The sequence below is a fragment of the Ornithinibacillus jepli genome (genome assembly GCF_047228935.1).
Taxonomy (GTDB): domain Bacteria; phylum Bacillota; class Bacilli; order Bacillales; family Amphibacillaceae; genus Ornithinibacillus.
On sequence record NZ_JBFEGG010000008.1, the window covers coordinates 1 to 57,217 of the forward strand.

Consider the following 57,217-nt stretch of genomic DNA (forward strand, 5'->3'; position numbering starts at 1 on the left):
GTCTCCGTATATTTCCGGTGCTAGTATGGTGAATCATTCGGCTTTACTTTTGTACAATTTTGTTATGTCCCAACCTCGTTATTTTTTATTGGGTAGTATCAAGCGGTTTTAGTTTTGACTCGATTTCTTTTCGTCTAGCCTCAAAGAATGGTGGTAGAGCTAGTTTTTCTCCTAGATGTTCAATGTCTTCATCTGTTGCGAATCCAGGTCCATCTGTAGAAAGTTCGAATAAAATTCGGTTAGGTTCTCTGAAATATAACGCTTTAAAATAATATCGGTCTACGATACCTGAGTTAGGCAAGCGATTTTCGACTAATATTTGACGCCATTTTTCTAACTCCTCATCATTTTCAACACGGAAAGCAACATGGTGGACACTGCCACGACCCGGTCTTTCTCTCGGTAGATCTTTACGTACTTCCAAATGGACTTCAGCACCAGTACCTCCTTCACCAGTTGAAAATACTAATATATCTTCACCACCTTCAATAGGTGAGGGGTAGCTTCCAACTTGTTTAAAGGATAGAACTTTAGTTAAAACAGAAATAGTAAGAGCTGGATCTGGAACAGTTAATGTAACAGGTCCGAGGCCTACAATTCCGTTTTCAACCGATGCATGGCTGTTTTTCCAAGGTGTTCCACCTGCAACACCTTGATTATTCTCATCGGATACTAGAGTTAATCGCTGATTTTCATGATCGCGAAAGTGGATTACTTTTCTACCATTCTCCTCAGAAATTCCATCATGATCTACTTGGAATTGGTTAAATCGGTCAATCCAATAATCTAATGCATGATGGTTCCGAACACGTAACGACGTGTTAGAGATGCTATTATTACCTGGATACGTTCTCCCGGCATTAGGTATTTCAAAAAAGGTCAAATCTGTACCGGGCGAACCAATTTCATCTGCATAAAATAAATGATATACGGACGGATCATCTTGATTAATCGATTTCTTGACTAAACGCATACCAAGTACTTTTGTATAAAACTCATAGTTTTTGCTCGCATTAGCTGTTATGGCTGAAACATGATGAATGCCTTTTAAATACATTAAATAACCTCCTTATAAATCTCGAATTCGAGATAATTTTAGTTTACTAAAATCATACTATGATGTCTACAAAGTCTTTTTATAGCATTTCTTTCTTTGGTCTAAATCCTAGTTGTAGCTGATGGATAGAGAGACCAAAAGTCATTTGCAGGTGAGGATAATCCTGAAATCCTCTCCAATCTCCACCCCATTCAAAACCTAATTCTTTAGCGATAGATGCCACCTCATTCCAATCTGGAACGTTATTTTTATTTCCATCATACGTAATATCCCAAGCAAGATTTCCTTTAGAATCCTCTATCGCAAAATCTATCGCAAGACCATAATTGTGAAAAGATTCGCCTGCCTTTGCATATGTAACGATACTACCTTCGCTTGTACGGCCTTGTTCATATAATGTCTCTTGTCTTTCCAAAGAACGTATCGATTCAGTTATGACAATAGAAATGCCTATCTCCTTTGCACTTTCTACTAGTATTTCCGTATTCTTGGCAACAATAGGGTGGAGTTCTGTGGGCATAGGTGCATCCTTCCAATAAAAGTCATACCTACTTAAGCCTAATGACTGATAAAGAAAGGCGATAACGAAACATATGAGAATCAGAAAAATTCCTATTAAACGGGTAGCTTGTCCCAATTTTCTCATGTTTTTCTCCTTTGTCCTAATCTAAATGAATTGTATTCAATTTCCTTTGATTATATTAAAATGGAATTAACATATGTTACATCATTTTCCTAAGGGGGGGAAACATGTATCTTTTAATAAGCATCCTAATTGGTTACATTTTTGGTTGTATTCATGGATCGCAATTAGTAGGGAAACATAAAAAAATAGATATAAAAAATTCTGGTGTTAAAAATGCCGGTGCATCTAACACTACCATATTGTTAGGGTGGAAATATGGAATATTAGTAGCACTTATTGATATTTTTAAAGGAACGTTAGCTATATTACTAACACTATATATCTTAAATGAAAATGGCATTTATGGTGATATGCAAATCTTATTAGTGTATGTCACAGCACTGGCAGTTATTATAGGGCATAATTTTCCGATTACAATGAAGTTTAGTGGTGGAAAGGGAACGGCATCTCTCGTTGGAATATTGCTTGCGATTGATTGGAAAATAGCACTAATTGGCATAGGTTTATTGATAATCTTTACATTCGCCACAGACTATCTCGTAATCGGTGTACTCATGATGTATATCTCGTTCTTAGTTACAACATATTATTTCTATGGAATTGAGCCAATGATGATAGTAGTATTACTTTCTTTATTAAGTGTAGTGAAACATATAGACAACTATAAACGTATTATTACGAAAGAGGAAAAAAAGTTATCAAGTATGTTCCAAAAAAAGAAGTAAATTGGGGGTAGCTAATGGTAGATGTTATTCTTTGGATTTTAATTGTGGCATTATTTATTTTAAGCTTTGTCGGTGTAATCTACCCGATTATTCCTTCTGTCTTATTAATCTGGATTGGATTTTTGCTTTACCAATTTGGGATTAATGGTGATGAATTAGGCTTTCTATTCTGGACTGTGATGGTCATATTTACCGTTATATTATTTGTAGCAGATATTGTCGCTAATAGCTTTTTCGTAAAGAAATTCGGAGGTAGTAAATGGGGCGAAAGAGGTGCTGCAATTGCAGTCATTGTAGGATCTTTCATCATACCGCCATTTGGAATTATTGTTATTCCATTCATTGCTGTATTCGTTATTGAGTTGCTTCAAAAACGAACTGCTGGTGAAGCATTTAAGGCTTCTATTGGGTCCTTACTTGGCTTCTTAAGCGGTACGTTTGCAAAAGTATTCCTTCAAATTGTGATGATTATCTTCTTTATCATTAATATCATTTTTTAATATAATGCAGCAGCTTTAAGTAGCTGCTGCATTATTTCTTCTTCTTTTTTGTATCGCATTTACTCCCATGACGACTGCAATCCATTCTGTTGAGGGAATCGTTTCGCTAAAATTAGTTAATTGAAATGCTGGTGACTCAAAAAAGCCATCAACACGTTTAAAATTACATGCGACTTTATCTGCAGTATCTATAATCGTATAATCTCTGGAAAATGCCTCTGATTCAATAGTGAAGGTCTCTCCATTATCAGCTTGATACTCATATGATTTTTGGAATAAAGCAAATCTCTCCCTAAGTATACCTACTGTAGTTTCATTCGGGTCAACTATGTTCCATTTATTGGAAAAAAACGGAGTATATCCACGTAACAATAGATTCCCATTTTCATCTAAGATGTTAACTCCTTCAGAAAATGCACTTTTTAAATCGAGGTAACCAATAATTGCTTTCTGTTCGGTATAAATATCTGTTTTCCCACTAGAGAAAAAATTATCAAAAAAATATAAGGTTTCTCCCATCGCTATCCCCTCCTACTCATTATACGATACTGAAAATAAGAAGTTTCAGATTTTACTGATATCAACTTTAAATAATCCAATCTGTTTCTGGGAAAAGTAAGCTTAAACTTTTTATAAAGGGTGATAGAGTTTGAAACATCTTGAAATACTTGGGCTGAAATTTGGAGCGGTTTTTATCACAGTTCTAGCTTTGTACAGCGTTTTTCGAGAAGTGAGTATTGTAGATATTTTTCTTATAAGCATGATTACCACGATTACATCTTATATTCTCGGGGATTTAATCATCCTAAGGTTTGCAGGAAATGTTAAAGCGACCATCGCGGACTTTGGTTTAGCTTTTATAATTTTACTTGTCACTAGTTATATGATGATAGGATATGAAGTACCATTAATAACGCTGGCACTTCTCTCATCCCTTTTTATAGCTTGCTGTGAGCCTTTTCTTCATGGCTATATTGTTAATCAAATAAAGCCTAACGTTAGATTAGATAACAGAAGGCTAAATCAACTACAGACAGAATTTGCTGAGGAGAAGGATATTTATCATTTGAACAAGAACAAATAAAATTCTTAATGAAAAACATTTACCCGGATAACTTGACTTTCTGTTAGTGGGAACTTATATTAAACTTAATATCGAAATATCTAGAAACGTTGAAAAGGATTAGTACAATTTAGGCTGTCTATTCAGAGAGGGAATGGTTGGTGAGAATTCCCATAGACGTAAATTGGAACCTACCTTGGAGTTCGCCTTCGGAAGGGCTTTGCCCATGAAGAAACGCGCGGTCCTTGACCGTTATCAAGTTGAGTGTACTTTTTACGATACTTGTAAGAAGTAAACAAGGGTGGTACCACCAATCCTCGGTCCCTTTTACGGATGGAGGTTTTTTTGTGTTTCCACAACGGCTTATTTCCTATGAATTAGTGATGGAATTGTCTCGCCGAACCCGTGGCCCGATTCTATCCTCTCGCGGGAGTCTCCGTGTTTTCGGGCCACTTAGAGTAAGCCATCAAGTATTAGTCCTAATATAGATAAAAAGCCATTTTTAAATAAACTAAATAAAAAAACGAGGTGCTATTATGGGTAAGAAAAACAAAGACTTTGTAGAAAAGATAACAGCCATGGAAGATGATTTTGCACAATGGTATACCGACGTCGTGAAGCAGGCAGAACTTGTAGAATACGGCCAAGTAAGAGGAACGATGATCATCAAGCCATACGGTTATGCAATTTGGGAAAACGTAAAAGACGAATTGGACCGCATGATTAAAGCTACAGGCCACTCCAATGTTGCCTTCCCATTATTTATTCCAGAAAGCTTACTTCAAAAAGAGAAAGATCACGTAGAAGGCTTCGCACCAGAAGTAGCATGGGTAACGCATGGGGGAGATGAGGAATTAGTAGAAAAAATCGCAGTCCGCCCAACATCAGAAGTACTATTCTGTGATTACTACTCTAAAAACATTCACTCTTATCGTGATCTACCGAAGCTATACAACCAATGGGGAAATGTTGTCCGTTGGGAAAAAACAACACGTCCATTCTTACGTTCATCTGAATTCCATTGGCAAGAAGGTCATACAGCCCATGCGACAGATGAAGACGCATCACAAGAAACAAACCGCATGCTAGAGGTGTATGCTGACTTAGTGGAAAACTATTTAGCTATCCCAGTTCTACGTGGCCGTAAAACCGATAAAGAGAAATTCGCTGGTGCAAAATATACACTAACAATTGAAGCATTAATGCATGACGGGAAAGCTTTACAATCTGGTACTTCACACCATTTCGGTTCAGGATTCGCAGAAGCTTTTAACATTACCTACTTAGACGAAAATGGAAAGAGCCAATATGTACATCAAACTTCTTGGGGTCTATCTACACGTATTATGGGAGCCTTAATTATGGTTCATGGTGATAACCGTGGATTAGTCGTACCACCAAGAATTGCGCCTACACAAGCAATGATCGTACCTATTGCGCAACATAAAGAAGGCGTGCTTGATAAGGCGTATGCTTTACGCGATCAATTAAAATCTCTTGTACGTGTAGACATTGATGCGAGTGATAAAATGCCTGGCTGGAAATTTAATGAGTATGAAATGAAGGGTATCCCAGTTCGTATTGAAATGGGACCAAAAGATATTGAAAAAGAGCAAGTCGTATTAGTTCGCCGTGACACAGGTGAAAAAGAATTTGTTGCGTTAAGTGATCTTGAAACACGTTTACCTGCATTATTAGAAGAAATCCAACAAAATCTTTATGATAAAGCATTAGCTCATCGAAACGAGAAAACGACCGTTGCAAAAACAATGGATGAGTTCAAACAAACGCTTGAAGAAAAAGGTGGATTCATTAAAGCAATGTGGTGTGGTGACCTTGCTTGTGAAGAAAAGATTAAGGAAGAAACAACGGCAACCTCACGTTGTATACCTTTTGAAGAAGAAAAAGTTTCCGATACATGCGTATGCTGTGGAAAAGAAGCAAAAGAAATGGTGTATTGGGCTAAAGCATATTAATTATAATGAAGGAGCTTAGGGGAAAACCCAAAAGCTCCTTTGTTTATTTTAGAATATTATCATAGGTTGTTTGATCACAAATAATATATAGCTCAGCATTAGAGGGAATCATTTCGTTTAATCTTCTATTGATATCTAATTTATTTCCGTCCGCAATTAAAGTTGCTCCTTGGTTTAATAAGTCATTAAAAGCCTCTTTATATGTATTCCATGTTTCTTTTTTTGGTATTTGATATAAGTTCTCTCCATGCGATCGACTCAATAATTGAGAGTAAATTTTACTCACTCCTTTATACAAGGCAGATCGTACTGCTAAATTTGAAATCGTTTCTTGGGAAAGAATAAATTCATCAACCTTCACATGAGAAAAGTTAGAGATATGCTCTTCTATAAGAATTTCCACAGTAGTATGTACAGTAGGAGCAAGTCGTTCGACTATGATAGCAATCGTTAACGTTTTAGCATCTCGTAAGGAAGGCTGCTCTATAGATTCATCAGAGAAAATAATAACAGATTTTGCTTTTGAAATATTCGCCTTTTGGTAGCTACTCTCTTCAGCTGGATCCCCCTGGATATAATGGACTCTCTCCTTACTAATATCGAAAGGAGATTGTGGTAATGAATCTATGAGGACTACTTCCATCGTCTTATTGGATGCTAGTATCTCATTAATCGCTACTTCCGTTTTTTTACTCCATCCAATTATAATAATATGATTCTCCTTTTTATATTGCAATTTTCCTTCCTCCCTTTTTCGTTTATAGATCGTAAATGCATCGATTACTTTACCGATTACGATACTTAATAGACCTATTCCCATCAAGTACATAAATACAGTGAATAATTTTCCTATTTCCGTCACTGGTGAATAGTCACCATATCCAACGGTAGTAAAGGTAGTCATGACAAAATAGAATGAATTAAGAAAGTTACCGAATGTATCTGGTTCCAAATAATAAATGATGAAGGTGCAAAATAGGACAAAACATAATGTGAAAAAGAGTAAGGTAATATTTTTCATTCTAATGAGATTAAGGCCAAATTTAATAAAAAAATGCAAAATCTGATTCTCCTTTCAAGGTAATTTTAGGAAACATTCTTTTTCCTTATGGTAAAGGTAACATAATTTCTAGCCTATTATAACGATAAATTTCTGTGTTTGGTTTCATTAAACTAAATTATTTTGAAAAAAAGTATTGTATATTTATCATTTTGATGGTATAAATATACACATGATTTAATAAAAATACATAAAGGTGAATGAAACATGAAGACAAAACTAAAAGATGAATTACGCCACTTGGAACAGGATTTATGGGCAATTAGTAAACAAATGTTTGATCATCCGGAATTAGGTGATCAAGAATATGAGTCTATGAAACGTTTAACCTCGTTACTAGAGAAACATGGATTTTCTGTTGAAACGGGTATAGTAAATCGTCCAACAGCATTTAAGGCTGAGATATCTAGTGAAAAACCTGGTCCGAAAATTGCCTACCTTGCTGAATATGATGCGCTTCCTGGTGTTGGCCATGGTTGTGGGCATAATTTAATTGGAACGATGAGCGTTGGAGCGGGTATTACGCTTAGTAAGGTGATTCAAGAAACGGGCGGGAGTGTAGTCGTTCTTGGTACACCAGCAGAAGAAACAAATGGAGCTAAAGTAGCAATGAGTGAGCAAGGTGTATTTCAGGATATTGATGTTGCGATGATTTTACATCCAAGTGACGAGTCCTATGTCAGTGGGGAGTCTCTCGCAATGGACGCAATTCAATTTGCTTATACTGGAAAAGCCTCTCATGCAGCTGCATCTCCAGAGAAAGGGATCAATGCTCTAGATAGTGTCATTCAATTATTCAATGGGATAAATGCTTTGCGAGAACATCTTTCCTCAGATGTCCGTATCCATGGCATTATTGCAGAAGGTGGAAAAGCGGCGAATGTAGTTCCAGATTATGCAGTTGCTCAATTTTATATTAGAGCAAAAGAACGTGCTTATTTAAATGAAGTAGTAGAAAAGGTTAAAAATATAGCAAAAGGTGCTTCCTTTATGGCAGGTGCAACATTGGAAATATCAAACTATGAATTAAGCTATGATGACATGATTACAAACCAAGCTTTATCAGAAATATTTACGAAGAACTTAAAACAAACTAGTAAACTCCCAATTAAGGAAGCAAAACAATCATATGGCTCTATTGATATGGGAAATGTTAGTCATGTTGTTCCAGCTATTCATCCATATATCGGAATGAATAAACCTGGACTTGTAGCCCATACGAAGGAATTTGCAGATCAAACGATAACAGAGGACGGATTTCAAACACTTATATCTGGTGCTTTAGCATTGGCTGGAACAGGGTTTGATATTATCACAGACAAGAAGTTACTGGAAAGCATAAAGAGAGAATTTCATAATAAGTAAATATTTATACATTAAAATGTATAAATAAGCAAACGGATAATTTTTTATTAAGGGAGAGATTAGAAGAATGAAAAAAGTAATGGTAGGAATGATCGGAATTTTATTATTGATTTTATTAACTGCATGTAACTCAGGTGAAGCAAGCTCAACAGGACAGGAAGGTCAAAAAGTCTTAAAAATGGCAACATCAGCTGATTTTCCGCCGTTTGAATCCTATGATGAGAAAGGTAATTTTATTGGCTTTGATGTGGAATTAGCGCAGAAAATTGCATCTGAATTAGGATATGAATTAAAAATTGAAGATATGGATTTTGATGGTTTGATCGGTTCTCTTCAGGCAAAACGTGTTGATATGGTCCTAGCTGGAATGAGTGCTACCGAGGATAGACGCAAAAACGTTGATTTTTCAGAGTCATATCATCGATCAGGTGAAATGTTTATTTCAAAAACGGATAATTCAATGGAAGACTTAGCTAGCTTAGAAGGTAAAGTGGTAGGGGTTCAGCTCGGGACGATTCAGGAAGAAGGTGCTGAAACTTTAGCGGAAGAATATGGTTTTGACGTGAAAAAAGTGGATGATGCCAGTATCCTAATCCAAGAGCTAAATTCAAATCGCATCGATGTTGCTTATATGGATAAGACTGTTGCAACGGGTTACATCAACTCACAAGGCTTTGTTGGTTTTGATGATCCAACGACTAGCTCGCCGGGAATGGCGATTGCATTTCCAAAGGGGAGTGAGTTAGTAGAAGAAGTCAACAAGGTTTTAAAGCAGCTTGAAGAAGATGGAACGATAGAAGAGTTAAAGGATAAATGGTTATCTGAATACGAGTAATATACAGCTAGAGAGTGAGGTGTGAAGGCATGAATTTGGACTTTAGCCAGATCGTGCCTTCAATTCCTTTTATATTAGAAGGAATTGGAGCTACATTAAAATTTGTCAGTGTATCCATAATTGTTGGATTAGTTCTAGGGACTTTCTTAGCACTACTGAAAATTAGTAATAAGAAATGGCTGAAGTGGCCGGCGGATATTTATACGTCAATTTTTCGTGGAACACCATTAATATTACAGTTAATGACGATTTACTTTGCCATTCCACAATTGTTTGAATATGATATTCCAGTATTTTTAAGTGCAGTACTGGCCTTTGGGCTTAATTCTGCAGCTTACGTATCAGAAATTATTCGTGCTGGAATTTTAGCAGTTGATAAAGGACAAGTTGAAGCGGCAGAAGCGCTGGGGGTAGAGTTTCGACCAATGATGTTTCATATCATATTACCGCAAGCAACTAAAAATATATTACCAGCTTTAATGAATGAATTTATTACCTTAACCAAGGAATCAGCACTAGTATCGACCATAGGATATATGGATATTATGCGACGAGCAGATATTGTTGGGGCTCAGCTTTATCGTAACTTTGAACCATTGTTATTTGCCGGAATTATTTATTGGGTAATGATTTTTATCTTAACGAATATTGGCAGTTGGATGGAACGGAGGATGAGACAGAGTGATTAAGACAATCGATCTTACTAAGTCATTTGGAGATAACACGGTTTTAAAAGATATCAATACAACAATTAGTAAAGGTGAAGTCGTAGCTATAATTGGTCCATCTGGTTCAGGGAAGTCAACCTTCCTACGTTGTTTAAATCTGTTAGAAAATCCAACAGGTGGCTATATTTGGATAAAGGATAAAGAAATAACCAATCCAAAAGTAAATAAATTAGAAGTTAGAAAACATATTGGTATGGTATTTCAGCATTTTCATTTGTTTCCACATATGACGGTTTTGGAAAATGTTACGTATGCCCCGATCAAAGTTAAAAATATGAAAAAAGATGTTGCTGAGAAATTGGCTAATGAATTGCTAGCAAAAGTTGGTTTAATCGATAAGGCTAAAGCTTATCCTAGTCGGTTATCTGGGGGGCAGAAGCAACGGGTTGCGATAGCTAGAGCGTTAGCGATGGATCCGGAGATTATGTTATTTGATGAACCAACCTCCGCACTAGACCCAGAAATGGTAAAGGAAGTTTTAGATGTTATGAAAGACCTTGCACAAACAGGGATGACAATGGTAGTTGTAACGCATGAAATGAATTTTGCCAGGGAAGTATCTGATCGAGTTTTCTTTATGGATGATGGGTATATAGTGGAAGAAGGGGACCCAGAGGAATTCTTTAAAAAACCAAGGACAAAGAGGGCAGAAGAATTTTTGTCAAAAGTATTATAAAAACCTCGGATGAGCATAGTCTCATCCGAGGTTTATTGTTATGCAAAAAGCTTTACTATATCTTTTTCAAGCTTATCTGGTGTTGTTTGTGGAGCATAACGCTTTATTACTTCTCCATTTTGATCTACTAAAAATTTCGTGAAATTCCACTTAATATCTTCTGTCAACAATCCTTTTGCTTCACTAGTTAAGTATTTAAATAGGGGATGTGCATTGTCACCCTTCACATCAATTTTCTCAAACATTTGAAAGGTAACACCGTAGTTCATTTGGCAAAAGTCGGCAATTTCATCACTAGAACCTGGCTCTTGGTTGCCAAATTGGTCACAAGGGAATCCGAGAACCTCGAAGCCTTTATCTTGATACGTATCATATAATCGTTGTAGTCCTTCATATTGAGGAGTAAATCCACATTTACTTGCTGTGTTTACAATAAGTAAAACTTTACCATTATATTCGCTCAAATCTTTTATTTCACCTTTTAAGGTTGTTGCGGAAAAATTATAAATACTCATTGGTAAAAATCCCCTCCTTACAACCATCATAGCAAATTGTTGAAATGATTAAAAACAAAAAGACGACCATTGGCCGTCTTTATTAGTTATTGAGCTACCTTTTCTTCTTGAGCAATGACTGCTAGTCTATTCTCAATTTCTTCTTGTGTTAGGTTATGCTCTTGTACATATAGGTTTCGTGGGTGTACACGGCATTCGTGTGTACAGCCTCGCATATATTTATGCTCATTTTCTTCTGAGCAGAGAATTTGTTTATTACATTCAGGGTTTGCACAATTTACAAAGCGTTCACATGGTTCGCCGTCAAAGTAATCTTTTCCAACTACAACATGTTCTTTACGGTTAATATCAACAGCAATACGCTCGTCAAACACGTAGCATTTACCGTCCCATAGTTCACCTTGTACTTCGGGATCCTTACCATAAGTGACAATACCACCATGAAGTTGGGCAACGTCTTCGAAGCCTTCCTTAATCATCCAACCAGTGAATTTCTCACAGCGAATACCACCTGTACAGTACATTAAAATCTTTTTACCTTCAATTAGGTGTCTGTTTTTACGTACCCATTCTGGAAGTTCACGGAAGTTGTCAATGTCAGGATTTAGTGCCCCACGAAAATGACCTAATTCATATTCATAATCATTACGTGTATCAAAAATAACGACATCATCACGTTCCATTGCTTCACGCCACTCTTTAGGCGTTAGGAATTCACCTGTTAATTCTTTCGGATCTGGATTTTCTTCCTCATCCAAACGAAGTGTTACTAATTCTTTGCGTGGACGAACATGCATTTTCTTGAAGGCATGGCCATCATGTTCATCTACTTTGAACGTTAAATCTGCAAAACGAGGGTCATTATGCATCATTTCCATGTACTTATTTGTACTTTCAACAGTTCCAGAAACGGTACCGTTAATTCCCTCTTTCGCTACTAAAATTCTTCCTTTTAATCCGATTTCTTTACAAAAGGCTAAATGGTCTTTTGCAAAAGTTTCCGGATCATCGATTTCTACATACTTGTAGTACAATAATACTCGATAATCTCCCATTTTTCATTACCACCTATCATTCATATTTGCAAGATATAAATGTTGGCAGTCGCTATTTACTTTTTTATAATCTTGCAAGTGTATAGTTTAACAAGTTTTTACAAAAAATTCAATAGCCTATTGGTTCGAGGGATTAATCCGAATTATTGTTGAATCAAATAAATTTATCACCAATTAAGCAATATTATGTATTTTATTCAACTAATCAAACAATTTTTAGAATTTTTTTTAGTAAAACATTCTCATTCGCTTGATTTTTTCTAGTTAAACGGTTAAAGTATAGGTAGCAAAAGGTAATTGAAATTAGTAATACTTTACGATCTCTTTATCCGAAGTAGGTGTAAAAGTATTAAGGTTCAATTGTACTTTGCAAGCTATTTGATAAGGAGGTCATATAAATGACTGGTAAAGTAAAATGGTTTAACGCAGAAAAAGGTTTCGGTTTCATCGAGCGCGAAGACGGTGACGATGTATTCGTACACTTCTCAGCTATTCAATCTGAAGGTTTCAAAACTCTTGAAGAAGGTCAAGACGTTGAATTTGAAATCGTAGAAGGTAACCGCGGACCACAAGCAGCTAACGTTACTAAATTATAATTAAAACAACCACAAAGGCTTATCTCACTTGAGGTAAGCCTTTTTATATAGGTATAGGAATATATGGTGAGGTGGGCGGATGAAGTCGTTTAATTGGAAAGAAAAATCGAAAGAAGAGTGGGATAATCGCGCTTCGTACTGGAGTAGTCGTAGTCAAAACATGTGGGATAGTGGCAGTCGAAAGGATATTATTCCATTTCTAAATAAGCATTTAGCAAGTCAATCAAAGATTTTAGATGTAGGCTGTGGTGACGGTTATGGAACCAATAAATTACATACGTTAGGTCATGAACTTATCGGTGTAGATATATCAGAAGAGATGATTACGCATGCTAAAAAGAAGAATTCCAATATCCCATTTTTAGTTGCTGATGTTCAAGATATCCCATTAGAGGATAAGTCCGTAGATGCTATAGTATGTATTAATGTTTTGGAATGGGTTGAAGTCCCTTATCATGCTTTAGAAGAATTCAAACGGATAGTAAGTAAGGACGGTCTCCTTTGTGTCGGCATTCTGGGGCCAACTGCAGGACCTAGAACGAATGGATATCGAAAGGTTTATGGTGATCACACGATCAGCAATACGATGATGCCCTGGGAATTCCAGAAGCTTGCAGAAGAAAATGGATTTACATTAGTGGATGAACTTGCTGTATATAAAGAAGGCGTAAAAAAGCAACATTACGAAGGATTATCAACACAATTGAAACAAGCTTTAAGCTTTATGTGGGTATTTTTATTACGCAAGGAAGGAAAATAGGATGGACAGAAAACAAATAGAAGAACAAATAATAAAAAATTATCAAAGCGATGAAAAGATGATGATTCTTATATTCGCTCAGTGGTGTATTAATCATGACCTTGACCCAGTAACACTATATAATTCTGCTTACCCAAATCAGTTGAAAAATCATGCTTTGGAAGAGGCGATGGAATTAACCGTTCCCAAAAATGAAGCAGGAGAAATCTCGAATGAGACAGTACTTAATGTCTTACAGCTTTTTGGGAACGATGATTTAGCTTTTATCGTTCAAAGTGAAATAGAGAAGCTTAAATAGTGGAATCGAATAGCTTAATTAAAGCTTGTGTTCCACTATCCTCTTCACCTTTTTCAGCTAACTCTTGAAATAGTTTAAGGGATAATGCGAGTCCTGGGGTTGATAGCCCCATTTCCTCAGCTGATTCTAAAGCAATTTTCATATCTTTAATGAAGTGTTTTACATAAAACCCTGGAGCAAAGTCTCCTTCAATCATACGTGGAGCAAGTTTTGATAATGAAAAGCTTCCAGCTGCCCCTGTTGTAATGCTATCTAATACTCGTACTGGATCAAGGCCAGCTTTTTTCGCATAAACTATTGCCTCACAAACACCGATCATGTTGGTAGCAATTGCAATCTGGTTACTTAGTTTGGTGTGCTGACCTGCTCCTGCTTTTCCTTGCAAAATAATATTACTACCCATTACTTCAAAAATCGGTAAAACGACATCGAAAGCCTCTTTGTCTCCTCCAACCATAATGGCTAAACTACCACTTTTAGCCCCAATATCGCCGCCAGACACTGGTGCGTCTAAAGCATGTATTTCTTTTTTCTTTGCTTTTTCATATATTTCTTCAGCTAGGGAAGGCTTTGATGTTGTCATATCAATGATGTAAGTACCAGGTTTGGCATTTTCAATAATCCCATTCTCTCCAAAGTACACTTCCTCAACATCCTTTGGATAACCAACAATCGAAATAATAACGTCTGAATCAGAAGCTAACGCGCGGACAGAGTCCTTCCAAGTTGCGCCATTATCTATTAATACTTCAGCCTTCGCTTTCGTTCTAGTGTAAACTGAGACGGGATAGCCAGCATTAAGCAAATTTAATACCATGCTTTTCCCCATGACTCCTGTTCCAATAAACCCAATCTTAGTATCGTTTTTAAGCATTATGTAACACTCCTCTCTTGATTTTACTATATAATGAATTTTAACATTATTAAAGTAAATAACTTTCTGAGGAGTTGGACAAGTATGGAATGGCATTTAAAAAGCTTTCAAGAACTAACAAACAATGAATTATACGAGATTTTAAAAGCGAGAACCGATATTTTTGTAGTGGAGCAAGATTGTCCATACCCTGAATTAGATAATTGTGATCAAGAGTCATTACATTACTTTTTAACCGTTGATGGTGAATTAGCAGCTTACATAAGACTACTTCCTAAAGGATTGAAGTATGAAGACTACGTGGCAATTGGACGAGTTATGGTTGTAAAGAAATATAGATCCTATGGTTATGCACGTCAAATCATGGAAAAAGGGATTCATTATATCCATGAGGAATGGAAGGAAAATAAAATTAAGATTCAAGCACAAGTGTATTTAAGAAATTTTTACGGTTCATTCGGATTTGAACAAATTTCAAATGAGTATTTAGAGGATGGCATTCCACATATTGACATGGTTCTCGAGCGGAAATAAAGAATCATTATATTGCTTTTACACATAGTATTATTAGCAACCTTTTTCAAGTCAATTCGTATATAAAGGAGGCTAATAAATGATTTCTAGTGAGCAATTAAGTCAGTTTAAACATGCATTATTAGCTCGGCAAAATGAATTGATTGACCATGTTCAAGATCACTATGGATTAAATACCGAATTTGCGAAAGAGTCCATTAGTGAGCTTTCTAATTATGATAATCACCCTGCAGATCTTGGAACTGAACTGTATGAAAGAGAAAAGGATCTAGCTTTAAACGAGCATGTGGAAAAGGAGCTTGAAGAAATCAATGAAGCTTTGCATGCGATAGAACAAGGAACATATGGGATTTGTCGTGAGTGTGGTGCTGATATTCCAATGGAGCGACTTTTAGCGGTACCAACTACAGACCGTTGCGTAAATCATGCGACGAATAATACGTTTAATCGTGAACGAACGGTTGAAGAGGAAGTGTTTAGTCCGAATATTAATCCTGATGAAGTAACCGATGAAGAGCAAGTTGGCTATGATGCAGAAGATGCATGGCAAGAAGTAAGTCGTTATGGAACATCAGAAACTGCGGCAGACTTCTATGGTGATCAGGAAAACTATGATGAAATGTACCCGAATAGTGATGAAAATGTAGGGTATGTCGAGGATATTGAGAACGTTGCAGCTGCAGATTCACATGGTAATTTTACCGGTGTAACATATCTTCATAATAAATATGAAGCTCAATTAGATGAAGAAGAATAGAGTTTACGCACACAATAATAAATAGTTGTTGTGTGCTTTTTTATATGTGAAACTTAGTTAATTTGAATTCCGTATATAAGGTAAGGAGTGATAATAATGAGTGAAAAAGGTTGTATTAAATGTGGAAGCATGAATGCGGATAAAAAGGAAGTCGCGATGACAGGCACGGGCCTCTCTAAAATGTTTGATATTCAGCATAATCAATTTATCGTCGTTTACTGTAAGAACTGCGGCTACTCTGAATTCTATAACAAACAGAGCTCGGCAGGAGGAAATATTTTGGATTTATTTTTTGGATAAGTTAAATCGTAGGTCTGCCAGAATTCTGACAGACCTACAGTTTTATGGTAGGAAATAAAACAAATCATTAATAATTCTTCCAAATAACGAATTGGAAAATAAAATAATAAGTAAAAGTTCGACAAAATAGAGTCCTAGCAATGTATAAATCTTATCAAAACCGGAGCCTTCTCTTTCAAATAAAATAAGTGCTGGAACAGCAAAAATTGGACCTAAAACACCTATTGATAAAAAGATTACTGGTAATAACGGCATTTGGCCAAGTGCAAGTAAAGACCCTGCGATATAAATGAGTACGTAGGGCAATAAGTATGCACCATATTTTCCTATTACGCCTAAATACGTGAGGTCCATTTTCGATATTTTTATTGCAGCAAAAGTAAGGGATGCAAACCCAATAAATAATATCGAGAGAATCACTAAGGGTGCAATAAATCCGTAAAATATAGATGGACCAGGCATAAACCAATTCGATCTTGAGTAAAAGGCTACCGGTAAAAAAGTACTTAGAGCAATAAATAAGCTGAATGCAACGATTGTAATAATTGCGGAATAAATATCATTATGATTTGCCTTTTTTGCCATACTAGGCTTTTTGATGAGCGTCATGAAAAAGTGTCCAAAGTTAACAAAAATGTTCGCTAGCTTATCAGAAAAATCCTTTTTATTTGTTTCTGTTTTGGTTTGGTCTTGTGAATTAGTAGCTGTTGTATCTTGAATAACAGATTGTTGTGCTTCCAGACTTGGAGCACTTTCTTCTTCACCTACCACATTAACAATTAAATCTTCTAATGGCTTTTCCTTCTTATTTCCATCCAGTGGAGAACCACAATTAATACAATATTTTCCCCCATCTGCTTCATGGCCACAATGCGCACAGATCATAAGACCACTCTCCCATCTATTTGATAAATAAATGATACTATAAACAATTTCGACATAAAAGAATATTTTATTCCATAAAAAAAGAAGGGGGGAGGAACCCTTCTTTTACTGATTATCCATAGCAGTAAGCTTCAGATCAACGGTTTGTTTCTCGCCATTTCGATATATTTCAAGCTTCACGGTATCTCCAACCTGTGTTTCATTGTACATATATTTTCTGAGTTCTAACGCTGTTGGTGTTTCGTGATCGTCAATTTTAGTAATCACATCAAATTGTTGTAATCCTGCTTCTTCAGCAGGGGAACCAGGCTCTACACTTGCAATGACCATACCATGTTCTACCCCTTCTGGAAGGGAGATATTATGGCGGTATTGCATTGGTACTTGATTTATTGTAGCCATACTTATGCCGATAAATGGACGTTGAACTTTTCCGCTTGATTCTAGTTGTTCCATAATCGGTAGGGCAGCATTGATTGGGATAGCAAAACCAATTCCTTCAACTTGTGTACTAGCTATTTTCATGGAATTAATCCCAATAACTTCTCCGTTAGAATCAACTAACGCACCACCACTGTTACCAGGGTTAATAGCGGCATCGGTTTGAATAACCTCGGTAATCCAATCTGCTACTTGATCTCCATTTGTGTCTACAGAAACGGAGCGTTCTAGACCACTAATGATTCCTTTTGTTAAAGAATTCGCAAATTCAATTCCTAGCGGATTACCAATTGCAAATACAGTTTCTCCAACTTGTTTATTTTCCATTGAACCTAATGTAGCAACACGAGTTACTTTTTCACCATCAATTTCAAGTACTGCTAAATCAGTTAATTCATCTGTACCAAGAACTTTTGCCGGAATGCGCTCATCTTCTGATAATACAACTTCAACCTGTTCTGCACCATTTACAACATGATGATTTGTCACGACATATGCTTTTCCATTTTCCTTCTTATAAATAATCCCTGAACCAGTTCCAGCTTCTTCACTGTTAGTCCAAATGCTTTGTCTTTGCAAATTCGTAACCCCTACAACTGCTTCAGAAACCTCTGCAAGATTAGTTGAGCTATCTGCATCCTCTGCTGCCATTGTTGTGATGATATCAGGGTTTGATTTATCACTGCCAAGTGCATGATTGGTTTGGCTACTGCTTGTTTCACCAAATGTAATAATATTATTTGCAAGAAGGATAAGTAATATGGCAACTGGAATTAACCCACCTAATATACCGAAGAAGAATGCTTTTATGCCTGAAGGGCTTTTTCCTTTTTCCTTTTTCTGCTTTGGAACGGTTGGTTTTGTTAATCCAGGGTCTTCATTATAGGTAGCTGATTGATAATTTGTATGTTCATTTATTAATGAATGTTCCTGTTCATTTTGTTGCTTTTGATTTTCATTATGTTCCATCAAAACATCCATCCTTTCAAATTCTATATGTATAGCATATCCGTAAGACGCGGAATAGCTTCGGTATAATTGTGGAATAAATGTGGAAATATGCAAAAAATATGCTGGGTTTCTTTTATTTAAGGGTAAAAGGGTATAAAATTTTAGTAGATTAATTAATTTCAAAGAAGCGTTATGTGAAAATATCTAACCGAAACCGCAGCTCATATACACTTCGCTTTCACTTCCAGTACAGGGGTGACATCTGCTCGAAAGTGCCTCGCAGTGTCTACCTTGCCGCGGGCGGCTGGTGAGCCAGGCTTCTACTTGAGTAACTTCTTTGCAGCCTTGCACTGAGGAATCACTCTACGTAGCGTTACTTGCAGACGCAGGTGCATTAGTGGGGGTCTTACCTATGCCTATCCTCCCGCAGGAGTCAATCGTGTATACGGGCTGCTCAGAGCAATAATCTTCCATTATTCTCTAAAAAAATATAAAAGCTATATCAAAATACTGTAACGAGGTGAGGGTAGATGAGTTATCATATTGGGGTTATTGAGGATGATTCGAATATTCAAGCGATTGTTTCGGCTTTCTTGAAAAAGGAAGGCTATGATGTGACGGTGATGGATTCTGCGGAAAAAGGAATTGACCTTTGGAATTCCACTCCTCCTGATATGTGGATTGTAGATATTATGCTTCCTGGAATGGATGGCTATGAATTTTGTAAAAAAATTCGCAATGAAAGTGATGTACCGATTATTATCGTTTCTGCAAAAGATGAAGAGATTGACAAAATTCTTGGTCTAGAATTAGGTGGAGATGATTATTTGACTAAGCCATTTAGTCCGAGAGAATTAGTGGCACGAGTGAAGCGCATTTTTAAACGATATCGACCTGAGGGGAAAGTGCATGAAGAAGAAAATCAGATTGTCATGAATCATTTAGTAATTGATAAAAATAATCGACGTGTATTTTGGAAGAAGGAAGAACTTGATGTTACCACAAAGGAATTCGATATGCTCCTTTTATTTGCAGAAAATGTAAATCGAGCATTTTCTCGTGAGGAGCTTTTAACCCTCGTTTGGGGAGAAGACTATTTTGGTAGTGACCGGGCGGTAGATGATTTAGTAAAACGTATTCGCAAAAAGCTAAAAGAAATACCAATTGAGACGGTATGGGGATTTGGATATCGACTCAGGGATAAAGAGGAATAACGATGAAGCTTCAATATCAATTGAATGCAGCATTTACGGCATTACTTCTAATCATTATGGCAGTAACTGGCTATGTAGTCTATTCACTAATACTGAATTTGTTAATTCAAGATGAACAAAGACAGCTAGAACAACAGGGTGAGATTTTAGTAAGTGTTCTAGATGAAGCATTCATATCAAGAGAAAATTTAATGAGCTTTAATGAATTTTTAAGGGAGCAAGAATTACAATTAGTTTTATATGATCGTGAGCAAAACACAGTTCATTTTTCTACATTACCAACTCCGGTTGTGACAGGACTTTTTATGAATAATGATTTTAATAATCAAAACCAGGAGCTATGGGCATTTGGAAATGAGAAATATGTGACTTCACGTATATTGATTGTCCCACAGAGTCTTGGATTAGAGCTAATTTTACTTACTCCACTTCAAGACTTACAAATCGTCCAACAAGACTTTATTGTTAGGATGTTAATTGTATTTCTCATTGGGGCGTTAGTTGCAATCGGTTTGAGTTACTTTTTAACAAGGAAGCTAGTAACACCATTAACAAGTTTGAAGTTCCAATTAAAGAAAATCGAAAATAGGAATTTTGACGAAATCCAACCTATAAAGGCATCAGGTGAAGTAAAAGAGGTAGCACAAAGTGTATATGAGATGGCTAATGAATTACAGCGTTATATTAGTACACAGCGTACCTTTTTTCAAAATGCAAGTCACGAATTGAAAACCCCTTTAATGACCATCCAAGGTTATGCGGAAGGTATAAAGGAGAAAGTGTTTAGTGAACAAGAAGAGGAAAAGGGATTAGAGGTAATCGTTTCAGAGGTAAACCGGCTGAAGAAAATCATTAATGAAATGATATTACTAGCAAAGCTAGAGAGTGAAGAGGTTTCTTATCATAACGATAAAATTGCCGTAAAAGATCTCATTAACAAAGTAATGGAGCGTGCTTTACCTATTGCAACTGAAAAAGAGCTAGAACTCCAACAGCAAATAAAAGGAGATCTTTATTTACATGGCGATGAAGAGAGAATATTACGGGCATTGCTAAATTTAACCTTTAATGGAATACGCCATGGACATCGTATGCTTTCCATTACGGCTGACAAACAAAATGAACAAATTCAAATTACGATTGAAGATGATGGGGAAGGTATTTCAGAAGAATTAATGCCACATATTTTCCACCGTTTTGTGAAAGGTAAGAATGGAGAGACTGGGTTAGGTCTTGCAATAGCGAGGGCTATAATTGAACAATCTAATGGAAAAATTGAAGTAGGAAAGTCTAAACTTGGTGGGGCTAAATTTACGTTAAATTTTCCAACCTAATAATTCGTTTCACAAGCAAAAACGGGCGGGGATGCGCTTACAATGTGGTTGAATTAAAAATAAAAAGACAGTTTTCACAATATATGATATAATAATCTAGTTTGATTCAGTCGGAGATAAGAGGAGCGTACTATATGCAATTAAGAGAAGATATTCGTAATATCGCTATTATTGCTCACGTTGACCATGGTAAAACAACTTTAGTTGACCAGTTACTTAAGTATTCTGGTACTTTTCGTGAAAACGAACAGGTGGATGAACGTGCGATGGATTCCAACGATATTGAGCGTGAGCGTGGAATTACGATTTTAGCTAAAAACACAGCGATAAGCTATGATGATAAAAGAATTAACATTTTAGATACACCAGGTCACGCAGACTTCGGTGGCGAAGTTGAGCGTATCTTGAAAATGGTTGATGGAGTTGCCTTAGTGGTAGATGCCTATGAAGGTACGATGCCACAAACACGTTTCGTGCTTAAAAAAGCATTAGAACAAAAATTAACTCCAATTGTTGTCCTAAACAAAATCGACCGTCCTAATGCAAGACCTGCAGAAGTAGTCGATGAAGTTTTAGATTTATTTATCGAATTAGGGGCCGATGATGAGCAATTAGAATTCCCAGTTGTTTATGCATCTGCATTAAATGGTACTTCAGGCTATGAACCAGAAGATCAACAAGAAACAATGGATCCAGTCTTCCAAACGATTATTGAGCATATTCCTGCTCCAGTAGATAATCGAGATGAACCATTACAATTCCAAGTAACATTACTTGATTATAATGATTATGTAGGACGTATTGGTATTGGTCGTGTAGTGCGCGGTACAATTAAAGTAGGTCAGCAAGTAGTCGTTATTAAGAAAGATGGAACACGAAAGAATTTCCGTATTAGTAAACTATTCGGTTTCTTTGGACTTAAGCGTATGGAAATTGAAGAAGCAGTTGCTGGTGATATTGTAGCAATTTCAGGACTTGATGACCTTAACGTTGGTGAGACAATTTGTCCACAAGATCATCCAGATCCACTTCCAGTTTTACACATTGATGAGCCGACGTTACAGATGACTTTTGTTACGAATAATAGCCCGTTTGCTGGTCGTGAAGGTAAATATATTACTTCTCGCAAAATTGAGGAACGCTTAATGAAGCAGCTTGAGACAGATGTAAGTTTACGTGTTGAACCTACTGAATCTCCAGATGCTTGGATCGTTTCCGGTCGTGGAGAACTACACTTATCGATTTTAATCGAGAATATGCGCCGCGAAGGTTATGAATTACAGCTTTCAAAACCTAAGGTAATCCTAAAGGAAATTGATGGTGTCCTTTGTGAGCCTGTTGAACGTGTACAAGTAGACGTTCCAGAAGAACACACTGGTGCTATTATGGAATCTCTAGGTGCACGTAAAGGTGAAATGCTTGATATGGTGAACCATGGTAATGGTCAAGTTCGCTTGGAATTCAAGGTCCCATCACGTGGTTTAATCGGTTATTCAACGGAATTCATGTCTCAAACACGTGGTTATGGTATTTTGAACCATACATTTGAAGCGTATGAACCGGTTATCAAAGGTCAAGTTGGTGGAAGACGCCAAGGCGTACTTGTAGCACTTGAAAACGGTAAAGCTTCATCTTACGGGATTATGAACTTAGAAGATCGTGGAGTCATTTTCGTGGATCCAGGTACAGAAGTGTATGCTGGTATGATTGTTGGCGAACACAATCGTGAAAACGACTTAACTGTTAATATTACTAAAGAAAAGCATTTAACTAACGTTCGTTCTGCTACAAAGGATCAAACTTCAACAATTCGTAAAACAAGAAGTATGTCACTTGAAGAAGCAATCGAATACTTGAACGATGATGAGTACTGTGAAGTAACACCAGAATCAATTCGTTTACGTAAGAAAATCTTAAATAAAAACGAACGCGAAAAAGCAGCTAAACGTGAGAAACTAGTTTAAGTTATGAAGGATATCCATGTGGTATAGGTTACCACTGGATATCCTTTTTTGTTTATGGCTTATTGATGAAGGGTATCTATTACCTTACTACAAAGGATAATCATAAAAAGGGAGCAGATGACAATTAACCAATCCCTTTTATGGGTCTGGATGGCAGAAAAGGGAGCAGAGACAGGTTATCAATTCCCTTTTTAGTGGTAGAGGTGATAGAAAGGGATTTGATGGGGTATATCTAAACCATTTTTCATGTTTGAGAAGTCAAAAAGGAAACAGATAAAGGTAATCTAATCCTTTATTACGAAATAAATAGCCTAAAAGGGAACTGATTGGAAGATTTTACTTATAAAAACCCGTCATCCTACCTTACAATGTAGTTAAATAGTTTATAAGGAGTGGGTCACAATTCGCACATCTATTTTGCTTTTGCTTTTCTTTATTCTAATAGGTTGTTCCAACCCGGATAATCATACTGGAGAAGAGACGGTTCCAGCCATAAACGGTGTTCCATATGAAAAAGTGGCGACGAACTTAAAGGAACCGTGGGAGATTGTTATGCATGGCAATCAATTTTTCATAAGTGAACGAAAGGGCTCGATTGTTGAGATCGTTGATGGAAAATTAAACAGACTACCTGTTAATTTAGAGAAGGATCTTTCTAATCAACCTGAGGCGGGGCTACTAGGAATAGCATTTCCGTCTGATTTTTCAGATACTGCTTATTCCTATTATTCGTATATGGATGACAATGAATATTATCAACGCGTCGTAGAAATGAAGAGGATGGATGAGGAGTGGGTTGAGAGCAAAGTGTTAATCGATCATATTCCTGGTGGTCAGTATCATCAAGGTGGTCGAATTGAAATTGGACCGGATGAAAAGATATATATTACGACTGGTGATGCAACAGTTCCAGCGCTCTCACAAGACATATCAAGTTTAGCGGGGAAAATATTGCGCATGAACGTAGATGGATCCATCCCATCTGATAATCCATTTCCGAATAGTTTCGTATATTCGTACGGTCACCGCAATCCACAAGGGTTAGGTTGGGATCCTGATGGTAACTTGTATGCTACAGAACATGGTCAAAATGCGCATGATGAAATAAATCTAATTGAAAAAGGAAAGAATTTTGGTTGGTCTGTTATTCAAGGAGATGAAACGAACGAGAATATGGAGACCCCATTAGTGCATTCTGGTGAAAATACATGGGCTCCATCCGGTATGACTTATTTTGATGGGAAGTTTTATTTTGCATCATTAAGAGGAGAAGGTATTCGACAGTTTGACCCATCAACAAAAGACGTTAAACTTGTCCTTTCAGATGTTGGCAGAGTGCGAGATGTACTAGCAACGGACGATGGCCTATATGCTGTTACAAATAATACAGATGGTCGCGGAAATCCTGCTGAAGATGATGACCAACTACTATTTATTCCAAAAGATGTGTTGAAAGAGTTCCCTGCCGAGTAAGGGGATCCTTTTACCTGTAATTCTCACAACGTTTTTTTATTTTAAGGAAAAAGAGATGATGACAAAACATATCATCATCTTTTTTCTTTTAACTTGATTAAAATAGAATAATGATAACGCTCGTCATGATGAATTTCTCATATATTCTTCTAGAAAAAGTGGTGATAGCACACATCGGATTCAATTTCTCCTAATTTTAATCAAAAAAGATGATGAGATGCATGTTCACCATCCTCTTATAGCTATTAATCTACCCCTAAACCTCATCCCACCACTTTTCATAATTTCTTGTAATGCCAACTATATTTACGGAGATGATAAAAAATATATAGAAAAATCATATGAAAACCTTTGCAAAACTTGTATATACAAGTTATACTATGAATGACAATAAAGAACATGTATATACAAGTTAATAATGAAAGGGGATTCACTCCTGTGAATAAAGAACAATTAATATATGCACCATTAAGTGGGAGAATTGTGCCACTAGAAAAAGTTCCAGATCCAACATTTTCTGAAAAAATGATGGGGGACGGAATTGCAATCGAACCCACTGAAGGTAAGGTTGTAGCACCATTTGACGGTGAAGTTATGCAAGTTTTCCCAACGAAGCATGCTATTGGTATCTTATCCAACCTTGGGGTAGAAGTATTAATTCATATAGGACTAGAAACGGTTGGACTAAATGGTGAAGGCTTTGAGACACATGTAAAAGCTGGAGATAAAATTAAGGCCGGAGATGTATTAGTCACAGTTGATTTGGATTTTATTAGTAAGAATGCAAAAAGTATTATAACCCCAGTTATTGTTACGAATGGGGAACAATTCGAGATGTTATCAAAAACAGAAGAAAAAGATGTAGTGGCATTAGATTCTGTGTTGCTAGGAACTAAAGTTAAAGAGTCCACAACTATAGCTAAAAAGAAAGCGGATTCTTCTATGAAATATAGTGAGGAAGCAAAAGAGATTGTTTCTGCTATTGGTGGAGTAGATAATATTGCTGCTGCTACTCATTGTGTGACAAGATTACGCTTTGCCTTAGAGGATGATGCGAAAGTGGACCTTGATGCATTAGAAGAGCTTGATATTGTGAAAGGTTCCTTCTCTGCAAATGGCCAGTTCCAAGTGGTCATCGGGCAAGGTACAGTTGATAAAGTTTATGCAGCGATGGTAAAAGAGACTGGTATTCAAGAATCATCTAAGGATGATGTTAAGGCACTAGGAAGTCAGAAACAAAATCCTCTACAACGAGCAATTAAAACATTAGCAGATATTTTCATTCCAATACTTCCAGCTATTGTAACTGCCGGTCTATTAATGGGTATTAACAATATTTTAGTTAACCCGTTATGGTCTGAACAATCAATTGTGGAAATGTATCCGTCATGGGCTGGTATAGCGAACATGATTAATATCATCGCCAATACGGCATTTACATTCCTACCAGCATTAATTGGTTGGTCTGCTGCAAAACGGTTTGGTGGTAGTGAATTATTAGGTATGGTTCTTGGTTTAATCCTTGTCCATCCTGATTTAATGAATGCATGGGGATATGGATCAGCACTAACAGAAGGAACGATTCCAACTTGGAACCTATTTGGATTTGAAGTAGAAAAGGTTGGATATCAAGGGCAAGTTTTACCTGTATTAATTGCGTCTTGGGTACTAGCTAAAATTGAGATATTCTTAAGAAAACGAGTGATTGAGTCATTACAATTATTAGTTGTAGCGCCAATTGCCCTATTAATTACAGGCTTTTTAGCGTTCATCATTATCGGGCCAATTACCTTCACTATCGGAACTTGGATTACAGATGGGCTAGTTGCTGTATTTGATGCGTTCCCAATTATTGGTGGTTTATTATATGGTGGGTTATATGCTCCATTAGTAATTACTGGTATGCACCATACTTTCCTAGCTGTTGATTTGCAATTAATTGGTAGTACTGGAACAACTTTCTTATGGCCAATATTAGCACTATCCAATATTGCGCAAGGGGCTGCTGTTTTTGCTCTAATGTTCGCAGCAAGAGATGAAAAGCTAAAAGGCTTAGCAGGAACTTCTGGTATATCAGCATGGTTAGGAATTACAGAACCTGCGATGTTCGGAGTAAACTTACGCTATCGCTACCCATTCTTTGCAGCGATAATAGGTACAGCAATTGCGGGTGCTTTCATTACATTTAGTGGTGTGCAAGCAAGCTCTATTGGTGTAGGTGGTATTCCGGCTCCATTATCTATTCTAACGGAGGATTGGGTTGCCTTTGGAATAGGTATGGCAATTGTAATTATCGTACCATTTATCATTACTTTCTTAATTGCAAAACGTAAATTAACAAGATAATGGTCAGTTTAGGAGTGAAAAATTAATGCAACAAGAACCATGGTGGAAAAAAGCAGTTGTCTATCAAATTTATCCGAAAAGCTTTCGTGATACAACAGGCAATGGTTTAGGTGATATAAAAGGGATTATTGAAAAACTAGATTATTTAAGTTCATTAGGTGTCGACGTACTTTGGTTGACACCTATTTACAAGTCACCTCAAAAAGATAACGGATACGATATAAGTGATTATTTTTCCATTGAACCAGAGTACGGTACAATGGAAGATTTTGAAACGTTATTAGCTGAAACGCATAAACGTGGGATGAAATTGATCATGGATTTAGTTATTAATCATACATCGACCGAACACGAGTGGTTTAAACAAGCATCTTCATCCAAGGATAATCCATATCGCGATTTCTATATTTGGAAGGATCCGATTGATGGAAAAGAGCCAAATAACTGGATCTCCAAGTTTGGTGGGTCAGCATGGAAATATGATGAGAAAACAGATCAATACTACCTGCACCTGTTTGATGTTACACAAGCAGATTTAAATTGGGAAAATGAGAAATTAAGAAGTGAAGTTATCAACATGATTCAATTTTGGGCGAAAAAAGGAATTGACGGCTTCCGCTTAGACGTTATTAACCTCATCTCGAAAAATCAAGAATTCCCAAGCGATTCGACTGGAGACGGGAGAAGATTCTATACGGATGGACCACGTATTCACGAATATTTGCATCTGTTAAACAAGGAAGCATTTAGTCCATATAATATGATGACGGTTGGTGAAATGTCATCGACGACATTGGAAAATTGTGTGCTATATACAAAGCCTGATAGACAAGAATTAGATATGACATTTCAATTCCACCATTTAAAAGTAGATTATCCGAACGGGGAAAAGTGGACAAAAGCCCCTTTTGATTTCCTGGCACTTAAGAAAATTTTATCAGATTGGCAAAAAGGGATGCATGAAGGTGGAGGATGGAATGCATTATTCTGGTGTAACCATGATCAACCTCGCGTAGTCTCTAGGTTTGGGGATGATAAGGAATATCGTGTTGAGTCTGCAAAAATGCTTGCGACTACTATTCATATGATGCAAGGAACTCCTTATATTTATCAAGGGGAAGAGATTGGTATGACGAATCCGAATTTCCAAGATATAAATGATTATCGTGATGTGGAGTCACTAAATGCTTATAAAATCTTGCAAGAGCAAGGGAAATCGAATGACGAGATTATCGGAATTTTAAATCAAAAATCCCGGGATAACTCGCGAACGCCGATGCATTGGTCGCGTGAAGAACATGCAGGATTTACAAAAGGTACACCATGGATTAATCCAGCAAGTAATTACCGAGAAATAAACGTAGAAACGGAATTACAAAAATCAAATTCCATCTTTAATCATTATCAAAAATTAATAGCATTAAGGAAGGAATATGATATTATAACCTATGGGGACTATCAACTATTGCTTGATGAAGATCCTCAAATATTTGCATATACACGTAATTGGAATGGGGAGCAATTAATTGTTGTAAACAATTTCTACGGTAAAGAAGCTTTAGTGGACCTACCTATTGAATGGAACGAAAATACGGAGGTATTACTTTCAAATTACCAGGATTCACCGAATTCATCTAGTTTGACTTTAAGACCGTATGAGTCTATTGTGTACTATGTAAAATAGAAGAGGGACAGGCATGCAAAGTAAATATGTCACGATTTATGAGGATATCGCAAATAAAATTAATTCAAAAGAATGGCTTGCAAATGACATGCTACCTTCTGAAAATGAATTAGCCGTAGAATTTGACACTTCAAGAGAAACGGTAAGAAAAGCATTAAACTTACTGGCACAAAACGGCTATATTCAAAAGATTCAAGGGAAAGGATCTATGATTTTGGATGTCCATAAATTCTCCTTCCCAGTTTCAGGAATCGTAAGCTTTAAAGAGTTAGCTACTAATTTGAATTTAAAAAGTATGACACATGTTGAATCGTTGGGATATGTGGAAGATAATGATCCAGTATATCGCAAGCTAAATGCAGAATACAATCGGATTTGGGGAACGAAAAGAGTCCGTGAAATATCTGGGGAAAAGATAATTCTAGATAAAGACTATTTTTCTGAACAATTTGTTCCTATCTTGACCGAGGAAATTTGTAAGAAATCGATTTATGAACATATTGAAAGTGAATTAGGGCTAACGATTGGCTTTGCACAAAAAGAAATAGTCGTAGAAGAGCTTACTGATGAGGATAGAGCCTTATTAGATGTAGAAGGATATTCGCTAATCGTCGTGATTAAAAGCTTAGTGTATTTGGAGGATGCAAGTCTGTTCCAATACACAGAGTCAAGACATAGACCAGATAAGTTCCGATTTATCGATTTTGCAAGAAGAGTGAAATAGTGAGGGATGTTTAGGCATCCCTTTTTTAGAAAAGTTGTGAAAGTGCAATCAAAGATGTCTAGCTCCTGCACAGCTTAATCCGTGCGCTGTTCTTATTTAATGGAGGGAATACATATGCAAAAGGCATGGTGGAAAGAATCGGTAGTTTATCAAATATATCCTCGTAGCTTCAACGATAGTAATGGTGATGGAATTGGGGATATTAACGGGATTATTGAAAAATTAGATTATCTAAAGAATTTAGGAATTGATGTTATTTGGTTATCACCAGTCTACCAATCTCCTAATGATGATAATGGGTATGATATTTCAGATTACCAACAAATTATGAGTGACTTCGGTACAATGGAAGACTGGGAAAGACTGTTAGACGAAGTTCATAATCGTGGTATGAAATTAATTATGGACCTTGTGGTAAACCATTCTTCCGATGAACACCATTGGTTTATTGAATCAAGAAAATCTAAAGATAATCCTTACCGTGACTATTATATTTGGCGTCCAGGGAAAGATGGAAAAGAGCCGAATAATTGGAACTCAACCTTCAGTGGTTCAGCATGGGAATATGACGAACAAACAGATGAGTACTTTTTACATATTTTTAGTAAAAAACAGCCTGATTTAAACTGGGAGAATCCGAAGCTACGTGAAGAAATTTATACGATGATGAAGTGGTGGCTAGATAAAGGCATCGATGGATTCCGTATGGATGTAATCAATTTTATCTCAAAAGTACCTGGATTACCTGATGCTCCAAATCCACATGGGGAAAAGTATGTTTCCGGTGGGGAGTTCTTCGTGAACGGACCTAGAATTCATGAGTTTCTTCAAGAGATGCATCAAGAAGTAATCGCAAATTATGATGTCATGACAGTTGGCGAAATGCCTGGGGTAGATGTAGATGAAGCGAAGAAATATACCAATTTAGATCGTCATGAATTACAAATGGTATTCCAATTTGAACATATGGATCTTGATTCTGCTCCTGGTGGGAAATGGAATTTGAAGCCTTTAGACCTTCGTGATTTGAAAAAAAGTATTACGAAATGGCAAACCGGGTTACATGGTGTAGGCTGGAATAGTCTATATATGAATAATCACGATCAACCACGTGTAGTCTCCAGATTCGGTGATGATAAAAACTATCGAGTAGAGTCTGCTAAGATGCTAGGAACGTTCCTCCATATGCTTCAAGGTACGCCTTACATTTATCAAGGTGAAGAAATTGGCATGACGAATGTTCGCTTTGAATCAATAGATCAATACAAAGATATTGAAACTCTAAATATGTTCAAAGAAAAAGTAATCGAAGGTAATGAAGATCCTGATAAAGTAATGGAGTCTATTTATGTAAAAGGAAGAGATAATGCTCGTACACCGTTTCAGTGGGATAGTACGGAGAATGCTGGTTTTACAACGGGTGAACCTTGGATTAAAGTGAATCCGAACTATAGAGAAATTAATGCTGAAGCTGCAGTAAACGATCCGAATTCCATTTATCATTATTACCGTGCATTAATTCAATTAAGAAAAAAGCATGAGATTATTGTTTATGGTGATTATCAGCTACTTCATCCGGAAAGCCAAGAAGACTTTTCTTATTTGCGTACATTAAACGATGAGAAGCTTCTTGTAATAACGAACTTTACAGGCCAGAAAATCGAATGGACATTACCAGAAAATATTCAGTTCCATGTTAAAGAAAAACTAATTGGTAATTATAGTAACCAAGAAATGCTAGAAGGTAGAAAAATTAGTTTAAGACCTTATGAGGCAATTGTGTTTTTAGGAGAATAAAGACAAAAGAAAGAGGAGATAAACAAACATTTGTTTATTTCCTCTTTTTGTTCTTTTTTTCATCTGGTATATATTTCGTATAATATGCTGCAAAAAGTAAACTAATGAGGGTTAGCCCCCAAGTAACGATACCAGTCCATTGCAAGTCTATTCGTAGTCCAACAATTAATATGAGTGCACTGATACCGAGAAAAATTGCAGTTAAATAGCGTTTCATGATCACACCTCAAATGAAGATAAACTTCACTATCATTAATAATATATTATGCTTTATTATATAATACTATAAATTATTCGTGCGGGTCTATTTTACTATTAACTTATCCTGGTAAATCGCGTGAAATTATTCTTGTATAATCGTTGGTTTAGGCTTGCGTGTTAAGCAAAGTATCCCTGCAATCAGATATAAGATTCCACTAAGGATTCCCCCACCTGCAGTGATAATGACATAAAGGACTCCGGTTGCAATAAAGATAATACCTGCAGCAACAGGACTTTTATTGCCTTTTAATAAAACTAATGCAACAATACCTAAAATAATAGCTAAAATTGGTAAAATAATTAGTAATGGGCCACCGGTTGCAAGGTTCAAGTTAAAGAATTCTTGTAGCATATCAATGTCACTATTAGTCAATTGAAACTCATCTTGATTATTATACATATAATCCTGTAAGTAACCTTTATTATTTTCCATCCATAGTCTTAAAGCCCCGAAAGCAATTGAAAAGACGTAAAAAACTGCCCCAATAATTCCAAGTGTAATTTCTGCTGTACGTTTCAAACAAAATTCCTCCTTATTAATAACTATCTCCATTTTATACGAAAACAATAGTTTATAGTTTCATTTTTTATTATTTTATTCGAGTTGTTTAAAATATAGAATTGTTTGAAAATATGCCCTATAATTGAAATACAGGAATAGGAGGGGAAGATGATGCGTGAAGTAGTTATTGTCGATGGTATTCGGACTGCGGTTGGACGAAAGGGTGGTTCGTTAGCTAATTACCGTGCCGATGATTTAGCAGCGGTAGTGTTAGAAGGGTTAATAGAACGGACTAATGTGAATAAAAGTGATGTTGAAGATATCATTTTAGGGTGTGTAACACAAGTTAATGAACAAGGAGGAAATATTGCTCGTACCGCAGCTCTGATAGCAGGTTTTCCGACTAAAGTGCCAGGAGTTACAATTGATCGTCAATGTGGATCCAGCCTACAAGCAATTCATTTTGCGGCTCAAGCTATTGCATCAGGAGATATGGATATCGTAATTGCGGGCGGTGTAGAGAGTATGACTCGGTCACCGATGTTTTCTAATATCGGTAATACAAAGCCAAGTAAGTTGTTGCAAGAAAAATATGAAATCGTTAATCAAGGCATATCCTCTGAGAAAATCGCTGAAAAATGGGGATATACAAGACAAATGTTAGATTCCTTTTCCTTAGCGAGTCACAAAAAAGCATTACAAGCTATTGAAAAAGGTACATTTGAAGCGGAAATTATCCCAGTTGACGTAGAGGATCAGGAGGGAAATAAGCGAACCTTTCATATAGATGAAGGGCCAAGAAAGGACACTTCTTTAGATGCTCTGTCCAAGTTGAAACCGGTCTTTCAGGAAGAAGGCGTAATTACGGCAGGAAATGCTAGTCAGATGAGTGATGGTGCTAGTGCAGTATTGCTTATGTCGAAACAAAAGGCTGATGAATTGGGCATTAAACCTAAGGCAAGAATTGTTGCCAGAGCTGTTATTGGCTCTGACCCGACCCTAATGTTAACAGGCCCAATCCCAGCAACGAAAAAAGTGTTAGAGAAAGCAGGTCTTTCGATAGAGGACATGGACCGATATGAAGTGAACGAAGCATTCGCACCAGTACCCCTTGCATGGTTAGAAGAGACCGGTGCTGACCCGAATAAACTAAATGTAAACGGAGGTGCAATTGCGCTCGGTCATCCTTTAGGTGCAACAGGAACTAAGTTAATGACCTCTTTACTGTATGAACTAGAGCGCACACAAGGCAAATATGGACTACTTGCCATTTGTGAAGGAATGGGAATGGCAAATGCCACGATAATAGAACGAATCGAATAGCTTTTGGTAAAACAACTGCCTATAATGGCGGTTGTTTTTGCTTTATAGTAGGTACTGCACATCAACTGACTTCCATCAAATCCTCCTTAAAAATGCATGAATACTTCTTCCTCATGTCATATTAAGACTAAACGTGTTGGACAAGTTGCTGAATCTTGTTGAATTTTATTACTAAACGGAAAAATTTTCCTGTTATTGTGGTATAATTAGTAAAAATGTATGAGGAGAAGTGATTATGACAAGGGGGAGTTTAGTAGGAACTTTTGTGTTTGTGTTTTTAAGCCTATTGTTATTCTCATGTGGTATCGGAACAACAGATGAAGAGAGCGATTTAACTAGAACGGCTGGTTCCCATTCAGAGAAAGTAATAGAGCCTAAAGAACCAAAAGTACCAATAGATGTAAAACAAGAAATATCCATTGCTGCAATCGGAGATATGTTAATTCATAATGGAGTTTATGATGATGCGTGGACCGGAGAAGGATATGATTTTACACCGATGCTTAAGCGGGTTAAGCCGTTTCTTAGTGATGCGACGATTTCCATCGCGAATCAGGAAACAATGATTGGTGGTGTGGAATTAGGATTATCCTCTTACCCAACATTTAATAGTCCTACAGAAGTAGGAGATGCTTTAAAATGGGCTGGAATTAATGTTGTATCACTAGCTAATAATCATACATTAGACCGTGGAGAAGAAGCTATACAACGAGCAATTAAACATTGGGAAACCATAAATATGATGTACACTGGTTCTTATAAAAACTACGAGGATAGGGAAAGGCTAAGAATTTTTGAAACAGAAGAAGGGGTCTCTGTTGCCTTTTTATCCTATACTTATGGAACGAACGGAATTCCGGTTCCAACAGGGAAGGATTACCTTGTTAACTTAATTGATCAAGAACTTATTGCTTCAGAAATACAAGCTGCTAAGGAAAAAGCGGATGTAGTTGTGTTAAGTCTTCATTTTGGAAATGAATATGAACGGATGCCTAATCAAACGCAGAAAGATTTAGTCCAGTTCGTAGCAGATCAAGGAGCAGATGTCGTTCTCGGACATCATCCACACGTTTTGCAACCTGTTGATTGGGTCACAGGAAAGGACGGAAACCGTACGTTAGTTATTTATTCCTTAGGTAATTTCTTGTCGGGACAAGATGAATTTTATCGCCAGATTGGTGGGGTATTTAAGTTTCATATAACGAAAACATTGTCAGGTGGAGAAACAGAAATAGAAGTACATTCCCCAGAATTTCTCCCTACATATGTGAAATATGAGAATTGGAAAAATTACGAGGTAATCCCTATGTTTCAATTAACTGATCAAGAGTTACCAAATGCAAAAGCTCATTATGAAGAGATAAAAGAGCATATGTCACAATGGGTACCAGAATTAAAATTTATTGAACAAACAAAAGAAGATGCCACGGAGGATTAGTCCTCTATGGCATCTTTGTTATTTGGTTATTCTATATTTTTTATTTAGCACTAGTTTAATCACATATAGTATAACACCAACTACAGTTAAGGATAATACAGGGATGCTAACTTCCTTACCGAAGTCTGGTAGTAGGATTGGGATGAGGATAAACAATCCAATTAGTACCATACAAATAATCCACAATTGGAAAAACTCTACCCACTTATTCGGTTTTATATCCTTAAATAATGATTTTTTAATCCATTTGAGTACAAGAACAATAAAGATGTATAACAATAGTAGATAAATCAGGGCTATTGTGATGGCAGAGCCAATTGAAAAGGTAAATTTATCGGAACCTAAGTTAAAGAAATGATAAGCTGCAAAGCTAAACGTCCCGAATGTAAAACTAATTATTGCTAAAAAGTTGATCACGACATAGGTGCCGAATAATACGGATGCAGATTTTTTTTCACCCGGAATCTCTGCAATAAGCTCGTCACAATATTTTTTTAAATCATCCCCAAATATATCTTGTACTGATTTACCCTCTTCCTGGGCCTGTAATACATGCTCTAACAGTTCAAATAATACTTCTTCTGTTTGTTGCTCGGATTTATTACCATTTAACCGGATATATAAGAGCATATCCTCATAAATAGCTTTATTTTCTTCTGTAAGTCTTTCTCTCATTTCATTGTTAATCTTTATAATGTCTTTAGAATTCATGCTTTCTCCTCCCCTTTATGAATAATTCGGTCAACCGGATGTTTAATGTTTTCCCACTCAGCTCTAAACTCTTGTAATGCTTCAATACCAATTTCTGTGAGATGATAATATTTTCGTTTTGGACCGAGTTCGGACTTTTGCATCGTACCTTCAATTAAATGTTCTTTTTGAAGTCGTAATAATATTGGGTATATAGAACCTTCACTTACATCAGAAAGCCCAAACTCTTGTAAACGTAAGGATAATTCATATCCATATGTAGGCTGCTTTTGAATGATAGAGAGAATACAACCTTCTAATACGCCCTTCAATAATTGACTCCTTAGAGACATGGAATTCACCTACCTTGCAAAACAAGATACCGTTTTTGTTTTTAGCTACCTTGCCATGCAAAGTAGCTAGTATTTAGTATACATTTATTTCATATGAATTACAAGCATAATTTGATATGATAATAATAAGAAATATAAAAGGGGACAACTCAATGGAATGGAAAAATATATACCGTGGATTACTTATGGGAGCAAGTGATGTTATACCAGGGGTAAGCGGTGGGACTATTGCGGTACTTTTAGGGATTTATGATCGTTTAATTGCATCTATTAATGGACTTATGACTAAAGATTGGAAAAAACATCTCGGCTTTCTTATTCCATTAGGGGTAGGTGTAGCTTGTGCGGTACTCTTATTAAGTCGCGTAATCGAGTGGTTGTTTGAACATTATCCTGGACCAACTCAGTTCTTCTTTTTAGGTCTAATTATTGGTATAATACCTTATTTATTTCATCAGGCTGAAGTGAGGACAAAATTTAAAGCAAATCACTATATTTTGCTTGTCATCGGGGCATTAGTTGTTGGTTCGATGTTATTTCTTCATGAAAATGAGGGCGTGATTATCGAAGAGATGACTTTCTCTACATATGTGTTACTATTCTTTTCTGGTTTTATTGCAAGTGCTGCGATGATCCTACCAGGGATAAGTGGATCGTTTATATTACTAGTAATTGGAGTTTATGCAACAGTTATTAGTGCAATCAGTAACCTCCAAATAGATGTTATCGCAGTGGTTGGAATCGGAATAGTACTAGGTATTATTACGATGAGTAAAGTGATTAATTATTTTTTAGTAAACTATCGTAGTGCAACCTTTGCTTTAATTATTGGGCTAGTAATAGGATCGGTCTTTGTTGTATTTCCAGGCTGGCCAGATTCGACTGCTTTAGTACTTTTAAGTGTCCTAACATTTGCAGCTGGACTCTTTGCAGCTTATGTATTAGGTAAAGTCGAATACAAAGCATAGGCAAAGTATAAGACAAACGTTTGTTTAATAGATAAAATAAAGATGGAAAAGGAGTGTTCATATGGAATACATTCAAACTATGGAAAAGTTCAACGAAGTTATTCAAAGTGAAAAACCTGTTATCATCAAATTCTTCGCAGACTGGTGTCCGGATTGTAAAAGAATGGACATGTTTATCGATGGAATTTTAGAGGAGTTTAATAATTATGCATGGTATGAGGTTAATACAGATCAGCTAGAAGGAATTGCTCAAACTTATGAAGTAATGGGAATCCCAAGCATTTTAATTTTCCAAAACGGAGAAAAACTAGCCCATCAACACAGCGCCTATACCAAAACACCAGAATCCGTAACAGAATTTTTACATCAGCAATTAGGGTAATAATAATAAAAACCAATCCTATATCACTAATTAAAATAGTAAAGGATTGGTTTTTTTGTGATTTTAAACAATATAATTGATGTATAGAATTCTAGCCATGGATGCTGCCAGAAATATACTTATTTGGGAATAAATAGAAAATAATCCTCTAAACCAACTCAAACGACAAATCCCCATCATCCTTAAAACTAATCCTGGAATTTCTCAAAATAAATTGATTAGACAAGCTCTTTTTATTTTTTAATTGATAGATTTTCGTAAACGTTGATTTATCAACACCACTATAATTAATTTTCATAATCGCTTGTGGGTTAGCTAAGCTTTGTGCTGATGGACCACCACTTGGATTAGCCCATTCAATTAGAAATGGCAACATACCCTCTTCTATATCATACTTCGGAAACAACATTCGCCACGAAAGCATTGTTCCATCTGGACGCTCTCTTTCCCCAGGAAAAGGACCATCGAAGGGAATATCGTTCATTTTAAAATGTTGTATATAATCATCCATTTGATTCGTTCTTAATGCAAATTGAAACGGGACAGACAGGTTTTGGTCTAGCATATATACTAAATGTTGAATGAGCGGATTATCACTCTTACTTGCGGTATCGTAATCTTTTATTCCTAGCCATTCAATATAGCTTTCATTGGAAAAATAAGCAAGGTAATTATACGTACCCCAATTCTCATGTTCTCCGCCTTTAATAGCTTTAATTGCCATTCTATCGTCAAACGTTATACTATCTTCTGCAGCATTTTTTCCAGCAATCACAATATGATCAAGTGCTAGCATGATAATCCCTCCCTTATATGTATACATTATTTATCTAAATAAATAGGAAATCAATTAATTAATCCTATTGTTTCTCATTACTTTTTAATCTTTCTTTGATATAGTAAACAAAAAAGAACGGATAAGTGGGTGATGTAATGGAACAACCAATCATACTAATTGTAGAAGATGAAGAAAAACTGAGTAGAGTGATACAGCTGGAATTAGAATATGAAAACTATCGCACTAAGAAAGTTGATAATGGTAAAGACGCTTTAAAACTAATGCAAGATCAAGACTGGGATTTGGTTTTACTTGATATTATGATTCCTGAGCTAAGTGGTTTAGAAGTGCTTCGTAGGTTTAGGCGTACAGATGAGAACACTCCAGTCATCCTCCTAACCGCAAGAGATGCTGTTCATGACAAGGTTAGTGGATTAGATTTAGGAGCAAATGATTACGTGACAAAGCCTTTCCAAATTGAAGAATTACTTGCAAGAATACGGGTACATCTTAGAAAGCCTGTAGAACAAAAAGTAAACAAGCATATTTTGGCTGTAGGAGATTTAACGGTTGATTTAGACGCTCATGAAGTATTCCGTGAGGGAAATAAAATCGAGTTAACTCCTCGGGAATATGACTTACTCGTATGCTTGTTAAAAAACAAAAATATCGTGCTAACACGTGATCAATTAATTGAACAAGTATGGGGCTATGATTATTTTGGTGAGACAAATGTAGTTGATGTGTATGTTCGGTACTTACGTCAAAAAATAGAAAAAGGATATTCGAAACAGTACATCCAAACCGTACGAGGCGTAGGATATTCGATAAAGGAATAATCGTATGAAGCTACGAACAAAGATACAACTATTTACCAGCTTTTTTATGTTTGTATTTATATTATTAATCAATGCTTCCATTTATTTCTTGTTTTATCAAAATTCCGTTGATAGTGAATTGGACGAACTTGCCGAACAAGTTAATACGATATTAGTAGCTATAAATCAAAATGAAGAAATACCACCTAGTGAATTGTTAAAAGCTTTTTTACCAGCTGATGGAATCATTCGAATTTACCCTGAAAATGGTTCACCATTAGTAGTTCATACAAAATCATCAGATTATTTAGGACTTCCAGGGGAATATTCTAAAAGTGAAACGAGAGAAGTTTTGACATATTATGGTGACCGTTATGCAACAGTTTCTAAGCCAATAATCTGGAATAACGGTGAAATTGTAACACTACATTTATCCAAAAAATTAGTTGCCATTACCGAAAACATGAAAACTCTATTTTACGTACTCATCTTAGCCTCTGTCATCATTATTATTCCGATTATTATTGCTGGGAATTTACTAGCAAGATTTTTACTTCAACCAATTAAAGCGTTAATCAGTACGATGAAGGAAAACATGAAACATGGAAAATGGAAGAAAATAGCGTTAACTAATCGGTCGAAAGATGAGCTATATGAAATGGAAAAAACATTTAATGACATGATTGATTATTTGAAAGAGAATTATGAGATGCAGGAGATTTTCGTATCAGATGCATCCCATGAGCTAAAGACGCCGATTTCCATTATAAAAAGCTATACCCAGCTGTTAGAACGTCGAGGTCAAGAAAATCCGGAACTTATTAAGGAATCGTTAGATGCGATTGGAACAGAAGCAGAACGGATGCAAAAGCTTGTAGAACAATTATTGGCATTAGCTAAAAATAAAGAAGTACAAAGTGGCGAGGATGTAAATGTAACGGAACTAATCGAAGAAACAATTGACACGTTTTCTAGAGCATATAGAAGGGTGATTGAGTTTCCAGAACAAGGTGTACCATTCTATGTTCATGGAAATAAAGATCAGCTTAAACAAGTGTTTTATATTTTGATTGATAACGCACTCAAATATAGTGATCGTAATGTGATTGTTAATATGGAACAATTCGAAAACAAATTAGCCATATCGGTAACCGATTTTGGGCCGGGAATACCAGAAGATGAGAAAGAACGAATTTTTGAACGGTTCTACCGAATGGATAAGGCTAGAAATAGGAATACTGGTGGAACCGGACTTGGCCTTGCCATTGCCAAAACAATTACATCTGCACATGGTGGGGCAATTACTGTAGAAAGCAGTCTAGGAGCGGGTTCTATTTTTAAAGTACTATTACCAATTAAATTATCATAATTTCTCATCAAATTCTAATCTTTCTCTCATAGTTATTTCATTCTAGATGTTTATGATAAAGACATCAAGAGTAAATAAGGAGGCATAACATGAAAAAGAAAGTGATCATGACTGTATCTAGTGTCGCTATAGCAACCGTACTTGGTCTAGGGATTTATCATTCCAATGCTGCACAAGCAGAGCCTAAACTATCAAGAGGTGAAATAGAGGCTCTCGTAACTTCTCAATATCCAGGTACAATAACGGAAATGGAATTGGAAAAAGGATTTAATAAAGTAATCTATGAAGTTGAAGTTGAAAGCGATGGTATGGAATATGAAATTAAGTTAGATGGAAATACAGGTGAGGTAATTAAGATTGAACAAAGGGAGTTACGTGCAAGTGCTGAAGGCTCTACAAACGTAGCTGTTTCTGAAAAGAATAATACTTCATCGGATGATTCCGGAGCTAAAACCGACGATAAAAATGAAAGCACAGATAAGACAAATGATGATACCACTGTTCCAAAGGAAGATGATGGAACAGATGATAAAGACAAAGAAAAAGTGGCAGTTCAACCAGATGAACGTAATACAGAAAAAAATGCTAATGAGAAAAAAACAGCGATAGATAGTGAAGCAGCAATGGAAATTGCATTGGCAGAGTTTGAAGGAACCATTAAAGAATTAGACCTAGATGAAGATGATGGACGTCTTATTTATGAGATTGAAATTAAGGGTACTGCCGGAGAAGCGGAACTAGATATTGACGCATATACTGGTGAAATTATCTCTATCTCAATCGATACAGAACTTGGAACTTCGATTGATGACAACGATGACGATGACGATGACGATGACGATTGAGACGATAATTAGAAAATATAAAAGAGGGGCTACCAAAAATGGTAGCCCTTGTCTTATGAGGATATAACTTGAAAATTAGGTACAACTTCTGCCTTTATAGTCTTATATTTTTCAAAATAAGCATGTATTAATTCAGCAGTATCCTTCTGGATTTCTTTAATAACAGGTTTATTCTTAAACATATCAAAATTACCACCACCACTTGCCCGGTAGTTATTTAAAACAACATGATACGTTCCATCCTCTTTTAATGGACTTCCGTGATACGAAATATGTTCAACGCGCGATCCCATAGGATTAGTAATATTAATCGTATAGTGGATTCCTTCCCACATATCGTAATTATAATGCTGTGGCTTCGGTTCAATATAAGTAGGATTTACGGTGATATTGCCAGCATCATCTAACACAAAGTATTCTGCAGTTTTCTCTAATGCTAATTTAATATCTTTACCACTAAGCTCTAGTACGGTTAGAGTATTCGGGTACATATAATTAGATACCACATCACGCATCGTAACAACCGACTGGAATCCTCTAGATTCATTATTCAATAAGGCAGTCACCGAAATGTCTACACCACTAGCTTCCATTTGCACTTCCTGTATGAACTGGATAAATGGATGTTTCGTTAATCTTGCTTGAAGTGGGTCGGATATCGTCATATCACCATCAATATAACCAATCGGTTGGTCTAGCCATTTCTGAGTAGAAGACTCTAATTCTGCCATATAAAGCATAATCTCTTCATCAGCTTGTGCATTAATTGGTTTAATCTCAGCCTTTTTCTTCACTATCGTCCAGTTAGTGCCATTCTGTTCCAGCTCGATATCGATATTACCGTACATCTTACCATTATTTCCTGGCTGGGCTACTAATACGCCGTTTATCTCGCCAGTTAACATACGGTGTTGATGTCCTGTTAGTAAAATATCGATTCCGTTTATTTCCTGACACATCGCATATCCTTGATTTTCACCAGTCAATGACTCTGTAGCTTCACCTGTATCCAAATCCCTTTCAAAGCCACCATGGTATGAGGCGATAAGGACATCTGGTTGCTCTTCTTCTTGAATAAGTTTAACCCATTGCTTTAGAGTCGTTAGTGCATCTTTAAATTGTATCCCTTCAATATGATTAGGCGACTCCCAGTTTGGAATATAATGCGTGGTTACCCCAACTACTGCTACTTTAAGTCCGTTTGACAAGGTTTGAATTATATATGGTTTCCCAAAATAAGGTTCACCATCTTCATTAACCAAATTGGCAGACAGCCAAGGGAAGTTGGAACCGGTTATCGCATCATGTAACACCTTTTTGCCAAAATTAAATTCATGATTACCGATTACACTAGCATCGATACCGATACGGTTCATAATTTCTATCATTGGATTTATTTTGCCTTGATGTTCTTTAACATAATGAGTCATAAGTGGTGTTCCTTGGATTAAATCGCCGTTATCTAGTACGATGACATTTTCGTTTTCACGAACTACTCGTTTTACTATCGAAGCATATTTAGCTAAACCTAAATCTGCCTGCTCGTTCGTTCCATATAAAATAGGCATAGCATTTCCATGAACATCACTTGTATAAATTATTTTGAGCTTGGTTGTATTTGACACTTCGTACATCCTTTCCAACAAAAGAAACGAAATCAAAGAGTCGGTTCTTCAATTTCGTTTCTAAATTTTAGCTTATACTATTTTACGTCTAATTCTTGCTGAAGCAAAGTCAATAACTGTTACAACGATAATTATACCTAACAAAATAGTTCCCATTTGGTTCCAATCACGGTTTGAAGAGGCAAAGAAGATCATCGTACCAATCCCCCCTGCACCTACGATACCAAGTATGGACGATGCACGTATGTCTACCTCGAACCGATAAATCGCATAGGATAGGAACTCAGGAATTATCTGCGGCATAACAGCATAAAATAGTATTTGTATTTTATTAGCCCCATTTGCTTCCATTGCATGAACAACTTCCATATCAATGGATTCGATAATTTCTGAGAACATTTTCCCTAGCATACCTGTAGAACCAATTGCAATTGCAAGAACACCGGCAAATGCGTTAGGACCAACAGCAACTACGAATAAGATTGCTAGAATAATATCAGGGAAGGCACGAACTGCAGATAAAATCCATTTACCAATTGTTGATCCTACCTTACCACCCATCATGTTATTAGCTGCAAGAAATGCTAATGGAACAGATAAAATTGCTGCCATTAGAGAACCAGCAAATGCAATTGTAATAGTTTCAAGCATACTTAAAGCGACATCACCAGAAGCAGCCCAGTTCGGCTGAAATAGTCCTACAACTACATTCCCGAAATTTGAGAACATCTGACTGATTGCTTTTCCAAAGTCAATATTTATGCCAAGGAATGTCCAAATATAGAGTGCAAGAACAATAAGCGCTATTAAAACTCGTTTTATAGTTTTATAGGTTGAGTTCTTAGGTTTTGGAGGTAATTGTAATGAGTCCATTAGATTAATGCCTCCCTTAATTTGTTACTGATATATTCTATGACAAGTACAACAACAAAAATCATAATGATGATTGCCATAGCATTCGGATAATTATAGAACCCGATTTGCTGGTTTAATACTAATCCAATACCACCAGCACCGACATAACCTAATACGACAGATGCACGGATATTAATTTCAAATACATATAGTACTAATGACGTGTACTGTGGCATTACTTGTGGAATTAGTCCATAATAAATCATTTGTAATGTGCCTGCTCCTGATGCACGCATTGCTTCTAAAGGATTCATATCAACCGATTCGATTGTCTCACTAATTAATTTTGCTAAAATACCCAATGAAAATACAATAAGTGCTAGGATACCAGGGAAGACTCCAATTCCAAATAATCCGACAAAGATTACTGCAAGTACTAAGTCAGGAATTGTACGTAATAAGTTTAAGATAGTTCTTGTTGCTACATAAATCGGCTTAAAAGTTGTTACGTTTTGAGCTGATAGTAACGCTAATGGTACCGTAATGATTGCAGCTATAGTCGTTGCAATGATTGCCATTTGAATCGTTTGAAATAACGGGTCCATTATAGCTGAAAGTATTGAAAAGTTTGGTGGGAAGAACTTTTCAATTACACGGTACATTTTACCGAACGCACCTGCAAAGCCTCCAACCATTTCTCGTTGTGTGAAAATCATACTAAACAGGTACATACCTAAAATTACAAGTCCAATAATGGTTACTTGTTTTTTTGTTTTACTAGGGTACATGGATAGTGTTTGTTTCTTATTTTTCGGCACTATCTGCACCTCCACGCATATCGTCCTCACGGATTGAACGGCCATAAATTTCTTCGAAGGTTTTTTCCGTTACTTCAGATACAGGTCCATCAAAGACAACTTCACCAGCACGCATACCTATAATACGATCAGCATATTCCATTGCCATATCGATAAAGTGCAGATTAACAATTGTTGTAATATTATCTTCTTTATTAATTTTTCTTAAATAGGACATAACTTGATGTGATGTAGGTGGGTCAAGAGAAGCAACAGGTTCATCTGCTAAAATATATTTTGGCTGCTGTGTTAACACACGAGCTATACTAACACGTTGCTGCTGACCGCCACTTAATTCATCTGCTCGGTTATAAAGTTTTTCTTCTATATTAACGCGTTTTAAACTTTCATAAGCTAACGCCTTGTCTTCATTTTTATATAAGCCTAATATAGATCGCAATGTTCCAGTATGCCCAAGACGGCCAGCTAGAACGTTTTTTAATACATTTGAACGTTTTACAAGATTATAGTTCTGAAAGATCATACCGACTTTAGTACGTAATTTACGAAGATTGCTCCCGTTATAATCTATAATATTCTCTCCATCAACCTCTAAAGAACCTGAAGTAGGTGTAACCAAACGGTTAATACTACGGATGAATGTTGATTTTCCAGCTCCCGAAAGTCCAACAATAACTACAAATTCCCCATCTTTGATGGTCACATTTACATTTTTTAAGCCTTCTGTGCCATTTGGGTACACTAAGCCTACATTCTTAAATTCTATCATTTCAATAAGTCCTCCAGTACAGGCATAAATTTCTTCTATTATAACAAGTTATTAACGCAAGAAAAAGGGAAGTTTCACACCCTTCCCTTTTTCCTCTATCAATATTACAAATTAATTTTAAAGGTCATCAATAGTGATGTTTTCACGGAACTTCTCATAAGTTTCACGTACTACATCGTATTCTTCATCAGAAGCTTCTGAAATTGAATCCCAGTTGTAAACTTCTTTCATGATTGTAAGCATTTCTTCATCATCATTGAAAGATAAGAATACATCTTTAATTTCTTTTACAAGCTCATCATCAAGATCAGCTGTAACAGAAATAGTATCGTTAGGAATTTCAGCAGTAAAATCTAGTACTTTTAATTTTTCCATAACATCTGGATGTTCCTCTTCAATTTCTGTACGTGCATCTTCAAATGTTGTCGCTACATCAGCTTCACCATTGTATACAGCAAGAATTGAATTATCATGTCCACCAGTTTGAGTTGATCCACCAAAGAATCCATTTTCTAAATCAGCGGCAGTTTCTAATCCGTATTTTTCCATTAGCTCATTAGCCGGGAAAAGGTAGCCTGAAGTAGATAACTGGTCACCATAAGCCCAAATTTTCCCTTCTAAATCATCAAGAGTTTCAATCCCAGAATCAGCACGTACAGTATACTGTGCTCTGTATGTTCCAGAACCATAACGGATAGATTTAAGAATAACTTCTACATCATACTCTTGGTTTGCTAGAACATAACCAAATGCAGGAACGAATCCGATATGAACTTGGTTAGCTCCCATTGCCTCAACTAAGGCACTGTAACTTGTCATTACTTTACTTTCGACATCTTTACCTAATTCTTCACTTAGTTTTTTCGCTAACGGTTCTACCGTTTCTGCTATTGAATCAGAATCCTGTGAAGGTACAAACCCAATTACTAATGTATCCGGATTTGCTGCATCATTCGATCCACATGCTGCCAGTACAAGTGCTAGTCCAAGAATCAGCACTAGACCATAAAGTTTCTTCATTGTGACCCTCCTAAGAAATATAAAAGATTAAATTTGACTTACTATTTAATTAAATAACAAATTTCCTGAAAAAGCTAGTTTTTTTTTCACTAATTTACACACTTTTTACACGCTTTTAATAAAAAAATGGTAAAATATCGTGCGTAATATTCGGATTTTGCTATTATTAGTATGTCACATATTGTATTTCGAAACTTTTATTAATGAAAATACGTAATATTATGTCAGGTGGTGAGATGAATGAAAATTTTAGATGTGAAACAACTAGTAGTGGAAGTATCAGGTACTAGATTACTAGATGATATAACCTTTTTCATCGAAAAGGGATCTGTTATGGCACTAGTTGGCCATAATGGGGCGGGTAAATCTACATTAATGAAAACAATTATGGGTATTCAAGATAAAGCTTCTGGAGAGATAATTTTAGAGGAAGCATACAATCAAGACACGAGGTTCTTAGATTTTAAACAGAGAATATCCTTTATTCCGGAAGAACCATTATTAATGTCTGAATTAACGGCGATGCAGCATTTTCAATTATATGGAAAAAGCTATGGGATCGAAGAAGATGAACTAATGAGAAGAATTGAGCGATATGTAGAAGGGTTTGAATTAAAAGGGAAGTTAGATGAATATCCGGAATCACTATCAAAGGGTATGCGGCAAAAGGTACAAACCATTTGTGCCATGCTACCAGATGTTCCACTTTTATTAATAGACGAGCCGTTTATGGGATTAGATATTTATGCGGTAGATTACTTTGAAGAAATCTTGAGGGAAAAAATATCTGGTGGCACCGGAATATTACTCACAACCCATCAGTTAGACAGAGTTAAAGGGCTTGCGAATGAGTTTATCATGCTACAGGAAGGTAAGATTCTACATAAAGGTCTGATAGAAGAGTTCGAAACGATTAAAAGGAGAAGTGGTGAATAATGCATTATCCTTCTTCTTGGCAAGCATATAGGACAATAAAACGAGGTAGAGCAAGAAAAAAGAGAATGGTATATAAGAAACTGTTAGTTTTATCCTTTGACTTAACGACAACTATTTATTCGCTTATTTTAGGAGGATATGTATTTGCTACTATTTTTATTTTTAATGATTTCTTAGCAACGTATCAGAACCAGTTTCTGTTTATTGAGCAGCAATTGACAGATAGATTTTGGCTAATATTAGCTATATTCCCTTTACGTTATGTATTTCAATCATTTCGGATACCCGGAATAGTAATTACTAGCTCGGAATATCAATTAGGAATGCTTCCATATTCTATGAAGCGAATTGCTTTCTTTGCTACGGTTGAGAAATTAGGAAAGCTTCTCTTGAAATATTTACTTATAAGTGTTTTGGTTATATTTATTACCCCAATTAACTCAGAAGTAATAGTCATATATTTTGGTTTATTTTGGTTGATTGAGCTTCTCATGACGATTCCTCAGTGGAAACTTTTCCATATGAAGTGGCTTTTGAAACTCAGTATTATGTTATCTTTAGTACTATTCAACCTGATTGGAACGTTAACTAATAACAGTATTGTAGTCGGCCTTATCATAATGACTATAGTTTTACTGAGTAATATAGTTCTATTTAGGAAGATGTTTGATAATGTGAATTGGGGTAGAGTTACAGAGGTTAATGATTATCTCGTTTGGAACATGCCTTTAGTATCAAGAGCTACTAAAGTAAAGTTTAAAAGGCAAAGGAGCTATAGTGTTTTTCAAAATAGAGCCTCCAGAAAGAAGCCATTTGCTTATACGAATCGCTCCATCCATAAACGAATTTGGTTACAGCATTTTAGGGGAAATATAGAATATGTTCTACAAGTAGTTGGTGGCTTGTTTTTAGCTATTATCGTTTTATCATTTTTTAATGAGATGGCAGGGATAATTGTTATTGCATTAAGCATCCATATTTATACGATGTTTACTGCAAGTATCTTTGTGAATCGCATGTACTCCGGTATTGTTCAAGTTCTTCCTTGGGATATTGTTGGGTTCCGAAAGACGATAAGGAACTGGGCAATAATAGGGTTTATTCCGGTGATGATTCCAATTACAATCTTTTCGATTATCCAATTTTCATGGTGGTCATTTCTATTCATTCCTTTAGTGATTAGTCTATTTATTATTAATTATATGAGTAAAATGGACAATGCGTTTGAGACAATTAACAAGCGATTAGTCCAGTTATCGTTTAGAGGTGTCATTGCATTTTGTAGCCTTGGGTTTATAATTTTATGCAATTTTAATCCAAAATTTTCTATTGTTTCCATAGTAATGTTGATTTATGGATTATTTTTAATAAAGAAAAACTCAAAAAGTAAGCCTGTTGCTTAATTCGACAGGTTTACTTTTACATTTAGTTATTACACAATCCAAAGGTCAGTTGCATAAATTATAGTAAAAAGGCTAAGGAAAGGGTGAGTCGTGTCATGAGACAGTTTGGTTACCCTCCGTATTACCAACAAGGTAATCAACCTAATTACTACAATCAACAAGCCCAACAGCCTTTTCATCCCTCACCGTATCAACAATATTACCAAAATGTATATGAACAGCCAAAATCAGCATTTGAACAATTTGCCAAACCAAAGCAACCACAAGACTGGTATGATCAAATGCAAGGATCTAACCAACAAGCCCAACCACAACAAGAAGCAATGGCCCAGTTTCAGAATCAAGGCGGACAAATGAATTTGGATAAAGTATTAACAACAGTAAGTCAAATTGCAAACACATACCATCAAGTATCACCAATCATAAAGCAATTTGGCGCTTTTATGAAAACATTCCGTTAAAGCTATAAAGAAAAAAGATAAACGGGGATATGGGAGCTAACTGAATTTTTTTCGTTGAATTAGGGCAAAAGAAAAATGAACTTTAGCTCTTTACTTCGATTTTCATAAAGGAGAATACATCATGATAGGATGTTTAATTATCCATGGTTATACTGGAGGACCCCATGAATTAGAACCACTCACGAATTATTTACAAGAGCATACTGATTGGCATATCTCCGTCCCGACATTGCCAGGGCATGGCCAAAAGTTAGCCCTTGATAATGTTCATTATAAGAGCTGGATTGAAACAGCTGAAGCTTCCTTAAAGAGGTTAAAAGAAAAATACGATGAAATATATCTTATAGGTTTTTCAATGGGTGGGATGATTGCGGCTTATTTAGCAGCCAAATATAAAGTTGATAAGCTAGTCTTACTAGCAACCGCTGGAAAATACTTATCCTTTAAACAAATTAGTGTTGATATTGGAGAAGTCATCAAGGATGGAATTACTGGGAAGTTAGGACAGAATAAACTGTATCGTCACTATAAGAGAAAATTGGGTAGTGTTCCATTAAAGGCTAATCTAGAGTTTTTAAAGTTAGTTAGGTTAACTAGGAAGCACCTTAAAAATGTGGAATCTCCCGTGCTAATTGCACAAGGGCAGATGGATAGTATGGTTCCTTATAAAACAGCTTATTATTTGGATAAAGAGATTCCGGCGAAACGTAAAGAAGTGGTGTTTTTCGAACGTTCGAGACATTTGATTTGTTTAGGGAATGATAAAGATACATTGAATAAAATGGTGTATGAGTTTTTGGAAAAGCCTGTTGAAAGTAATGAGGTCTTGGTATAGCTATCTCGCCAGAGCGTGTATTCCTGCCGCTAAGAGCATATAGGCAAAACTAATACTGATAATACTGCATTAAAAATCCCCTCGCGATTGCTTGGGGATTTTTGATGAGTGCTATTAAAGTATAGTATGTTATTTAATCTTTAAAGAAAGATATTACCAATGCTCCGTCTCCTCCATATGTGGAGATTAGTGGGCCCATTTCTGTTACGTAAGTTTCCTTAAATTTGTATTTAGCTTTTATTTCATTCAATACTGATTTTGCACGCTCTGCGGCGTTACAGTGTGTCATGACTAACACTTTATCTTCAAAAGTACGTGCATACTCTCCGATTTGATCAACAAAACGGCGAATCGACTTCTTATCCCCACGTACCTTTTCAGCAACTTCAATAGTGCCTTCATCACTAGCTTTCATTAACAGCTTAATATTTAACGTTTTGGCTAAAGTTCCCTTTACCTTATCAATTCTTCCACCTAGAACTAGGTTTTCTAGTGTTTTCAGTACAAATAATGTGGCAGTATGCTTCACTTTATGATTAAGATGGGTTACTAGCTCATCTAATGAATAATTCTCTTGAATCTTTTGGTAAGCTTCAAAAAGAAGTAATGCTTGCCCAGCTGATGCTGTCCGTGCGTTAATTACTTCGATTTTTCGATCAGGCTCTTCTTCTAATAATAAGTTTTTACCAGCTACCGCATTTTCGTACGTACTACTTAGTCCACTTGATAAACTAATCATTAAAATCGGTTTAGAAGGATCTACTTTTTTATATCCCTCATAAAAATCATTTGGACTTGGTGCGGCTGAACGTGGCAGTTCTTTTGTTTCTTCGATTTTTTTAAAGAAACTAGGCAGATCAAGCTCTACACCACTTTTATACTGTTTATCTTTAAAGTTTAAATATAACGAAATTACGTTTATGTCAGCCATTTCCAAAAGTTCCTTAGGAAGGTCTGCTCCACCATCAGTCATTAGTTGAATACTCATTGAATCACCTTATTTCTAGTTTGTTTACGTATATTGGTATTTATTATAACGTTTATTCACATGTAAATATAGTGATAACTTATCGAACTTTTTTATGAATCGTAACGCTTGATTTTCGGGTTGTACTTAATATGAATAAGAACAATCCAAAGATAACAATAGAGCCTCCGAGAAATTGTGACCATGTTATTCTTTCACCTAATATGATATAGGCCAAGATAGATGCTCCGATGGGTTCAAAGACAATTGCCATGCTTATAGTAGAAGTGCTTAACCATTTTAATGCCCAATTAAATAAAGTATGGCCAAAAAAGGTTGGGATAATGGCTAATGCTAAAAAGATTAACCAATAGTTAGCTGAGTAACCTGTGAACGAGTTTTGTAGTAAAACATTATAAATAATTAACGTAATGGAGCTAACCCCATAAACGACAAACGTGTAAGTCATTAACGATAAACGTTTCCTAGCAGTTTGACCCAATAGGAAATACGCTGTTACTGCGATTGCTCCGATAAGTGCTAATATATCCCCAAATAACGCCATTCCACTTATTTGGAAGTCGCCCCAACTGATAATTACACTACCTAAAAGAGCAATAATCATACTTATGATTGCCCCAGGTGTAAAACGTTCCTTAAAGAAAAAATACGTTCCGAAAAAAGCGAATATAGGTTGAAGTGTAACAAGGACTACAGAGCTTGCTACCGATGTATAATTTAATGATTCAAACCAGAGAATAAAATGAAATGCTAAAAAAATTCCTGCGAGAGTGGACAATAGCCAATCTTTCCTAGTTATGAGTTTAAACTCATGCCGATATTTAAAAACCATAATAGGGGCCATTAGAATAACGGCTATTAATAACCGATAATTTGCAATAATTGCAGCAGGGGCATCACCAGCTAATTTAACAAGTACTGCTGAAGTTGAAACAGAAATAACGCCGATGACAACCGCTATGTATGGATTGAATGGAGGAACTCTCATTCTTTTGCCTCCTATATTTTCAAGTTGTGTTTTATTATTACTCAATTAATTTTCTATTTTATCATGTCTAAATAGAAAAAGCATTTGTAACTAGCTTGTACTATTATTATTATGTTATCATTAACTAACGGTTAATTTGCCACGGTGCTTATTGCTTGAATGATTTCAAGCGTAATGAGTTTCCTAGAAATTAGGAGAGTACTCTTAAGATGATAATCATAGGGCTTTTCCCTTAGTGGTTAAAGCCTTTTCCACTTTATGTAAATTGAAGAATATTCAACTTTCATTATCTAAAAATATGAGTTCGTATCTCACTATGGAGTAGGTAAGATTTCGGATAAATGGATAAGATAAGATAAATGGGTGATGTAATTCTCGGTACAAGCATCACGGCAAGTCAAGCGCTAAAACAAACAATTTTGTACAAAGGAGAATTAGAAAGCGTGACAACATTTAATGAATTAGGAATTTCAAATCCGATTATGAAGTCATTAGAAAAAATGGGGTTTGAAGAAGCAACACCAATACAAGCACAAACTATTCCTCTAGCGATAGAGGGTCATGATGTTATAGGGCAAGCGCAAACGGGTACAGGTAAAACAGCTGCATTCGGTATCCCGATGCTCGAAAAAATTGATACAGCACAAAGAAAGGTACAAGGACTTGTTGTAGCTCCAACGAGAGAGCTAGCAATCCAAGTTGCCGAAGAATTAAATCGTTTAGGTAAATTTAAAGGGGTTCGTGTTCTTCCAGTTTATGGTGGAGCTCCAATGGATAGACAAATTCGTTCATTAAAAGACGGTCCTCAAATTGTTGTAGCAACACCTGGTAGACTTTTAGACCACTTTAGAAGAAGAACAATTCGTGCAGATATTGTTCACACTGTTGTGTTAGATGAAGCAGATGAAATGCTGAACATGGGGTTCATTGATGATATCCGTGAAATTCTAAAACAAGTTCCTAGCGAAAGACAGACTCTTTTATTCTCGGCAACAATGCCAAAAGAGATTCGTGACATTGCAACTAACCTAATGAATACTCCAAAAGAGGTTAAAGTTAAAGCGAAGGAAATGACAGTAGAAAATATCGTACAGCACTTCGTAGAAATTCCTGAAAAGTATAAGTTTGATACATTAACTAATCTTTTGGATATGCAAAATCCGGAATTATCGATTGTATTTAGTAGAACGAAAAAACGTGTCGATGAGATTACAGAAGGCTTGCAAGCTAGAGGTTTCCGATCAGAAGGAATCCACGGGGACTTAACACAAGGAAAGCGTATGTCTGTTTTAAATAAATTTAAAAACGGACGTGTGGATGTGTTAGTAGCAACCGATGTAGCGGCACGTGGACTTGATATTTCAGGTGTAACCCATGTATATAACTTTGATATTCCGCAAGACCCTGAAAGCTATGTACACCGAATCGGGCGTACGGGTCGTGCAGGTCGAACTGGTGAAGCTATCTCGTTCGTAACGCCAAGAGAAATAGCACATCTTCGTTTAATCGAAAAAGTAACAAAAAGTAAAATGAAACGGATGGTTCCACCGACTAATAAGGAAGCGCGTATTGGTCAGCAGCAATTAACTGTGGAAAAAATCTTAAAAACGATTGAAAAGAACGAACTTGATGCTTACCATCAAACAGCTAATGAATTATTAGAAGAACATGATTCTGTTACAATCGTTGCAGCAGCATTAAAAATGCTTACAAAGGAAAGAAGAGATGTTCCAGTTCAAATTTCTGGAGTAGCTCCAATTAGTATTAAAAAAGCACAACAAGATAAAGGTCGTTCTAATAATAAACGTTATTACGGCAAACGTAGTGGTCAAGGCGGTGGAAAAAACCAAGGCGGAAGAGGCCAAGGTGGACGAAACCGTAAAGGGAATTTCCAAAAAAGAAGAAACCGTGACTAAACATCTAGAAAAGCCCCTTGTAAAATAGGGGCTTTTTCTTAAATTTAAATAGGGGAAAGGATTATATGATATGAGAAAGCCACCGATTCATATGATTTCGCGTGATGCGATAAAAGCATGGCAAATTGCTGCCTTTTTGTATGAGTTAATAATTTGGGTATTGATGATAGTTGGATTTGTATTACATTTCTTAGTTGATTTCCCGCTATGGATTGCATTTATTCTACTTGCAGTTAGCATAATCAGTACATATATTTCCGTTTTTCTAATTCCGAATCTTAGGTGGAAAAGATGGCGCTATGAAGTGTTTGAACAGGAAATTTACATTCAGCATGGAATATTAATTGTCTCTAGAACATTAATTCCAATGATACGTGTTCAGCATGTGGAGACGAAACAAGGCCCGATTTTGAAAAAGTTTAATCTAGCAAGTGTATCCATTTCAACAGCTGCAACTACCCATGAAATACCGGCATTATCTAATGAAATTGCTTCCGATTTACGTGATAAAATTTCATCACTAGCAAAGGTGGATGAAGATGATGTCTGAGCCGAGGCGATTACATCCAGCAACTGTTATATTTAATTTAGTAACGGGTATTAAAGATTCCTTTTTCTTATTTATTGTTGCTTTTGTTTCGTTATTAAATCTTAATATTTTCTATGCTATTCTAGCAGTCATAGTTCTAATCGTTTTATTAGCTTTTGCAAGTTACATCTCCTGGAAACGATTTACGTATCGCGTAGAGGGAGACGAATTGAAGCTTGAATATGGTGTATTTATTAGGAAGAAACGTTACATATCGAAAAATAGAATTCAGTCAATTGATCTTACGCAAAACATTTTACATAGAATTTTTAAATTAGTTAAAGTGGAAATCGAAACAGCAGGAACCGGTAAGGATGCTGAAGCCTCTTTGAATACTGTCACTTTAGTGGAGGGAGAAAGGTTACGGTCTGAGTTAAAATCAACGGTTACTAATATCACTCTAGATGAGGAAGGTGAAGAGGAGATTATTCACCCTTCTGAGACGATTACAAGAAAACGCCTAATTCTAGCTGGTGCTACTTCTGGAACGATTGGTGTATTACTAGCTATTGCTGGGGCGGGCTTTTCAGAAATAGGACGATTAATACCGGATGACTTTTATAACACTGCATATACATGGGTGGTTGGACTAGGAATAGTAATAATCGCGTTATTTGCTTTAGGTGGGATTATTCTTCTCTGGTTATTAGGTATAGTAGGTACAATGATTAAATACTGGAACTTTACCATTTCGAAAGTGGCTGAAGATATTGTTATTACTTGTGGACTCCTAGAGAAAAAACATATCACCATCCCATTAAAACGGATTCAAGCTGTAGGGTATGTAGAAAGCATTATTAGACAACCACTCGGGTATGCGACGGTAATTGCTGAAATTGCTGGAGGATCGAATGAAAAAGGGGAGGACTTCTCAACGGTCCTATTTCCGATTTTAAAGAAAAGTGAAGTGGATGATTTCTTAATCAAACTGTTACCCGATTATGTATCCAATCAATCAGGAATCATTGCATTACCAAAACGGTCACTTAAATATTACCTCGTAAGAACTGTAACTGTACCATTACTCGCACTAGTCGTATTCATCTTTGTACTACCACCATTCATTTGGGTTCCAAGTGTAGTAGTCATATTAAGTGTATTATTAGCTGTTCTTCAATATAAAGACTCCGGATATAAAGTGGACGGAAAAAAATTAACAATTCGTCATCGTGTTCTTAATAAAGTTACGATGGTCATGAACCATAAACGAATCCAAGCCTTTAATAAAAAGCAACATATTCTACATCGAAAAGAGGACCTTGCAACGATTAAGCTATCTATTGTAGGGAAGATGGGGCTTGGAAAGCATTATCACATAAAAGAATTAGATAAAGAGGCTGTAGATTCATTGGCAGACTGGTATTCATATCGAGGGGGTTAACCCCCTCGATATTATAATATCTGAGAAAGAAGACCTAGGATTACAAGTGCAATGATAATAATCCATAGAAGATTTGGTTTATTTTTACCCGAAAACCTTCTTTTCTTCTTCCAACGATTCGGATTAAATCGAATTTCCTCATCATCGTCATACGTTCTCCTGTACTGCCAAGGGTAATAAGAACGAGCTCCTTTAAGAACAAATGGGGCAATAATAAACCCAGCAGCAAAACCAAGAACATGGGCATATGCATTAATTCCTGGACGAATAAATGTCATAATAATCCCAATCACGAAGATTACCGTTACAATTTGAGCATTTTGGGAATCAATAAGGTTTTTTCGGAATACTACCATAAAGACATAAATACCGAAAAGCCCAAAGATAGCACCAGATGCACCAACATGTTGAAAGTTAAAAGAAGGGTTCAAGAAAAAGGTTGCAATATTTGCAAGAACACCTGCACCTAAATAGGCAAGTAGAAATTTCCCTTTACCTAGCATTTGCTCAAGAGCTGGACCAAAAAGAATTAACGAAAAAGAATTAAATAGCATGTGAATTAGGTCACCATGTAAAAATATCGGCGTTATGAAGCGCCAATATTCCCCGTTGTGGATTTCGTAATGTCTACCAACACCTAAATTATATAGTTGTTCAAATAAAGGAATAGGTACAACATCTATAATCCATGTAAGTATATGAATCATGATAATGATGGAAACAACTGGATAATATTGAATAAACTCCTTCACGCTTTTCTCATTTCGAATAAACATTTTTTCTCCTCTTTCATGTTTAAGGGTGTCGTTACGTATTTCTAACAGTAGGTTGGATATTATATTATTATGTACATTATTAGATTACTATAATACTATTTTCACATAAACAATTATGTATTACATATCGTGTTAGGAGAATTTTATAATGATTAAAGGAATAGGAATAGACATAATTGAACTTGATAGAATACGTAACAGCATGCAAAACAGGCGATTTATTGATCGTGTTCTAACTAATTCAGAGAAACAAACGTTTGAATTACTGACAAACGAAAGTAGAAAAGTAGAATTTGTTGCTGGTCGCTTCGCTGCGAAAGAAGCATTTTCTAAGGCAATCGGAACTGGTATCGGTAAGCTTAGCTTTCAAGATATCGAAGTGTATAACGATGAAAAAGGAGCTCCGTTCATAAAATGTTTATTACATGAAGATATGAATATTTTCGTCTCCATTACCCATAGTAGAGAATATGCAGTGGCTCAAGTTGTCATTGAAGTATAAATTTAGTAGTTTCTATTTTTCCGTCTGCATAAATACGAAGGTTGTCTCATATATTTTATTGCGGGCAGGAGGGAACAAGCTATGAAAATTGTTCACCGCAAATAGAATGAGATATGACCAAAAAACACTTAGTTAACTGGCTTAAAAATGTGGGGTATTGGATGCAAATTGTTAAAGATAACGGAAAAATTAAGGAGAGGGTGTAATTAGAGGATGATATTATTGTCATAAAATGGGTGTGAGTGGTCTATCAATAATTCTTTCGGTGAATTAAAGTTCCCTTTGTATAAATCGTAAAACCTAAAGAGTTAGGTTTGTAATTTTAGACAAGGGAGATATGTCCATGATAAAAAAATCTCGTTTATGGATGATATTTGTATTCGGTATTGTTCTATTACTAGTAGCTTGTGGTGAGAAGTCACAGGAAGATGTGGTGAAAAAGCTAGGCGAAAATATTACAGAGTTAGCTGGTTATAAGGCCAATGTTGAAATGAC

The 57,217-nt window shown here is 36.1% G+C and carries 60 protein-coding genes and 1 other annotated feature (1 of these 61 cut by a window edge); of the genes, 38 read left to right on the top strand and 22 right to left on the bottom strand.

What is annotated here, in order from left to right:
* Window positions 1-85: 85 nt before the first annotated feature.
* Window positions 86-1,057 (bottom strand): ring-cleaving dioxygenase, encoded by a 972-nt coding sequence (locus AB1K81_RS17485; RefSeq protein WP_412977967.1) that lies wholly within the window; start codon window positions 1,055-1,057, stop codon window positions 86-88.
* Window positions 1,058-1,136: 79 nt separating this feature from the next.
* Window positions 1,137-1,703: a M15 family metallopeptidase gene (locus tag AB1K81_RS17490; RefSeq protein ID WP_412977968.1), complete on the bottom strand. Its 567-nt coding sequence runs from the start codon at window positions 1,701-1,703 to the stop codon at window positions 1,137-1,139.
* A 104-nt stretch (window positions 1,704-1,807) separates the two neighbouring features.
* On the opposite strand from AB1K81_RS17490, the gene AB1K81_RS17495 reads away from it, so the two are divergent.
* Both AB1K81_RS17495 and AB1K81_RS17500 read left to right on the top strand, forming a co-directional pair.
* Window positions 1,808-2,428: a glycerol-3-phosphate acyltransferase gene (locus tag AB1K81_RS17495; protein ID WP_412977969.1), complete on the top strand. Its 621-nt coding sequence runs from the start codon at window positions 1,808-1,810 to the stop codon at window positions 2,426-2,428.
* A 14-nt stretch (window positions 2,429-2,442) separates the two neighbouring features.
* Entirely contained in the window at window positions 2,443-2,928 is a 486-nt protein-coding gene (locus AB1K81_RS17500) for a DUF456 domain-containing protein (protein ID WP_412977970.1), read from the top strand.
* 15 nt (window positions 2,929-2,943) lie between these two features.
* Here AB1K81_RS17500 and AB1K81_RS17505 read toward each other — a convergent pair whose 3' ends face one another.
* Window positions 2,944-3,447: an LURP-one-related family protein gene (locus tag AB1K81_RS17505; RefSeq protein ID WP_412977971.1), complete on the bottom strand. Its 504-nt coding sequence runs from the start codon at window positions 3,445-3,447 to the stop codon at window positions 2,944-2,946.
* A gap of 130 nt (window positions 3,448-3,577) precedes the next feature.
* Here AB1K81_RS17505 and AB1K81_RS17510 point away from each other — a divergent pair, with 130 nt between their 5' ends.
* Window positions 3,578-4,012: a DUF2512 family protein gene (locus tag AB1K81_RS17510; RefSeq protein ID WP_412977972.1), complete on the top strand. Its 435-nt coding sequence runs from the start codon at window positions 3,578-3,580 to the stop codon at window positions 4,010-4,012.
* Between the two features lie 80 nt (window positions 4,013-4,092).
* Window positions 4,093-4,320: a binding site (T-box leader), on the top strand.
* Window positions 4,321-4,527: 207 nt separating this feature from the next.
* A complete protein-coding gene (gene proS / locus AB1K81_RS17515; protein WP_412977973.1) occupies window positions 4,528-5,967 on the top strand; it encodes a proline--tRNA ligase in 1,440 nt (479 codons plus the stop codon).
* A gap of 43 nt (window positions 5,968-6,010) precedes the next feature.
* Here the strand turns inward: proS and AB1K81_RS17520 are convergent, their stop codons facing one another.
* Window positions 6,011-7,027: a potassium channel family protein gene (locus AB1K81_RS17520; RefSeq protein ID WP_412977974.1), complete on the bottom strand. Its 1,017-nt coding sequence runs from the start codon at window positions 7,025-7,027 to the stop codon at window positions 6,011-6,013.
* A gap of 207 nt (window positions 7,028-7,234) precedes the next feature.
* On the opposite strand from AB1K81_RS17520, the gene AB1K81_RS17525 reads away from it, so the two are divergent.
* The 4 genes from AB1K81_RS17525 (at window position 7,235) to AB1K81_RS17540 (ending at window position 10,631) form a co-directional block, all read left to right on the top strand.
* Window positions 7,235-8,392 carry a M20 family metallopeptidase gene (locus tag AB1K81_RS17525; protein ID WP_412977975.1) on the top strand — a complete coding sequence of 386 codons (1,158 nt, stop codon included), beginning with the start codon at window positions 7,235-7,237 and terminating at the stop codon, window positions 8,390-8,392.
* 67 nt (window positions 8,393-8,459) lie between these two features.
* Complete coding sequence (locus AB1K81_RS17530; protein WP_412977976.1) at window positions 8,460-9,227, top strand: substrate-binding periplasmic protein; 768 nt, start codon at window positions 8,460-8,462, stop codon at window positions 9,225-9,227.
* A 29-nt stretch (window positions 9,228-9,256) separates the two neighbouring features.
* Window positions 9,257-9,916 carry an amino acid ABC transporter permease gene (locus AB1K81_RS17535; protein ID WP_412977977.1) on the top strand — a complete coding sequence of 220 codons (660 nt, stop codon included), beginning with the start codon at window positions 9,257-9,259 and terminating at the stop codon, window positions 9,914-9,916.
* Window positions 9,909-10,631: an amino acid ABC transporter ATP-binding protein gene (locus AB1K81_RS17540; RefSeq protein WP_412977978.1), complete on the top strand. Its 723-nt coding sequence runs from the start codon at window positions 9,909-9,911 to the stop codon at window positions 10,629-10,631. The genes AB1K81_RS17535 and AB1K81_RS17540 overlap by 8 nt, the downstream gene beginning before the upstream one ends.
* A 38-nt stretch (window positions 10,632-10,669) precedes the next feature.
* Here AB1K81_RS17540 and AB1K81_RS17545 read toward each other — a convergent pair whose 3' ends face one another.
* Both AB1K81_RS17545 and trhO read right to left on the bottom strand, forming a co-directional pair.
* Window positions 10,670-11,146 carry a glutathione peroxidase gene (locus tag AB1K81_RS17545; protein ID WP_412977979.1) on the bottom strand — a complete coding sequence of 159 codons (477 nt, stop codon included), beginning with the start codon at window positions 11,144-11,146 and terminating at the stop codon, window positions 10,670-10,672.
* 86 nt (window positions 11,147-11,232) lie between these two features.
* Entirely contained in the window at window positions 11,233-12,201 is a 969-nt protein-coding gene (gene trhO / locus AB1K81_RS17550) for an oxygen-dependent tRNA uridine(34) hydroxylase TrhO (protein ID WP_412977980.1), read from the bottom strand.
* 398 nt (window positions 12,202-12,599) lie between these two features.
* On the opposite strand from trhO, the gene AB1K81_RS17555 reads away from it, so the two are divergent.
* From AB1K81_RS17555 to AB1K81_RS17565, 3 genes are all read left to right on the top strand, one after another.
* Entirely contained in the window at window positions 12,600-12,797 is a 198-nt protein-coding gene (locus AB1K81_RS17555; protein ID WP_047981007.1) for a cold shock domain-containing protein, read from the top strand.
* 79 nt (window positions 12,798-12,876) lie between these two features.
* A complete protein-coding gene (locus AB1K81_RS17560) occupies window positions 12,877-13,557 on the top strand; it encodes a class I SAM-dependent methyltransferase (RefSeq protein ID WP_412977981.1) in 681 nt (226 codons plus the stop codon).
* A 1-nt stretch (window position 13,558) separates the two neighbouring features.
* A complete protein-coding gene (locus AB1K81_RS17565; RefSeq protein ID WP_412977982.1) occupies window positions 13,559-13,855 on the top strand; it encodes a hypothetical protein in 297 nt (98 codons plus the stop codon).
* Here the strand turns inward: AB1K81_RS17565 and AB1K81_RS17570 are convergent.
* A complete protein-coding gene (locus AB1K81_RS17570) occupies window positions 13,848-14,729 on the bottom strand; it encodes an NAD(P)-dependent oxidoreductase (protein WP_412977983.1) in 882 nt (293 codons plus the stop codon). The two genes, AB1K81_RS17565 and AB1K81_RS17570, sit on opposite strands and share 8 nt — an antisense overlap.
* 84 nt (window positions 14,730-14,813) lie before the next feature.
* Here AB1K81_RS17570 and AB1K81_RS17575 point away from each other — a divergent pair, with 84 nt between their 5' ends.
* From AB1K81_RS17575 to AB1K81_RS17585, 3 genes are all read left to right on the top strand, one after another.
* On the top strand, window positions 14,814-15,263 hold the full coding sequence (locus tag AB1K81_RS17575) for a GNAT family N-acetyltransferase (protein WP_412977984.1): 450 nt from the start codon (window positions 14,814-14,816) through the stop codon (window positions 15,261-15,263).
* Between the two features lie 79 nt (window positions 15,264-15,342).
* Window positions 15,343-16,020 (top strand): TraR/DksA C4-type zinc finger protein, encoded by a 678-nt coding sequence (locus tag AB1K81_RS17580; protein ID WP_412977985.1) that lies wholly within the window; start codon window positions 15,343-15,345, stop codon window positions 16,018-16,020.
* 96 nt (window positions 16,021-16,116) lie between these two features.
* The gene (locus tag AB1K81_RS17585; protein WP_412977986.1) at window positions 16,117-16,320 is read left to right on the top strand and encodes a zinc ribbon domain-containing protein; all 204 of its coding nucleotides are present in this window, start codon (window positions 16,117-16,119) and stop codon (window positions 16,318-16,320) included.
* Window positions 16,321-16,362: 42 nt separating this feature from the next.
* On the opposite strand, the gene AB1K81_RS17590 is transcribed toward AB1K81_RS17585, so the two are convergent.
* A complete protein-coding gene (locus tag AB1K81_RS17590; RefSeq protein ID WP_412977987.1) occupies window positions 16,363-17,205 on the bottom strand; it encodes a hypothetical protein in 843 nt (280 codons plus the stop codon).
* A 105-nt stretch (window positions 17,206-17,310) separates the two neighbouring features.
* Window positions 17,311-18,615, bottom strand: coding sequence for a S1C family serine protease (locus AB1K81_RS17595; protein WP_412977988.1), 1,305 nt, complete (start codon window positions 18,613-18,615; stop codon window positions 17,311-17,313).
* A gap of 512 nt (window positions 18,616-19,127) precedes the next feature.
* Here AB1K81_RS17595 and AB1K81_RS17600 point away from each other — a divergent pair.
* The 8 genes from AB1K81_RS17600 (at window position 19,128) to AB1K81_RS17635 (ending at window position 31,133) form a co-directional block, all read left to right on the top strand.
* On the top strand, window positions 19,128-19,811 hold the full coding sequence (locus tag AB1K81_RS17600; protein WP_412977989.1) for a response regulator transcription factor: 684 nt from the start codon (window positions 19,128-19,130) through the stop codon (window positions 19,809-19,811).
* A 2-nt stretch (window positions 19,812-19,813) separates the two neighbouring features.
* Window positions 19,814-21,145 (top strand): sensor histidine kinase, encoded by a 1,332-nt coding sequence (locus tag AB1K81_RS17605; RefSeq protein WP_412977990.1) that lies wholly within the window; start codon window positions 19,814-19,816, stop codon window positions 21,143-21,145.
* Window positions 21,146-21,279: 134 nt separating this feature from the next.
* Entirely contained in the window at window positions 21,280-23,109 is a 1,830-nt protein-coding gene (gene typA, locus AB1K81_RS17610; protein ID WP_412977991.1) for a translational GTPase TypA, read from the top strand.
* Window positions 23,110-23,526: 417 nt separating this feature from the next.
* The gene (locus AB1K81_RS17615; RefSeq protein WP_412977992.1) at window positions 23,527-24,582 is read left to right on the top strand and encodes a PQQ-dependent sugar dehydrogenase; all 1,056 of its coding nucleotides are present in this window, start codon (window positions 23,527-23,529) and stop codon (window positions 24,580-24,582) included.
* Window positions 24,583-24,981: 399 nt separating this feature from the next.
* Window positions 24,982-26,928 carry a PTS system trehalose-specific EIIBC component gene (gene treP / locus AB1K81_RS17620; RefSeq protein ID WP_412978039.1) on the top strand — a complete coding sequence of 649 codons (1,947 nt, stop codon included), beginning with the start codon at window positions 24,982-24,984 and terminating at the stop codon, window positions 26,926-26,928.
* Window positions 26,929-26,953: 25 nt separating this feature from the next.
* Entirely contained in the window at window positions 26,954-28,612 is a 1,659-nt protein-coding gene (treC, locus tag AB1K81_RS17625) for an alpha,alpha-phosphotrehalase (RefSeq protein WP_412977993.1), read from the top strand.
* A 13-nt stretch (window positions 28,613-28,625) separates the two neighbouring features.
* Window positions 28,626-29,336: a trehalose operon repressor gene (treR, locus tag AB1K81_RS17630; protein WP_412977994.1), complete on the top strand. Its 711-nt coding sequence runs from the start codon at window positions 28,626-28,628 to the stop codon at window positions 29,334-29,336.
* A 114-nt stretch (window positions 29,337-29,450) separates the two neighbouring features.
* Window positions 29,451-31,133, top strand: coding sequence for a glycoside hydrolase family 13 protein (locus tag AB1K81_RS17635; protein ID WP_412977995.1), 1,683 nt, complete (start codon window positions 29,451-29,453; stop codon window positions 31,131-31,133).
* Window positions 31,134-31,167: 34 nt separating this feature from the next.
* On the opposite strand, the gene AB1K81_RS17640 is transcribed toward AB1K81_RS17635, so the two are convergent.
* Both AB1K81_RS17640 and AB1K81_RS17645 read right to left on the bottom strand, forming a co-directional pair.
* Complete coding sequence (locus AB1K81_RS17640; protein ID WP_412977996.1) at window positions 31,168-31,350, bottom strand: hypothetical protein; 183 nt, start codon at window positions 31,348-31,350, stop codon at window positions 31,168-31,170.
* Between the two features lie 126 nt (window positions 31,351-31,476).
* Window positions 31,477-31,914 (bottom strand): DUF4064 domain-containing protein, encoded by a 438-nt coding sequence (locus tag AB1K81_RS17645; RefSeq protein ID WP_412977997.1) that lies wholly within the window; start codon window positions 31,912-31,914, stop codon window positions 31,477-31,479.
* Window positions 31,915-32,067: 153 nt separating this feature from the next.
* On the opposite strand from AB1K81_RS17645, the gene AB1K81_RS17650 reads away from it, so the two are divergent.
* Entirely contained in the window at window positions 32,068-33,219 is a 1,152-nt protein-coding gene (locus AB1K81_RS17650) for a thiolase family protein (protein ID WP_412977998.1), read from the top strand.
* 235 nt (window positions 33,220-33,454) lie between these two features.
* Complete coding sequence (locus tag AB1K81_RS17655; RefSeq protein ID WP_412977999.1) at window positions 33,455-34,657, top strand: CapA family protein; 1,203 nt, start codon at window positions 33,455-33,457, stop codon at window positions 34,655-34,657.
* A gap of 18 nt (window positions 34,658-34,675) precedes the next feature.
* Here AB1K81_RS17655 and AB1K81_RS17660 read toward each other — a convergent pair whose 3' ends face one another.
* Together AB1K81_RS17660 and AB1K81_RS17665 are read right to left on the bottom strand one after the other, a co-directional pair.
* Complete coding sequence (locus AB1K81_RS17660) at window positions 34,676-35,368, bottom strand: DUF1129 family protein (protein ID WP_412978000.1); 693 nt, start codon at window positions 35,366-35,368, stop codon at window positions 34,676-34,678.
* Window positions 35,365-35,700, bottom strand: a complete 336-nt coding sequence (locus tag AB1K81_RS17665; RefSeq protein ID WP_412978001.1) for a PadR family transcriptional regulator — start codon at window positions 35,698-35,700, stop codon at window positions 35,365-35,367. Before AB1K81_RS17665 ends, AB1K81_RS17660 begins: the two co-directional genes overlap by 4 nt.
* A 152-nt stretch (window positions 35,701-35,852) precedes the next feature.
* Between AB1K81_RS17665 and AB1K81_RS17670 the strand changes: the two genes are divergently transcribed.
* Window positions 35,853-36,668, top strand: a complete 816-nt coding sequence (locus AB1K81_RS17670; RefSeq protein ID WP_412978002.1) for a DUF368 domain-containing protein — start codon at window positions 35,853-35,855, stop codon at window positions 36,666-36,668.
* A gap of 61 nt (window positions 36,669-36,729) precedes the next feature.
* Complete coding sequence (locus AB1K81_RS17675) at window positions 36,730-37,050, top strand: thioredoxin family protein (RefSeq protein WP_412978003.1); 321 nt, start codon at window positions 36,730-36,732, stop codon at window positions 37,048-37,050.
* Between the two features lie 148 nt (window positions 37,051-37,198).
* Here AB1K81_RS17675 and AB1K81_RS17680 read toward each other — a convergent pair whose 3' ends face one another.
* Entirely contained in the window at window positions 37,199-37,846 is a 648-nt protein-coding gene (locus AB1K81_RS17680) for a VOC family protein (protein WP_412978004.1), read from the bottom strand.
* A gap of 137 nt (window positions 37,847-37,983) precedes the next feature.
* Between AB1K81_RS17680 and AB1K81_RS17685 the strand changes: the two genes are divergently transcribed.
* From AB1K81_RS17685 to AB1K81_RS17695, 3 genes are all read left to right on the top strand, one after another.
* The gene (locus AB1K81_RS17685) at window positions 37,984-38,667 is read left to right on the top strand and encodes a response regulator transcription factor (protein ID WP_412978005.1); all 684 of its coding nucleotides are present in this window, start codon (window positions 37,984-37,986) and stop codon (window positions 38,665-38,667) included.
* 4 nt (window positions 38,668-38,671) lie between these two features.
* A complete protein-coding gene (locus AB1K81_RS17690) occupies window positions 38,672-40,015 on the top strand; it encodes an ATP-binding protein (protein WP_412978006.1) in 1,344 nt (447 codons plus the stop codon).
* A gap of 89 nt (window positions 40,016-40,104) precedes the next feature.
* Window positions 40,105-40,860: a PepSY domain-containing protein gene (locus AB1K81_RS17695; RefSeq protein WP_412978007.1), complete on the top strand. Its 756-nt coding sequence runs from the start codon at window positions 40,105-40,107 to the stop codon at window positions 40,858-40,860.
* A gap of 53 nt (window positions 40,861-40,913) precedes the next feature.
* Here the strand turns inward: AB1K81_RS17695 and AB1K81_RS17700 are convergent, their stop codons facing one another.
* The 5 genes from AB1K81_RS17700 to AB1K81_RS17720 form a co-directional block, all read right to left on the bottom strand.
* Window positions 40,914-42,494, bottom strand: a complete 1,581-nt coding sequence (locus tag AB1K81_RS17700) for a bifunctional metallophosphatase/5'-nucleotidase (RefSeq protein ID WP_412978008.1) — start codon at window positions 42,492-42,494, stop codon at window positions 40,914-40,916.
* Window positions 42,495-42,557: 63 nt separating this feature from the next.
* Window positions 42,558-43,358 carry a phosphonate ABC transporter, permease protein PhnE gene (gene phnE / locus AB1K81_RS17705; protein WP_412978009.1) on the bottom strand — a complete coding sequence of 267 codons (801 nt, stop codon included), beginning with the start codon at window positions 43,356-43,358 and terminating at the stop codon, window positions 42,558-42,560.
* Window positions 43,358-44,128 carry a phosphonate ABC transporter, permease protein PhnE gene (gene phnE, locus AB1K81_RS17710; RefSeq protein WP_412978040.1) on the bottom strand — a complete coding sequence of 257 codons (771 nt, stop codon included), beginning with the start codon at window positions 44,126-44,128 and terminating at the stop codon, window positions 43,358-43,360. The genes phnE (AB1K81_RS17705) and phnE (AB1K81_RS17710) overlap by 1 nt, the downstream gene beginning before the upstream one ends.
* A gap of 16 nt (window positions 44,129-44,144) precedes the next feature.
* Window positions 44,145-44,927 (bottom strand): phosphonate ABC transporter ATP-binding protein, encoded by a 783-nt coding sequence (phnC, locus tag AB1K81_RS17715; protein WP_412978010.1) that lies wholly within the window; start codon window positions 44,925-44,927, stop codon window positions 44,145-44,147.
* Between the two features lie 117 nt (window positions 44,928-45,044).
* Window positions 45,045-45,947, bottom strand: a complete 903-nt coding sequence (locus AB1K81_RS17720) for a phosphate/phosphite/phosphonate ABC transporter substrate-binding protein (protein WP_412978011.1) — start codon at window positions 45,945-45,947, stop codon at window positions 45,045-45,047.
* A 240-nt stretch (window positions 45,948-46,187) separates the two neighbouring features.
* Here AB1K81_RS17720 and AB1K81_RS17725 point away from each other — a divergent pair, with 240 nt between their 5' ends.
* The 4 genes from AB1K81_RS17725 (at window position 46,188) to AB1K81_RS17740 (ending at window position 49,582) form a co-directional block, all read left to right on the top strand.
* Window positions 46,188-46,883, top strand: a complete 696-nt coding sequence (locus AB1K81_RS17725) for an ABC transporter ATP-binding protein (protein WP_412978012.1) — start codon at window positions 46,188-46,190, stop codon at window positions 46,881-46,883.
* On the top strand, window positions 46,883-48,286 hold the full coding sequence (locus AB1K81_RS17730; protein ID WP_412978013.1) for a hypothetical protein: 1,404 nt from the start codon (window positions 46,883-46,885) through the stop codon (window positions 48,284-48,286). Before AB1K81_RS17725 ends, AB1K81_RS17730 begins: the two co-directional genes overlap by 1 nt.
* A gap of 95 nt (window positions 48,287-48,381) precedes the next feature.
* Window positions 48,382-48,747: a YppG family protein gene (locus AB1K81_RS17735; RefSeq protein WP_412978014.1), complete on the top strand. Its 366-nt coding sequence runs from the start codon at window positions 48,382-48,384 to the stop codon at window positions 48,745-48,747.
* 121 nt (window positions 48,748-48,868) lie between these two features.
* Entirely contained in the window at window positions 48,869-49,582 is a 714-nt protein-coding gene (locus AB1K81_RS17740) for an alpha/beta hydrolase (RefSeq protein ID WP_412978015.1), read from the top strand.
* A gap of 133 nt (window positions 49,583-49,715) precedes the next feature.
* Here the strand turns inward: AB1K81_RS17740 and AB1K81_RS17745 are convergent, their stop codons facing one another.
* Window positions 49,716-50,570, bottom strand: a complete 855-nt coding sequence (locus AB1K81_RS17745; RefSeq protein WP_412978016.1) for a DegV family protein — start codon at window positions 50,568-50,570, stop codon at window positions 49,716-49,718.
* Between the two features lie 79 nt (window positions 50,571-50,649).
* Window positions 50,650-51,558 carry a DMT family transporter gene (locus AB1K81_RS17750; protein WP_412978017.1) on the bottom strand — a complete coding sequence of 303 codons (909 nt, stop codon included), beginning with the start codon at window positions 51,556-51,558 and terminating at the stop codon, window positions 50,650-50,652.
* Window positions 51,559-52,001: 443 nt separating this feature from the next.
* On the opposite strand from AB1K81_RS17750, the gene cshA reads away from it, so the two are divergent.
* The 3 genes from cshA to AB1K81_RS17765 all read left to right on the top strand — a co-directional run bounded on the left by cshA (window position 52,002) and on the right by AB1K81_RS17765 (window position 55,444).
* Window positions 52,002-53,474: a degradosome RNA helicase CshA gene (gene cshA, locus AB1K81_RS17755; RefSeq protein WP_412978041.1), complete on the top strand. Its 1,473-nt coding sequence runs from the start codon at window positions 52,002-52,004 to the stop codon at window positions 53,472-53,474.
* Between the two features lie 70 nt (window positions 53,475-53,544).
* Window positions 53,545-54,024: a PH domain-containing protein gene (locus AB1K81_RS17760; RefSeq protein WP_412978018.1), complete on the top strand. Its 480-nt coding sequence runs from the start codon at window positions 53,545-53,547 to the stop codon at window positions 54,022-54,024.
* On the top strand, window positions 54,017-55,444 hold the full coding sequence (locus tag AB1K81_RS17765; protein ID WP_412978019.1) for a PH domain-containing protein: 1,428 nt from the start codon (window positions 54,017-54,019) through the stop codon (window positions 55,442-55,444). Before AB1K81_RS17760 ends, AB1K81_RS17765 begins: the two co-directional genes overlap by 8 nt.
* Window positions 55,445-55,455: 11 nt before the next feature.
* Here AB1K81_RS17765 and AB1K81_RS17770 read toward each other — a convergent pair whose 3' ends face one another.
* On the bottom strand, window positions 55,456-56,220 hold the full coding sequence (locus AB1K81_RS17770) for a rhomboid family intramembrane serine protease (RefSeq protein WP_412978020.1): 765 nt from the start codon (window positions 56,218-56,220) through the stop codon (window positions 55,456-55,458).
* Window positions 56,221-56,368: 148 nt separating this feature from the next.
* On the opposite strand from AB1K81_RS17770, the gene acpS reads away from it, so the two are divergent.
* Entirely contained in the window at window positions 56,369-56,722 is a 354-nt protein-coding gene (gene acpS, locus AB1K81_RS17775; protein ID WP_412978021.1) for a holo-ACP synthase, read from the top strand.
* A gap of 343 nt (window positions 56,723-57,065) precedes the next feature.
* Window positions 57,066-57,217: the beginning of a LolA family protein gene (locus AB1K81_RS17780; RefSeq protein WP_412978022.1), read on the top strand. Its footprint extends 871 nt past the window's final position; the window shows 152 of its 1,023 coding nt (coding positions 1-152); the start codon lies at window positions 57,066-57,068; its stop codon lies off the right edge, out of view.

What these genes read in the sequence shown, in the direction of transcription:
- AB1K81_RS17530 (WP_412977976.1), top strand. Translation starts at nt 8,460, where the DNA reads ATGAAAAAAGTAATGGTAGGAATGATCGGAATTTTATTATTGATTTTA.
- AB1K81_RS17500 (WP_412977970.1), top strand. Translation starts at nt 2,443, where the DNA reads ATGGTAGATGTTATTCTTTGGATTTTAATTGTGGCATTATTTATTTTA.
- AB1K81_RS17770 (WP_412978020.1), bottom strand. Translation starts at nt 56,220, where the DNA reads ATGTTTATTCGAAATGAGAAAAGCGTGAAGGAGTTTATTCAATATTAT.
- typA (WP_412977991.1), top strand. Translation starts at nt 21,280, where the DNA reads ATGCAATTAAGAGAAGATATTCGTAATATCGCTATTATTGCTCACGTT.
- treP (WP_412978039.1), top strand. Translation starts at nt 24,982, where the DNA reads ATGTATATACAAGTTAATAATGAAAGGGGATTCACTCCTGTGAATAAA.
- AB1K81_RS17575 (WP_412977984.1), top strand. Translation starts at nt 14,814, where the DNA reads ATGGAATGGCATTTAAAAAGCTTTCAAGAACTAACAAACAATGAATTA.
- AB1K81_RS17740 (WP_412978015.1), top strand. Translation starts at nt 48,869, where the DNA reads ATGATAGGATGTTTAATTATCCATGGTTATACTGGAGGACCCCATGAA.
- AB1K81_RS17695 (WP_412978007.1), top strand. Translation starts at nt 40,105, where the DNA reads ATGAAAAAGAAAGTGATCATGACTGTATCTAGTGTCGCTATAGCAACC.
- treC (WP_412977993.1), top strand. Translation starts at nt 26,954, where the DNA reads ATGCAACAAGAACCATGGTGGAAAAAAGCAGTTGTCTATCAAATTTAT.
- AB1K81_RS17690 (WP_412978006.1), top strand. Translation starts at nt 38,672, where the DNA reads ATGAAGCTACGAACAAAGATACAACTATTTACCAGCTTTTTTATGTTT.
- acpS (WP_412978021.1), top strand. Translation starts at nt 56,369, where the DNA reads ATGATTAAAGGAATAGGAATAGACATAATTGAACTTGATAGAATACGT.
- AB1K81_RS17660 (WP_412978000.1), bottom strand. Translation starts at nt 35,368, where the DNA reads ATGAATTCTAAAGACATTATAAAGATTAACAATGAAATGAGAGAAAGA.
- AB1K81_RS17725 (WP_412978012.1), top strand. Translation starts at nt 46,188, where the DNA reads ATGAAAATTTTAGATGTGAAACAACTAGTAGTGGAAGTATCAGGTACT.
- AB1K81_RS17525 (WP_412977975.1), top strand. Translation starts at nt 7,235, where the DNA reads ATGAAGACAAAACTAAAAGATGAATTACGCCACTTGGAACAGGATTTA.
- AB1K81_RS17655 (WP_412977999.1), top strand. Translation starts at nt 33,455, where the DNA reads ATGACAAGGGGGAGTTTAGTAGGAACTTTTGTGTTTGTGTTTTTAAGC.
- AB1K81_RS17565 (WP_412977982.1), top strand. Translation starts at nt 13,559, where the DNA reads ATGGACAGAAAACAAATAGAAGAACAAATAATAAAAAATTATCAAAGC.
- AB1K81_RS17730 (WP_412978013.1), top strand. Translation starts at nt 46,883, where the DNA reads ATGCATTATCCTTCTTCTTGGCAAGCATATAGGACAATAAAACGAGGT.
- AB1K81_RS17745 (WP_412978016.1), bottom strand. Translation starts at nt 50,570, where the DNA reads ATGAGTATTCAACTAATGACTGATGGTGGAGCAGACCTTCCTAAGGAA.
- AB1K81_RS17640 (WP_412977996.1), bottom strand. Translation starts at nt 31,350, where the DNA reads ATGAAACGCTATTTAACTGCAATTTTTCTCGGTATCAGTGCACTCATA.
- AB1K81_RS17670 (WP_412978002.1), top strand. Translation starts at nt 35,853, where the DNA reads ATGGAATGGAAAAATATATACCGTGGATTACTTATGGGAGCAAGTGAT.
- AB1K81_RS17485 (WP_412977967.1), bottom strand. Translation starts at nt 1,057, where the DNA reads ATGTATTTAAAAGGCATTCATCATGTTTCAGCCATAACAGCTAATGCG.
- AB1K81_RS17680 (WP_412978004.1), bottom strand. Translation starts at nt 37,846, where the DNA reads ATGCTAGCACTTGATCATATTGTGATTGCTGGAAAAAATGCTGCAGAA.
- phnE (WP_412978040.1), bottom strand. Translation starts at nt 44,128, where the DNA reads ATGTACCCTAGTAAAACAAAAAAACAAGTAACCATTATTGGACTTGTA.
- AB1K81_RS17665 (WP_412978001.1), bottom strand. Translation starts at nt 35,700, where the DNA reads ATGTCTCTAAGGAGTCAATTATTGAAGGGCGTATTAGAAGGTTGTATT.
- AB1K81_RS17675 (WP_412978003.1), top strand. Translation starts at nt 36,730, where the DNA reads ATGGAATACATTCAAACTATGGAAAAGTTCAACGAAGTTATTCAAAGT.
- AB1K81_RS17590 (WP_412977987.1), bottom strand. Translation starts at nt 17,205, where the DNA reads ATGATCTGTGCGCATTGTGGCCATGAAGCAGATGGGGGAAAATATTGT.
- AB1K81_RS17700 (WP_412978008.1), bottom strand. Translation starts at nt 42,494, where the DNA reads ATGTACGAAGTGTCAAATACAACCAAGCTCAAAATAATTTATACAAGT.
- AB1K81_RS17685 (WP_412978005.1), top strand. Translation starts at nt 37,984, where the DNA reads ATGGAACAACCAATCATACTAATTGTAGAAGATGAAGAAAAACTGAGT.
- AB1K81_RS17495 (WP_412977969.1), top strand. Translation starts at nt 1,808, where the DNA reads ATGTATCTTTTAATAAGCATCCTAATTGGTTACATTTTTGGTTGTATT.
- AB1K81_RS17735 (WP_412978014.1), top strand. Translation starts at nt 48,382, where the DNA reads ATGAGACAGTTTGGTTACCCTCCGTATTACCAACAAGGTAATCAACCT.
- AB1K81_RS17585 (WP_412977986.1), top strand. Translation starts at nt 16,117, where the DNA reads ATGAGTGAAAAAGGTTGTATTAAATGTGGAAGCATGAATGCGGATAAA.
- AB1K81_RS17600 (WP_412977989.1), top strand. Translation starts at nt 19,128, where the DNA reads ATGAGTTATCATATTGGGGTTATTGAGGATGATTCGAATATTCAAGCG.
- AB1K81_RS17490 (WP_412977968.1), bottom strand. Translation starts at nt 1,703, where the DNA reads ATGAGAAAATTGGGACAAGCTACCCGTTTAATAGGAATTTTTCTGATT.
- phnE (WP_412978009.1), bottom strand. Translation starts at nt 43,358, where the DNA reads ATGGACTCATTACAATTACCTCCAAAACCTAAGAACTCAACCTATAAA.
- AB1K81_RS17535 (WP_412977977.1), top strand. Translation starts at nt 9,257, where the DNA reads ATGAATTTGGACTTTAGCCAGATCGTGCCTTCAATTCCTTTTATATTA.
- proS (WP_412977973.1), top strand. Translation starts at nt 4,528, where the DNA reads ATGGGTAAGAAAAACAAAGACTTTGTAGAAAAGATAACAGCCATGGAA.
- AB1K81_RS17545 (WP_412977979.1), bottom strand. Translation starts at nt 11,146, where the DNA reads ATGAGTATTTATAATTTTTCCGCAACAACCTTAAAAGGTGAAATAAAA.
- AB1K81_RS17605 (WP_412977990.1), top strand. Translation starts at nt 19,814, where the DNA reads ATGAAGCTTCAATATCAATTGAATGCAGCATTTACGGCATTACTTCTA.
- AB1K81_RS17505 (WP_412977971.1), bottom strand. Translation starts at nt 3,447, where the DNA reads ATGGGAGAAACCTTATATTTTTTTGATAATTTTTTCTCTAGTGGGAAA.
- AB1K81_RS17765 (WP_412978019.1), top strand. Translation starts at nt 54,017, where the DNA reads ATGTCTGAGCCGAGGCGATTACATCCAGCAACTGTTATATTTAATTTA.
- AB1K81_RS17750 (WP_412978017.1), bottom strand. Translation starts at nt 51,558, where the DNA reads ATGAGAGTTCCTCCATTCAATCCATACATAGCGGTTGTCATCGGCGTT.
- AB1K81_RS17560 (WP_412977981.1), top strand. Translation starts at nt 12,877, where the DNA reads ATGAAGTCGTTTAATTGGAAAGAAAAATCGAAAGAAGAGTGGGATAAT.
- AB1K81_RS17650 (WP_412977998.1), top strand. Translation starts at nt 32,068, where the DNA reads ATGCGTGAAGTAGTTATTGTCGATGGTATTCGGACTGCGGTTGGACGA.
- trhO (WP_412977980.1), bottom strand. Translation starts at nt 12,201, where the DNA reads ATGGGAGATTATCGAGTATTATTGTACTACAAGTATGTAGAAATCGAT.
- phnC (WP_412978010.1), bottom strand. Translation starts at nt 44,927, where the DNA reads ATGATAGAATTTAAGAATGTAGGCTTAGTGTACCCAAATGGCACAGAA.
- AB1K81_RS17570 (WP_412977983.1), bottom strand. Translation starts at nt 14,729, where the DNA reads ATGCTTAAAAACGATACTAAGATTGGGTTTATTGGAACAGGAGTCATG.
- AB1K81_RS17635 (WP_412977995.1), top strand. Translation starts at nt 29,451, where the DNA reads ATGCAAAAGGCATGGTGGAAAGAATCGGTAGTTTATCAAATATATCCT.
- AB1K81_RS17555 (WP_047981007.1), top strand. Translation starts at nt 12,600, where the DNA reads ATGACTGGTAAAGTAAAATGGTTTAACGCAGAAAAAGGTTTCGGTTTC.
- AB1K81_RS17595 (WP_412977988.1), bottom strand. Translation starts at nt 18,615, where the DNA reads ATGGAACATAATGAAAATCAAAAGCAACAAAATGAACAGGAACATTCA.
- treR (WP_412977994.1), top strand. Translation starts at nt 28,626, where the DNA reads ATGCAAAGTAAATATGTCACGATTTATGAGGATATCGCAAATAAAATT.
- AB1K81_RS17760 (WP_412978018.1), top strand. Translation starts at nt 53,545, where the DNA reads ATGAGAAAGCCACCGATTCATATGATTTCGCGTGATGCGATAAAAGCA.
- AB1K81_RS17580 (WP_412977985.1), top strand. Translation starts at nt 15,343, where the DNA reads ATGATTTCTAGTGAGCAATTAAGTCAGTTTAAACATGCATTATTAGCT.
- AB1K81_RS17720 (WP_412978011.1), bottom strand. Translation starts at nt 45,947, where the DNA reads ATGAAGAAACTTTATGGTCTAGTGCTGATTCTTGGACTAGCACTTGTA.